The sequence below is a fragment of the Streptomyces scopuliridis genome (assembly GCF_042790125.1).
Taxonomy (GTDB): domain Bacteria; phylum Actinomycetota; class Actinomycetes; order Streptomycetales; family Streptomycetaceae; genus Streptomyces; species Streptomyces scopuliridis_A.
Window position 1 is genome coordinate 288,407 of the sequence record NZ_JBHTZS010000007.1, and the last position, 56,581, is coordinate 344,987.

Genomic DNA, 56,581 nt, shown 5'->3' on the forward strand with positions numbered 1-56,581 from the left:
GCGGATCTGGAGCGCTGGCCGATGACGAAGGTACTGCGCGATCTGGTCGGTATCCGGATCAGCCGGATCACGGACACGGTGGAGGCCCGGCTCGCGGACCCGGTCACGGCCGAGCTGCTGCGGGTGCCGCTGCTGAGCCCGATCCTGCACTACACGGGGGTGACGTACGACGAGAGCGGCCGGGTCGCGGATGTGGCGCGGATCCACTACCGGGGGGACCGGTTCTCCTTCTCGGTCACGGTGGAGGCGGACCTCATGAGCTAGCGGCTCAGGCTCTCTCAGTGGCCGATAGCATGCGATGGGGGGGCGCACAGACCGACGGGAGGGACGGTCCGCATGACGGCGACGCGGTCCGGGGCGACGGACGAGAGCCCGCTGCTCGGCGATCTCATGCCGTGGTCGACGCCCCCGCTGCGGTTCGGCAGGGAGTGGATCCTCGCCCCCGACCGGCCCTCCCTCACCGCCCGCTGGGACCGGCTCGTACGGGCCCAAGGCGCCGAGCGCGAGGCGCTGTTCGGGCCGACCCGGGCGCGTACGCCGTACAGCGCGGTCGCCGCGCTGCCGGGCCGGGCCACCGGCACCGGGCGGTTCGCGCGGGAGTCGGGGCGCTGTCCCGAGCCGGTGCGGGTGCTCCACGGGCCGTTCGACGAGCAGTGGCTGATCCCGGACCACCGGCTGATCGACGCGGCCCGCCCCGAACTGTGGCGGGTGGCCGACGAGCACCAGGTCTTCGCCGTGGAGCAGGGGTTCGTACCGCAGGCCGCCGGGCCCGCGCTGCTGGTCGGGGCCCTGCTCCCGGACGGCCGTTCGCCGGCCGGGCGGCCGGGCAGGATCCGGCCGCTCTACCGCCGCCCCGGTGGCGTGGAACCCAATCTGGCCCCCGGGCTGACCGCCCTGCTGGCCGCGCGGTACGGCCATGAGGTCACCGCCGAGGAACTGCTCGCCTGGGCCGTGGCGGTCGCCGTGGGCACCCCGGCCGGCTGCGCGGTGCCGCTGACCGCCGACCCCGCCGTCTGGGCCTCCGGAGTCGAGCTGGGGCGGCGGATGACCGGGATCCAGCTGCGCGGGGCGCGCGGCGGTGAGCGGCCCCGGCTGCCCGGTGGCCGCCGCCCCTATGTGCGGGCCGCCGTTCCCGCCCGGCCGGAGGCGATCGACTACGACCCGGGGGACGAGGTGCTCCGGCTCGGCTCGGGCCGTATCTCCCCCGTACCCGCCGGGGCCTGGGAGTTCACGGTGGGCGGGGTACGGACGCTGGAGCTGTGGTTCGAGCGCCGTACCGCGCACCCCGAGCCGGGCACGCTCGCGGCGATCCGCCCGTCGCAGTGGCCGCGGGAGTGGACCTCGGAGCTGCTCGAACTGATCACGGTCCTGGCGCTGCTGGCCGAACTCCGGCCGCTCCAAGCGCGGTTGCGCGGAACCGGTCCGGAGATCGGTACGGCGGAGCTGCGCGCCGCGGGCGTTCTGCCGGTCCCGGCGGCGGCCAGGCGGCCGGCCTCCGTACTGGACCATCACGAGGAGGGACCGGAAGGCCAGTTCGCCCTGATCTGACCATGACCGGCCCGCTTCAGGAGGTCTCCGGCCGGGAGGAGGTCCAGGGCGTGTCGCGAAAATCCCGCCGCGCCTCGAACCCGTCCATGACCCGCGCGAGCGCCCTGTCGAAGACGCCTTCCATGTCGATCGGCCCCGAATCCTCCGCGAACGCCGCCGCCATCCGCGGATAGCGGCCGGACGCGATCTCCCGCCCCAGGTAGGCCGTACGTACGGCGTGCTCCTGCTCCGCCGACCAGGGCAGGGACTTGGTCCGCTCGGCCGTCTGGAGCTCATTGGCGACATATGTGGTCACGACGCCGTTGACCATCGCCACCAGCTCCATCTTCTCGCCGTACGGCGCGTCGATGGAGTCCAGGCAGCTCAGGCTGTATTCGAGGTACCGCATCGTGTTCGGGCTGAATCCGTAGACCGCCGACATCAGCCGCGCCATCCAGGGGTGCAGGTGCATGATCGCGCGGGCCCGGTGCGCGAGAGCGGTCAGATCGGCCCGCCAGTCCCCGGACGGCTTCTCGGGCAGGTCGTACTCGCCGGAGACCCGGTCGACCATCAGCTCGTACAGATCCTCCTTGCGCGGCACGTAGTTGTACAGCGACATCGTGCCGCAGCCCAGCTCGGCGGCGACATGGCGCATGGTCACGGCGTCGAGGCCGTCCGCGTCGGCGACACGGCAGGCCGCCGCCGCGATATCGGCGCGGCTGAACGCCGGCTTGGGACCGCGTCCTGATCGCTCCGGACGTGCCCAGATCACTTCGGGTTCAGCAGGTCGCCCCGCCATCGGTCATCACCTCGCCCACCATCTTAGTTACGTACAACGTACGTAGTGCGCTACGGTGGGCGGCATGACAACTACGTACGCTGTACTTAGTGAAGGTCTGGAGAAGCGCTACGGCGCCGATGTGCACGCCCTGCGCGGCCTGGACCTGGCCGTCGCGGAGGGCACGGTCTGCGGGGTCCTCGGGCCGAACGGCGCGGGCAAGACCACCGCCGTACGGATCCTGACCACCCTCACCGCCCCCGACGCGGGCACCGCCCTGGTCGCCGGGCATGACGTCCTCACCGATCCGCGCGCGGTGCGCCGGTCGATCGGGGTCGCCGGCCAGTACGCCTCCGTCGACGGCGAGCTGACGGGCCGGGAGAACCTCCGGCTCTTCGCCAAACTGCTCCGGATCAGGGGCCCGGCGGGCCGGGCCCGCGCCGATGAGCTTCTGGCGAGCTTCGAGCTGACGGACGCGGCGGACCGGGCCGCGCGGACCTACTCCGGCGGGATGCGGCGGCGGCTCGATCTGGCCGCCAGTCTGCTGACCCGGCCCCGGGTGCTCTTCCTGGACGAGCCGACCACCGGGCTGGACCCGCACAGCCGCAACCAGATCTGGCGGGCCGTACGCGAGCTGGCCGACGCGGGCACCACGGTCCTGCTGACCACGCAGTATCTGGAGGAGGCCGACCGGCTGGCCGACGACATCGTGCTGATCGACCGGGGCCGGGCCGCCCACCGCGGCACCCCGGCCGAACTCAAGGCGCGTATCGGCTCGTACGCGGAGGTCGTCCTCGCCCCGGAGCCGACGGAGGCCGCCGACGAGACGGCGATCCTCGCGGCGGCGGCCGTACTCGACCAGCTGACCGGCGCCGAGCCCGCGCTCGACCGGGAGCGCCGGACCGCCGGGGCCGTGGCGAAGGACCCGGCGCTGACCCTGCCCCGGCTGGTACGGGAGCTGGACACGGCGGGGGTGCCGGTGGCCGACGCCAGTCTGCGTCCGCCGACGCTGGACGAGGTCTTCCTGCGGCTGACCGACCGTACGGACCCCCGCGCGCCCCGCACGCCCGGCCGGCACGACGAGCCGCACCACGAGCCGCACGACAAGCGTCACGACACGCGACACGACAAGGAGCACGCCGTATGAACGCGATCGCCTACGACAGCGGCGCCGTCCTCGGACGCCACCTCCAGCGGATCAGGCACGCGCCGGGCGTGGTGCTCCTCACCCAGGCCATGCCGATCAACATGCTGCTGTTCTTCGGCTATGTCTTCGGCAGCGCGCTGGCGATGCCCGGTGAGCAGTACCGCGCGTATCTCGTACCCGGGCTGCTCGCCGCGACGGCCGCGGGCGGCATCATGACCGGGATGTTCCAGGCGTCGCAGGATGTGCAGCGCGGGGTCGTGGACCGGTTTCTGACGCTGCCGATGAGCAGGGTCGCCGTACCGCTGGGACAGACCGCGGCGGATCTGCTGACCACGGCCGTGGGGATCGTGCCGCTGCTGCTGGTGGGGCTCGCGGTGGGGTGGCGGATCGAGGGCGGCGTACTCGGCGCGCTGGGCGCCGTCGGGCTGCTGCTGCTCTTCCGGTTCGCGGCCAACTGGCTCGGCACGTATCTGGGCCTGCTCATCCGAAATGAGGAAGTGGCCGGTCAGCTCGCCTCCACGACATTCATCCTGCCGCTGCTCTCCAACGCGTACATCCCCGCCGAGGGGCTGCCCGGCTGGCTGCGCGCGGTCGCGGAGTGGAACCCGATCAGCGCGCTGGCCGCGGCCGTGCGCGATCTCTGCGGCAATGCCGCGCCTGCCGCGGACGCCGCCTGGCCGGTGGCGCATCCGGTGGCCGGATCGCTGATCTGGTCGCTGCTGCTGCTCGTCCTGTTCGTGCCGCTCGCGGTTCGGCGGTACGCCAGAAGCGACGCGTGAGGGAGAGCCGGGTGCGCGGCGGCCGGTCCTGACCGGTGTCGGGGAGTGGATTCACCGGCCGGGGCCGCCGCTTGAGGAAGGATCACGCACCGGGCGGACGCTCCGGCGCACTGCCGCGGGCCGTTGGGGATGACGGACGAGTGGAGTGCGGCACTGCGCCGGGCGGCGTGATCGCCGGGCGTCTTCGGGAACGCGCTGCCTCCGTGAGGCGGTCACGCTCTCACGGTGCGGCGCGCCGACGCCATGGAGCCCTGAGGATCAGCGGCGGCTGCCGAACAGCGAGCGGCGCAGCCGCCGCAGCGGCGCGAAGAGCGAGACGCGCGCGCCCTTGCTGCCATGGGTCTCCGAGCGGTCACGCGAGGTCAGCTCGCGCATCAGCAGCGTCGCCTCGGCCGTCTCCCGCTGGGGCACGGCGGGACCGCCGAGCACCGAGAGATGGCGGTCGAGGCGCGAACTGGACGCGCTGCTCCCGCATGTGATCGCAGGGACTCGCGCCCTGCTGTGCACCGTTATCTGTTCCATTTCACTCCCCACCCGTACGAGGGCACCCGGCCCGGGCAGGTTAACCCTATCGCCCCACCCGGACACCCGTGTATACCGCCTTTGCGATGGACCACACCCGTACGGGTAGAGACCCCCACCGCCCGATCCATCTTATTTCAGGGCGAGTTGGACACTTCGCCGCATCGGGGTCCGGTGCGTGCGACGGGGCCGGTTCCGGGTCTCACGCGCCCCCGGCAACCGGCCCCGCCGTCACCATGCCGCCGTCACGCCGTCACGCCGCTACGCGCGTCACGCCTGTTACGGCCGATACGACTGATGACGACTGATGCGACTGCTACGACTGTTACGCCGCCGAGCGGAAGACCGGCAGATAGCCGCCCGACTGACCCGCGGCGGTGGGGTGGTACGACTCGCCGATGTCGAGCCAGTTCACGCTGTGCAGCCACGCCGAGCCGGAGCAGATCTCATGTCCGGTGAAGGCCCCGGCGACATCGGCGAACGCGAAGCCGTGGTCGGCCGCCCGCTTGGCGGTCGCCGCGTTGAGGTAGTCGGCGGCGCCGTTGATCGCGGATCGCTCCTTCTCGCTCAGCCCCGCGATGCATGTGCCGTTGAGCTGGTAGAAGCGCGGATAGCCGAGGACGACCACCCGGGCCGACGGCGCCTTGGATCTGATCGCCGTGTACACCGAGTTGAGGTTTCCGGGCAGGGTGCTGTCGACGAAGGCGCGTGCCTGCGCGACCCGGTTGAGGCAGGTCGCCTCCGACTGGAGCACACAGGTGGTCATCACATCGGCGAAGCCGGCGTCGTTCCCGCCGATGCTGATGCTGACCAGGTCGGTTCCCGAGTTGAGCGGGCCGAGCTGATTGGCGGTCACATCCCCCGTACGGGCACCGGAACAGGCGGTGAACGCGAACGAGGCGGGCGCGTTCGCGGCGGCCCAGAGCGCGGGGTACGCCTTGGGGGTGCGTTTGCAGCTGCCGCTCGCGCTGTCGTAACTGCCGGATCCGACGCCCGAGGAGTACGAGTCGCCGAGCGCCACATAGTCGACGGCCGCCACCGAGTCCGCGGCCTGGGCCGTGGCGGCTCCGGTGAGAGCGAGCACGGCGCCGAGAAGGAGCGAGGACGAGAAGGCTGTGATGCGGGACAGTTTCATAAGACCTCTCCTAGCAGGATTGCTGCCTCAACTTTGTTACCAGGCAGTTCAGTTCACAGGAAGTGTTCATGCCAAGAACATTCCGTGAGGCTTCCCGGACGGAGCGTCAGAAGCACATGATTCGCCCCTGTTCGAATAGATCCGTTCGGGGAGGTTACGGATGCGCGGTCCGCGCGGCGGGGTTCGCGCAGTCGCTCGCCGTGGGCAACGCGCTCGCCCGCCGGAGCCAGGGCCCTTACGCCCTGCGGCGGGTGACGGTGCGCCGCACCACGGGCATCGAGGAGTTCGGGCGGCTGGTGGAGGGCAGGTCGGTCGGCCGCTCGTTCGCCGGGGACCGGGCGCTGGCCAAGGGGTACGCGGTGGTGCGCCGCGCCCGGCGGGCGGGGGCGATCGGCCGGGAGGTGAGCCGTACGATCGCGGCCGTCCGCGGACGACGCGTTCGGCCGCGCGTACGGGTACGGGCGGGACCAGGTCCTGGACGCGCGCGGACCGGCCCCGGAACGTTCCGCCCCAAGCCGCCGCCACAGGGCAAAACACCGTGCATCGGCCGCTCCCGTGCCGGATCATGGGCGGCATGTCTGCCAAGCCTCAGGACGCCCTGCCGATCCGGCTCAACGTCGACGACAGCGACTCGCCCTCGGATGTGGTCGACGCGCTGTTCCTCGGCCGCTTCGCCACGGGCGAGCAGCCGTACTCCCACAGCTCCACGATCGACCGGGTCAGAACGGGTGTGACCCTGCTGCCACCGGACGCGACCGTGCTGCGCTCCGCCCGCGACGACGACCGCAGCGCGACCCTCGCCGAGGGCGCCGGCTGGACGCTGCTGGTGTCCCGCTGGAACCGCGGCGCGGATGTCACGGTGACGGCGGTCAGCTCCGAACTGGCCGAGAAGATCCACCACCAGGTGACCGACGGCGCGCAGGACGAGCCGGAACCGCAGCCCGAGAACGTGACCATGGGCTTCTGGTACGTCTCCCCGCGCCGCGGCCCGCACCGCACCACCCGGCAGATCGCGGCGGGCACCTGGGACGAGGTCAGGCCCAACTACACCGCGCCGGTGGCCGACGCGATGGACCGGCTGATGAAGGTGACCCCGGACGACATCGCGGGCCGGCTGCTCCTGCTGCACGGCCCGCCGGGCACCGGCAAGACCTCCGCGCTGCGTACGCTGGCCCGTTCCTGGCGCGACTGGTGCCAGGTGGACTGCGTGCTCGACCCCGAGCGGCTCTTCAACGACGTCGGCTATCTGATGGACATCGCGATCGGCGAGGACGACGGCTCGGCCAAGGGCCGCTGGCGGCTGCTGCTCCTGGAGGACTGCGACGAGCTGATCCGCGGCGAGGCCAAGCACACGGCGGGCCAGGCGCTCTCGCGGCTGCTGAACCTCACCGACGGACTGCTCGGCCAGGGCAGGAACGTCCTGGTGGGGGTGACGACCAACGAGGACCTGGAGCGGCTGCATCCGGCGGTGGTCCGGCCGGGCCGCTGTCTGGCCAGGATCGAGGTCGGCTCGCTGACCCGTTCCGAGGCGCTGTCCTGGCTGAGCAGGGAGGACGGCGACTGGGGGACGGCGGTGGGCCGCGAGGGGGCGACGCTGGCGGAGCTGTACGCGCTGCGCCGGGGCACCGGCCCGGCGTCGGTCCCGGCCCAGCACACGGGCGAGGACGCGGGCCTCTACCTCTGAACAGCTGACGCCCGGTCGGCGCCCGCCGGCCCTCGGCCGCCCGCGCCGCTTCCCGTCACCCCGCCCGCGGTCACCCGCTTCCGGTCACTTGGCGTAGACGGCCCGTACCGCTTCCTCGACCGCGGCGAGCGCCGCTGCCCGGCCGAGCCCCAGGCGCTGGGCGCGCTCCGCGTAGGCCCGTGCGGCAGCCGCGGTCTCCCGCTCGGCGGCCTCCCCCGCGGCGGCGACGAACGTACCGTTTCTGCCCCGGGTCTCGATCACCCCGTCGGTCTCCAGCGCGCGATATGCCTTGGCGACGGTGTTGGCGGCCAGCCCCAGCTCCTCGGCGAGCCCCCGTACGGTCGGAAGTCTGTACCCGACCGGCAGCGCACCGGACCGCGCCTTCGCGGAGATCTGGGTGCGCAGCTGTTCGTACGGTGCGGTCGTGCTGGCCGGGTCGATCACGATCTTCAAGGTCACGGGCCGATTCTCCCCCACGACCCAGGGGCGCCGGGCGGTACACGGCAGGGGTGGCCGGATCGCGACGGGTGGAAAAGGGGAGGCGGACCAAGGGCGCGCGCCCGTAGTGTCGCGCTCCATGAATGTGACTGTCCGTGATTTCCGTCCCGAAGACGCCGAGGCCGTGGTCCGGCTGCGACGCGCCTGCGTTCCGTTCCTCATCACGACCGAGGAGGCCGTCCTGTTCGATGTGGCGACCGCCAACCCGGCCAAGAAGTACCGCCTCCTCGTCGCCGAGGAGGAGGGGGAGATCATCGGAACGGCGCATGTCGGTATCGCGTACGACAGCAGCGAGCCGGGCCAGGCGTCGGTCACCCCGCAGGTCCATCCGGAGCGCCGGGGCCGTGGCGCCGGGTCGCTGATCCTCCGTACCGCCGAGGAACATCTCGCTGCGCACGGCGCGACGAGCGTCTACGCCTGGGCGTTGGACGAACCGTCCAGCATCGCCTTCGCCGAGCGCCGCGGCTACCGCCCGACGCGTCCGGCGCACTTCCAGCGCCTCGATCTGGCCAGGGGCGTCCTGCCGGAGCCGCCGGCGGAGCTGCCCGCGGGGGTGGCGCTGCGCACCGCGGCGGAGTACATGGCCGATCCGCGCCCGCTGTTCGAGGCCGACGCGGAGGTGACGGCCGACGAGCCGAGCGACATCAGCACGGGCCTGGACGACTACGACGACTGGCTGAACCACACCTGGAACCACCCGTGTCTGGACCGTGGGCTGACGACGGTGGTGGAGGTGGCGGGCCAGGTCGCCGCGTTCACATTGGCCCATACCGACGGCGCCACCCGCTATCTGACCGCCATGACGGGCACGCGCCGGGCCTTCCGCGGCCGGGGCCTGGCCAAGCTCGCCAAGACGGACTCCCTCCATCGCGCCCGCGCGGCCGGCTATCTGGACGCGTACACGGCGAACGACGGGGCCAACGGCCCGATGCTGGCGGTCAACCGGTGGTTCGGCTACGAGATCTGCGCGTCGGAAATACGCCATGTCCGCACCTTGGGCTGATGCCCCCGCCCTCCGGTGAATCGACCCCGAACCGACCCGGAACCGGCTTGATTTGGCCACGGTCCGCCGCGGGCATTCTCAGTCTCCGGACCGGTCCGGCGTCGAGGTCGTCCCCCGGTGCGTGGCGGGCAGGATGACGGACCGGTCCGGGGTGCCCGGGGTGTGGGCGATCGGGTCGTCGTCCTCGTGCCAGTGGATGACGAAGCGTTCGCCGGCGCGGTAGGCGTCGAGGCCCGCGCGGCAGTAGGCGACCAGATCGTCCGGGAGCGCGGACAGCGGATGCCAGGAGAGGCCGGAGCACTTCTCCCGCTCGCGGTTGACCGGCTCGCCCCCCGCGCCGTACGCCGCCTCGAAGAACCAGCCGATCCGGGGCTGTCCGGCCGGTCCCCGGTGCTGCATGACCAGCGCGACGCGCAGATCGGCGGGGGTCAGCTCGACGCCGATCTCCTCGTACGCCTCACGGATCATGGCCGTACGGACGTCCTCGCCCTGCTCGACATGCCCGGAGGGGCCGTTGAGCAGGCCGTCCCCGTATCCCGTGCCGGAGCGGCGGGCGAGCAGGACCTCGTCGCCCCTGCGCAGGATCAGATGGACGTCGACCACTTCGGTATGGCGCCGGGGCGGGGTCGACCGGGCGATCAGCGCGTACCGCTCGTCGTCCACCGGGCGGCCCCACAGGGCGGGATCCGCGGAGAGCCGCTCGTGATGGACCCGTTCGGTCAGCGGGGCCAGGGCGGCGGTGAGCCGGGCGGCGGGCAGGCCCCCCGTACCGGACCAGACCCCCTCGATCAGCACCAGCCGGCCGCCCGGCCGCAGCAGCGACGCCCAGTGCCGCAGGGCCTCTTCGGGATCCGGCAGCATCCAGAGCACATGGCGGCCCAGGACCACGTCGAACGTCCGCTCCCCCACCGGCGGCCGGCCCGCGTCACCGACCAGCACCTCCGCGTCCGTACCCGCCAGCTTGGACCTGGCCAGACCCACCATGCGGGGCGAGAGATCGACGGCCGTCACCCGATGCCCCTGCTCGGCCGCGAGCAGGGCCAGGCTGCCCGTACCGCATCCGAGGTCGAGCACCCGGGAGGGCGTCCCGGGCAGCCAGCTCTCCAGCCGGGCGGCCCAGGCGGCGCGGACGTCGGGGTCCAGCAGCCCGTGATCGGGCTCCTGGTCGAAGGTGTCGGCGAGGGAATCCCAGTCGATCGTCGTCATGCCCCGATGGTGCCAGCCGGCACTGACAACGCCCCCGAGTCCGGGCCGGATACGCGCATCCGCCCCGCGACCACCTGGAGTGGCGGTCGCGGGGCGGATGGCTGTGTCAGTTCACGTGCGTCAGACCGTCACACCGTCACATCGCCGCGGTCAGCGCGGTCACCGCGGTCTTCGCGGTTCTGGCGCCGTGCGATCAGCTTCTTCACGCCCGGCCAGGCCAGCAGCAGCACGATCACCGCGTACACCGTCACGGAGAAGGGCGTGTTGACCAGTCCGGTCACGCTTCCGTCGCTGATCTGGAGCGCGCGCCGCAGCTGCTGTTCGGCGGCCGGGCCCAGGATGACGCCGATGACGGCCGGCAGCACCGGCAGTCCGTACCGTCGCATACCGAAGCCGATCAGACCGATGATCAGCAGGATGACCAGGTCCAGCGCCTCCCCGCCGACCGCGTACGCGCCGACGGCGGCGAAGAAGAGGATGCCCGCGTAGAGATAGGGGCGCGGGACGCGCAGCAGCTTGGCCCAGACCGGCGCCAGCGGCAGGTTGAGCGCGAGCAGCAGCACCATGCCGACGAAGAGCGAGGCGATCAGGCCCCAGACCAGGTCGGGCTCGCGTTCGAAGAGCAGCGGTCCCGGCTGGATGCCGTACTGCTGGAAGGCGGCGAGCATCACGGCGGCGACGGCCGTCGTGGGCAGTCCGAGGGTCAGCATCGAGACCAGCGTCCCGGCCGCCGAGGCGGAGGCCGCCGACTCGGGTCCCGCCACGCCCTCGATGGCGCCCTTGCCGAACTCGTCCTTGTTCTTGGAGAGCCGCTTCTCCGTGACGTACGAGAGGAACGTGGGGATCTCCGCGCCGCCGGCCGGGATCGCGCCGAACGGGAAGCCGATGAGCGGGCCGCGCAGCCAGGGCCGCCAGGTGCGGCGCACGTCCTTCTTGCCGAGCCAGGGGCGGCCGACCGGGATCGCCTCGCCCGTGGTGCGCCGCAGATGCGCGGCGACCCAGAGGGCCTCGCCGATCGCGAAGAGCCCGACCGCGACGATCACCACGTCGATGCCGTCGGCGAGCTGGAGCGTGCCGAAGGTCAGCCGCTGCTGACCCGTCATCTGGTCGAGGCCGACCAGACCGAGGGTGAGGCCGATGAGCAGCGAGGCGAGCCCGCGGATCCGGGAGGAGCCGAGGACGGAGGTGACGGCGATGAACGCCAGCACCATGATCGCGAAGTAGTCGGGGGCGCCGATGTCGACGGCGAGCGAGGCGACGGTGGGCGCGAGGACCACCAGCAGGATCGTGCCGATCATGCCGCCGGCGAAGTGCCCGCCGGCCGCGGCGGCGAGCGCCTGCGCTCCCCGTCCGGCCTTGGCCATCGGGTTTCCCTCGATGGCGGCCACGACGGCGGCGCTCTCACCCGGGGTGTTGAGCAGGATCGAGGTGGTCGAGCCACCGAACATCGCGCCGTAGTAGATACCGGCGAACATGATGAACGCACCGGTGGGTTCGAGCCCGTACGTCACCGGAAGCAGCAGGGCGACCGCCATGGCGGGGCCGATGCCGGGCAGGACCCCGATGGCCGTGCCGAGCAGCACGCCTATCGCGGCCCAGAGCAGATTCATCGGCGTGAGCGCCGTACCGAAGCCGTCGATGAGCGAGTTCAGGGAGTCCATCGGTTACAGCACCCCCATCAGCGGGCCACCGGGGAGGGGGACACCGAGCAGGTTGTTGAAGACGAAGTAGGTGACCAGCGAGAGGCCCGCGGCGATCAGCGGGTCACGGTCGTAGTGGCGGCTGCCGAGCGCGTACGCCGAGCCCCAGAAGAGCAGGGCGCCGGAGATCGGGAAGCCGAGCGGGCCGATGAGGACGGCGTTGCCGAGGAAGACACCGGCGAGCAGCAGTACGGTCCGCCAGTCGCTGGGTTCCGCCAGGTCGATGTCCTCGCCGCCCTCCGCCTCGCCGCGTCCGCCGCGCAGGACGTCGAGGGTGAGCAGTACGGCGACGATGAGCAGGCCGATGCCGACGACGACCGGGACGGTCTTGGGGCCGACGGGGCCGCGCTGGGTGATGTCGACGTTCATGGTGAGCGCGTCGGTGAGGACGAGTACGCCGAGGACGAGCAGGAGGAGTCCGACGCCGATCTCGGAGTGCTCGCGCAGCCAGGAGCGGGCGCCGGGGGTGGATTCCGGTGTTCCGGAGGCCACGGAAGCGTCCGGCTTGTTCGGCGTTTCCGGTGTGCCGGTGGGCGTCGTCACAGTCCCAGCTCCTTCAGGACCGAGTCCACGCGGCGGTCTTCCTCGGCGAGGAATTCACCGAACTTCTCGCCGGTCAGGAACGCGTCGTCCCAGCCGTTCTTCTTGAGGGAGTCCCGCCACTGGGGCGAGTCGTGGAGCTTCTCGATGAAGGCGAGAAGCTTGGTGCGCTCGGCTTCGGAGATTCCCGGCGGGGCGACGATGCCGCGCCAGTTGGTGAAGTCGGTGTCGAGGCCGGACTCGCGCAGCGTGGGGGCGTCCAGGCCGGGGATCCGCTCGGGTCCGGTGACCGCGAGAAGCCGCAGCTCACCCGATTCGATCTGGTCGAGGTACTCGCCGACGCCGGAGACGCCGAAGGCGACCTTGTTGCCGAGGATCGAGGCGAGGAGTTCGCCGCCGCCGTCGAACGGGACGTAGTTGACCGTCTTCGGGGCGATGCCCGCGGCCTTCGCCATCAGCATGGGGGCGAGATGGTCGGGCCCGCCGGGCGACGATCCGCCGCCGACCGGCACCTTGGCCGGGTTGGCCTTCCAGGCCGTCAGCAGGTCGTCGATGGTCTTGAACGGGGAGTCCTTGCCGACGACGACGATGTCCGATTCCTCGGTGATCCGGGCGATCGGGGTCGTGTCGGCGAGGGTCTTGGGCGACTTGTTGGTGTGGACGGCGCCGACCACCCCGAGCCCCATGGACATCGCGAGCTTGCCGTTGCCGTGCTCACCGACGAGCCGGGTGAGCCCGACGGTCCCGCCGGCCCCGGGCAGGTTGAACACCTCGATGTTGTGCGTCAGTTCGGCGTCCTCGGCGTTCTTGGCCAGGGTGCGGGCCGTGATGTCGTAACCGCCGCCGGGGGTATTGGGGACCATGAAGCGCAGGCCGGGGATCTGCGTACCGGTGTCGGCGCCGCTGCCCGCGGTGAGCAGCGGCGGCCCCACCAGCACCAGCAACGCCGACCCGAGCAGGGCCAGGGGGGTGCGCAATCGCACGTGTAGCCGCCTTTCGGAAAAGCTGCGCGCGCGGAGGCGCGCGAAGAGCTGTGAAGTGGGCCACATGTTGCCTTCGCGTTAACAAGCTGTCTCTCTTCCGGAATCAACGGACGTTGTGGTCGTTGTGGTCGCGGCCTAGCGTGTCGGCGTGATGAAAGTGCTGGTGGTGGACGACGACTTCATGGTCGCGAAGCTGCACAGCCGCTATGTGTCCGCTATGGACGGGTTCACGGTCGTCGGAGTGGCCCACAGCGGTGCCGAGGCGCTGCGCGCCGCCGAGCGGCTGTGGCCCGACCTTGTCCTGCTCGACATCTATCTGCCCGATATGGACGGGATCGCCGTACTGCGCGAGCTGCGGGCGGCGGAGGAACGGGACCGAAGACCCAACAGCGTCGACGCCCTGTTCATCACGGCGGCGCGGGACGCGGGCGTGATCAGGGCGGCGCTGCGCGCGGGCGCCCTGCACTATCTGATCAAACCCTTCAGCCAGGCGGCGCTCCAGGAGCAGCTGCGCCATGTCGCCTCCCTGCGCTCACGCCTGGCCGGCCTGGGCGAGGCCCGCCAGGAGGACGTGGACCACATCTTCGGCACCCGCCCACCCGGCAGCCGCGGCCTCCCGAAGGGCCTGGCCCCGCACACGGCCGACCTGGTCGAACGCGTCCTGCGCGAACACGCGGACGGCCTCTCGGCCACGGAGTGCGCCGAGGCGGGCGCCCTGTCACGGGTGAGCGCCCGCCGCTACCTGGAGTACTTCGCGACCACGGGCCGGGCGGAAATCACCCTCCGCTACGGCGGCACGGGCCGCCCGGAACGCCGCTACCGCTGGCGCGGCTGACCGCGTAACGGGTCTACGGGTCTGCGGGTTCACCGGCTTACGGGGTCAGGGGCTCCCCGGTCCGCTTCAGACGACGCCGAGCCTCGCGAGCCGGCCGACCGAACTACCCGCACCGACAGGCCGGGACGGTCGCGTAAGACAGTCAAGACCGTTGGGAGTCCTTCCTCGCAGATCCCATCCGTCGGAAAGGCCACTGACATGAAGTCCCGCAGCGCGCCGCCTACCCCGGCTCCAGAGGCCGGGGCCGCCCTCCCCGAAGCCGACCGCACCACACTCGCGCCCCCGCATCCGCTACTTGGGTACCTCCTCGACGCCGCCGAGGGACGCTTCCCGCCGGCCGACGGGGCCGTCACCGTACTGTCCGGGCTGCCGGGCCGCCTGGAATGCTCGGTCGCTTTCACCGGACACGCCGTCGTCGCCACCGAACTGCCCGCCGCACAAGTCCACGCCCACCGGCCCGACGGCTTCGGTGGTTCCCTGTCCCCGGACTTCCTGCGCGCCCTCGCCGGTCCAGCGGGCTGGATCGGGGTCGTCGATGCCACCCTCGTACGCCGCGGCACCGGCGGCACCGTCCGCCTGCGACCGCTCACCGACGCCGACGACCACCCCCGGGTGCGGCACGCCCAATCGCTGCGCACCGGCATCCGGGTGTTCGGCGACGACCGCGGGCTGGTCACCCTCGCGACGGGACTCGCCGGACGTACGGAACTGAGCATCGAACTGCACAGTGTCGAGGACAACCTCCGTGGGCACGGCAGGTCGCTGCTCACCGACGCGCTCACGCTGGTCCCCGAGGACGAACCCGTCTTCGCGGCCGTCTCCCCGGGCAATGCACGCTCCCTGCGTGCCTTCCTCGCCGTCGGTTTCACCCCAATCGGCGCCGAGGCCCTTGTCCGTCCCGACCGGACTCAGGCATGACGGCCGCGTCCCCGGACACCGGGACATCAACCGCGACTCGCCACAGCCCGATTGGGGGGACCACCCGGGCGGCACCGTCAGCTTGACCGCCCTGCGGGCGGCGGACTGCCGTCCGGCTCGTCGTCGCTGCCGTCGGCGGGCGCGTACAGACGTCCGCCCCTGCTTTCAGCGACACGCAACGCGTCACGCAGTGCCTCGCACAATCGATGCCCCAGGAACCGGAGTTCCCAGGCCTCCGCCTTGTGATCACTGAGCATCTCCGCAGCGTGCCCGAGCACGGACTCACCCGCGCTGAGCTGCACCGCTTCCATCTCGTCGGCCAGCTGCGACAAGTAGCTGTCACCGCTCCCATCGGTCACCAGATAGGAGCGTTGCCCGGACGGGCCAAGCCACGGGAGCAACCGGGGATGCGTACTCATGCCGCCACCGCCGTCCGATGCACGCCGCACATCAGATCCGAACGCCAGACGTACGGGTCGGGTGCACGCGGCAGGCCCACTGTCGGTACATACGGACACTCCGCGCGGCTCGCACCGACCTCGCGATGGCGGTCCGCGGAAGGCGACAGCAGCCGCCAAAGCCAATTCACGATCGGGGGGATATCGTTCGTCACGTTGACGCTCCTCATGCAGCGTTGGCCACGCCCCCGGACGCTCGCATCGTCGCGGGGGTCTTTCCGCGCCAACTGTGCTTCAGAGTTACGCCGTCGGCTTCCCACATGTGGGTATCCCCTTGATGGGTAGGCTCACTCGCAGGAGAGCGGGACACACTGTCATCAGCAGGCACAATGGGGCACCACTATGACTGCTTACCAATCGCCGACAGCTCTACCTGGCGAACTTCTGGGCCAGGAGAAGATGCGAGCCGCGATTGCGGCCCACAACTTCGGCGTTGTCTTCGCGCTGGCGCGCGAGGTGGCCGAGATCAGCTATTCGAAGATTGCTGCCGAGTGTGATATCAAGCCCGAACGAGTAGGCACACTGGCGCGAGGGCGAGGCAGGATCACCTCGTTCGACAAGATTGCGAAAATCGCGGACGCCTTACGAATCCCAGGACACCTACTCGGTCTCGCTCCCCGCGAGTGGGAACTGGCAAACCCACCCTGTCACGCCTCAGCCGCGCCAACAGGCAACGCGATCACCAATCGAGAGGAGACAGACACAGTGCTGCGCAGAGAGTTCTTCAAAGCTTCGGCCGGGGCCGGATTGGTAGTAGCACTGCCGGAACTGGCTCAAGCCAACAGCCACCGTCGTGTTGGTGGTCAGGTACCCGAACAGTTACGTCAGCGGACCGCGCGTTTGCGTCGACTCGACGACATTCTGGGCGGTGGCGACACGTTCCGTGTCTATCTCGGCGAGTACCAGGCCACCAAAGCAGTGCTTCGAGAAGGAAGTTTCACGGAGGAGACCCGGCGTGCTCTGCTTTCGGTCCTGTCCGAGCAGGCCCAGCAGGCTGGATGGGCCGCATTCGATGCGGGCAAGCACGCTGACGCCAGGAGCCTCTATGAGGACAGCCACCAGACCGCCATCGAATCAGGAGAAGCGGCGCTCGCCGGAAACGCTCTCGCCTTCCTCGCATATCAGAGAGTTGACGTCGACCACACCGCAGGCATAGAGACCGCCATTCAGGCGTGCCGCACAGCAGGCCCGGATGCCGCGCCCGGCGTACGCGCACTGCTGTATGAACGTCTCGCGTGGACTTATGCCATCTCTGGGAACGCCGACGAGACCGAACGCGCACTCAACGTCGCCGAAACCGCGCTCAACGAAAGCAACGGAAACCCGCAACCCGACTGGGCAGCCTGGGTGGACCGCAATGAACTCCAGATCATGACCGGCCGCTGCTGGACCGAACTTCGCCGACCACTTCGCGCGGTCCCCGTCCTGGAAGCCGTGCTCGCCCAGTACGACGACACCCACGCACGCGACAAGAGCCTGTATCTCTCCTGGCTCGCCAGCTCCTACCTGGCCGCCGGAGAAGTCGAACAGGCTGCCGCTGTCACCGGCCGCGCCCTGGAACTCTCAGCCGGGGTCGCTTCGGTCCGCCCACGCGCGCGTCTGGCTCCGGTCCTTCGCCAGCTCGGCGATCACCACGCAGTCCCTGCTGTGGCCGAAGTTCTGGAAAGAGCGAAGCTCTGAGAAGTCAGTTCGCGGAGCGCGGCTCCGTGGTCCTTGCCACCCACCGCAGATACGCGTCCGATCCCGCGACAATGGGCACAGCCGAAACTTCCGGGTTCTTCCACGGATGGTGCCGCACCACATGCGCCTCAAGATCGGCGTAACGGTCAGCCCGGGTCTTGAACAGGAGCTGCCACTCTTCACCGGTCCCGAACTCGCCCTGATGCCAGAAGGTAGAGATCACCGGCCCAACGATCTGGGCGCCGGCCGCGAGCCGGGCTTCCACCACCGAGCGTGCCAGTCTCTCGGCGTCCTCCCGATTCTCCGTCGCCGTCGACACCTGAAGCAGATCAGCCATGCACCGAGCCTAACGCGGCACACCTACGGCCGACGACGCCCGTACAGAGGAGTTGACCGTGGCACGAACCGAGTACTGCGACGCCCCCGACACCCGAGCTTGAAGGCCCGGTGCCACGGCGCTACGTGATCGTTTCCCAGTCGGAGGCATACACCTCAGTAAGCGCTTGCTGCCAGAACCTATGGGCCAGAGCAGGAAGCGTCAACGGCCAGCGCGACATCGATGGAAGCGCTTCACAAACTTCTGCGCGAAGCATTGACGAAACATTGGGGCCGCCCCTAGCTTCATCGCGTCGTACTTCGTACGTCATATATGAGACACGAGATGTGGAAGAGCGCCCATGGCCTTCGCCCCGAGTCCGATCCCCTCCCGCACCCAGTACGTTCTGGAAGCGATCAAACACGGCATCCTCACCGGCGGCCTCAGCCCCGGTCAGCCGCTGGTCGAGACCGAACTGGCCGCGCGATTCGGGGTGTCGAAGACTCCGGTGCGGGAAGCGCTGAAGACCCTGGCGGGCACCGGCCTCGTCGTGATGAGCCAGTTCAAGGGCGTCACCGTCCGTACGGTCGACGCGGCCATGGCCCACGAGGTCTATGACGTACGGCTGTTGCTGGAGCCGGAGGCGCTCCGGCGCTCGCTGGCCCGCCGCGCCTCGCTGGAGCCCGCCCGGGAAGCCCTGGTGAAGGCCGACGAAGCGGCGGACCGGGCCGAACGTTCCCTCGCCAACCGGGAGTTCCACCGGGCGCTGTACCTCCCCTGCGGCAATCCGCTGCTGGCCAGGATGCTCGACGAGGTACGGGACCAGGCGGCCCTTGTCTCGACCGTCGCCTGGGCGGCCGTCCCGTCCTGGGAGCAGGAGGCCGGAGAGCACCGGGAGATCCTGCGGCTCGCGCTCGCCGGTGACGCCGAGGGCGCCGCCCAGGCCCTGCACGGCCACATCGCCTCTTTCGTACAGCGAGCGTTCCCCGAGGGAGACCACGCATGACGACCACCCCTGATCTCGACGCGTCGCGGGACGCGCTCGCCGATGTCGTGGCGATCCCCGTCACGCCGTTCGGCGACGACGACACGCTCGACCTCACCGCCCATCGCGCCCTGTTGCGCCGGCTGCTCGACGGCGGCGTTCGTACCCTCACACCGAACGGCAACACCGGTGAGTACTACGCGCTCAGCCCCGACGAGCGCCGCGTGGTCACCGAGCTGACCATCGAGGAGGCGGCGGGCCGGGCCTCGGTGCTGGTCGGTATCGGGCTCGACCTGCCGACGGCCGTGGCCGCCGCGGCGCATGCCCGTGCGGCCGGGGCCGGGATGGTGATGGTGCATCAGCCCGTACATCCCTATGTCTCGCAGGCCGGCTGGATCGACTACCACCGCGCCATCGCGGAGGCGGTGCCCGAGCTGGGCGTCGTCCCGTACATCCGCAATCCGCAGCTGAGCGGGGCGAGCCTCGCGACGCTCGGGGAGCTGTGCCCCAATGTCATCGGGGCGAAGTACGCCGTGCCGGACGCGGCGCGTTTCGCGGCGTTCGCGCGGGACGCGGGTCTGGAGCGGTTCGTCTGGGTCGCGGGGCTCGCCGAGCTGTACGCCCCCTCGTACTTCGCGGGCGGAGCCACCGGCTTCACCTCGGGCCTCGTCAATGTCGCCCCGGCCGTCTCGCTGGGGATGCTGGAGGCGCTGCGGGCCGGGGACTACGCCGCCGCCATGAAGGTGTGGGAGCAGATCAGGCCGTTCGAGGAGCTGCGGGCCGCGCGGCAGTCCGCCGACAACGTGACGGTGGTCAAGGAGGCGCTGGCCGCCCTCGGCCTGTGCCGGCGCGACATCCGCCCGCCGAGCCGCGCCCTGCCCGAGGAGCGGCGCGCCGAGGTCGCCGCGATGGTGGCGGGGTGGCCGATATGACCGTACGGAGAGAGGATCCGGCCGCACGGCCGCCGGACGAGACGGTACCGCCCCCGGACGGGACCGTAAGCCCGGACGGGGCCGCGGAGCCCGGCGGCCCGACCGTACGCCCCGAGGATCTGCGCAGTCACCGCTGGTACGGCGGCGGCGACGGCTCGACCGGCCTGCGCGCCTTCAGCCACCGCGCCCGCACCCGCCAGCTCGGTTATCTCCCCGAGGAACACCTGGGCAAGCCGGTCATCGCGATCCTCAACACCTGGTCCGACATCAACCCCTGCCATGTCCATCTGCGCGAGCGCGCGCAGGCGGTGAAGCGCGGGGTGTGGCAAGCCGGCGGATTCCCGCTGGAGTTCCCGGTGTCGACGCTCTCCGAGACGTTCCAGAAGCCCACGCCCATGCTCTACCGCAATCTGCTGGCGATGGAGACGGAGGAGCTGCTGCGCTCCTATCCGGTGGACGGCGCGGTGCTGATGGGCGGCTGCGACAAGTCGACACCGGCGCTGCTGATGGGCGCCGCGACCGTGGACCTGCCGGCCGTCTTCGTGCCCGCCGGGCCCATGCTGCCGGGGCACTGGCGTAATGAAGTGCTCGGCTCGGGCACGGACATGTGGAAGTACTGGGACGACAAGCGGGCCGGGCTGATCGGCGACGCCGAGCTGGCCGAGCTGGAGAACGGTCTGGCCAGGTCGCCCGGCCACTGCATGACGATGGGCACCGCCTCCACGCTCACCGCCGCCGCCGAGGCGCTGGGCGTCACGATGCCCGGGGCCTCCTCGATCCCGGCCGTGGACTCCGGACACGACCGGATGGCCGCCGCCTCCGGCCGGCGCGTGGTGGAGCTGGTACGCCACGATCTGCGGCTCTCGAAGATCCTGACCCGGGAGGCGTACGAGGACGCGGTGGCCACCGTCCTCGCGCTGGGCGGCTCGACGAACGCGGTGATCCATCTGATCGCGATGGCGGGACGCTCGGGGATCCGGCTCACCCTCGACGACTTCGACAGGACCGCGCGTACGGTGCCGGTGCTGGCGAACCTCCGTCCCGGCGGCCGGTATCTGATGGAGGACTTCCACTTCGCCGGCGGACTGCCCGCGTTCCTGGGGCAGTTGACGGACGTACTGCACCTGGACCGGCCGACCGTCGCGCACCCCACCCTGCGGGAGCAGCTCGACGGCGCGCTCGTCCACGATCCGGAGGTGATCCGGCCGCGCGGGAACCCCCTCGCGGCGGAGGGCGGGGTGGCGGTGCTGCGTGGCAATCTCTGTCCCGACGGCGCGGTCATCAAGCACATCGCAGCCGAACCGCGTCTGCTCGAACACACCGGTCCCGCCATGGTCTTCGACGACTACCGGACGATGCAGCGGACCATCAACGACCCGCAGCTCGGCATCACGCCCGATCATGTGCTGGTGCTGCGCAACGCGGGCCCCCGGGGCGGACCCGGCATGCCGGAGTACGGGATGCTGCCGATCCCGGACTATCTGCTCAAGCAGGGGGTGCGGGACATGGTCCGGATCTCCGACGCCCGGATGAGCGGCACGAGTTACGGCGCGTGCGTGCTGCACATCGCGCCCGAGTCCTATGTCGGCGGGCCGCTCGCGCTCGTACGCACCGGCGACACCATCACCCTCGATGTCAAGGCCCGCAGCCTCCATCTCCACCTGTCCGACGAGGAGTTGGAGCGGCGCCGCGGCGAGTGGACACCGCCGCCCGAGCGCTACCAGCGCGGCTACGGCGCCCTCTACGACGAACAGATCACCCAGGCCGACACCGGCTGCGACTTCGCCTTCCTGGCGAGGCCCGGCGAGGTGCCCGACCCGTACGTGGGCTGAGAGGACGGTCGGACGACCGCCTCCCCCCTCGTCCATCCCCACTCTCATGCGCCGGGATCCACCGGTCCGGCCTAGCGAACACCATCTGCGAAGCGCTTCACCAAAGGAACGGAGAAGCAGTCATGGCCTCAGCTGTGGCGCAGGATTCACCAGGGGCTCCGCCGCCCCGAACGCCCGGGAAGAAGCCGGGGCGCCGTACGGGAGCCACACCACGCCGTCTCCCGTATCTGCTGATCGCCCCCGCCGGACTGCTGATGGTCGGCTTCATCGCCTACCCCATGCTCAGCGTCTTCTACTACAGCCTCCAGAACTACAACGTCACCAAGCCCTGGCGGAACGGCTTCGCCGGCCTCGACAACTTCCGGCGGATCTTCACCGACGACCCGCTGTTCTGGGACAGCCTGGTCTTCAGCGGCAAGTGGGTCGTCACGGAGGTCACGCTCCAACTGGCCCTGGGGCTGGTGCTGGCGCTGCTCGTCAACCAGACCTTCGTGGGCCGTGCGGCGGCCCGCGCCCTGGTCTTCTCGCCCTGGGCCGTCTCCGGCGTGCTGACGACCACCATCTGGCTGCTGCTCTACAACCCGTCCACGGGCGTCGGCCGCTATCTCGCGGACGCGGGCATCGGCGAGTACGGCTCGTCCGTGCTCTCCGACACCGGCACCGTGTTCTGGGCCGCCGTACTGGCCGAACTCTGGCGCGGTGTGCCGTTCTTCGCGATCCTCATCCTCGCCGATCTCCAGTCCATCCCCGGCGATCTGTACGAGGCGGCCTCGGTCGACGGGGCGAACAGGTTCCGGCAGTTCTTCCACATCACACTCCCCCACCTCAGGGACGCGATCATCCTCTCCACACTGCTCCGGGCCGTGTGGGAGTTCAACAACGTCGATCTGCTGCTGACCCTCACCGAGGGCGGTCCGGCCGGTGTCACCACCACACTGCCGCTGTATGTGGCCGTCACCGGCTTCGAGGCACACGACTTCGGCTACGCGACCGCGCTGACGACCGTCGCCTTCGCGATCCTCCTCTTCTGCTCGATCCTCTATCTCCGCCTGAGCAAGTTCGGAGGCGACCACAAGTGACCGCTGTCATTACCGAGAAGGGGCTGCCCGCCGCGCCCGCGGACGGCGGCCGGAAGTCCCCGCCCCCGCGGCGGAAGCGGCGCGGGCGGCGTGACCGGGCCTTCGACGAGGTCCCCCGGTGGCAGATCTATCTGCCGCTCGGCCTCTATCTGCTCTTCACACTCGTCCCCTTCTACTGGATGCTGCTCTTCTCGCTGCGGCCCGCCGGCTCCACCTCGCTGGTGCCGTGGCCGGTCACCTTCGACCACTTCGAGAAGGTCTGGAACGAGCGCAGTTTCTCGGTCTTCTTCCAGAACAGCGCGCTGATCGGGGTCTTCACCCTGATCTGTACGACGGGGGTCGCGCTGGCCGGCGGCTATGCCCTGGCACGCTTCGACTTCCGTATCAAGCAGGGCTTCATGCTGGCGCTGCTGTGCTCGCAGTTCATCCCGGGCGCGCTGATGCTGGTCCCGCTCTTCCAGATCTTCAAGAACCTCTCCCTGATCAACTCCCCGCTGAGCGTGGTGATCGCGGAGACGGTCTTCCAGCTGCCGCTGTCGATCATTCTGATCAGCGGCTTCATCAAGAACGTGCCGTACTCCCTGGAGGAGGCGGCCTGGGTGGACGGCTGCTCACGGTTCCAGGCGTTCCGTATCGTCGTCCTGCCCATGCTGCGGCCCGGTCTGATCGCCGTCGGCTCCTTCGCCTTCGTCCACAGCTGGAACCACTTCCTGTTCGCCCTGATGTTCCTGATGGACCAGGACAAGCAGACGATCCCGGTCGGCCTGTCCACCCTCATCGGGGCGGACAGTGTGGACTTCGGGGCACTCGCCGCCGGCGGTGTGATCTCCGCGGTGCCGGTCGTCATCGTCTTCGCGTTCATCCAGAAGTGGCTGATCACCGGCTTCAGCGCGGGGGCGGTGAAGGGATGAGCCTCCCCGTCGTGCTGGCAGGGGCGCGTGGTCACGGCCGTACGCATCTGCGCAACATCCGCCGTCTCGAACAGACCGGTCTGGTACGGCTCGTGGGCGTCTGCGAGCTGGAGCCGCTGAGCCCGCGAGAGCTGGCCCACGCCGGTTACGGCGCTCCCGGGCCCGCGCAGTCCGCCGACTTCGGCGCGCTGCTGGAGCGTACCGGCGCGCGGATCGCGGTCATCTGCACGCCCATCCACACCCACACGGATCTGGCCCTCACGGCCGCGGCCCGCGGTGTGCACACGCTGCTGGAGAAGCCGACCACACCGTCGTACGCGGAGTACGAACGGCTGCTGGCCGGTCTCGCGGAGACGGGCACGGTCTGCCAGGTCGGCTTCCAGTCGCTCGGCTCCCACGCGATCGGCGCGATACGGGAGCTGGTCGCGGACGGCGCGATCGGACCGCTGCGCGGGATCGGCGCCGCCGGGCCGTGGGTACGCGACGAGGCGTACTTCCGGCGGGTCCCCTGGGCCGGGCACCGCACCCTGAACGGGCGTGACGTCGTGGACGGAGTGCTCACCAACCCGCTCGCGCACGCGGTGGCGACCGCACTGCGCATCGACGGCAGCGATCTGGCCGAGGACCTGGCGGAGTCGGAGCTCGAACAGTACCGGGCGCATGACATCGAGGCCGACGACACCAGCTGTCTGCGGCTGAGAACAGCGAAGGGGACCCGGATCACGGTCGCCGTCACACTGTGCGCGGAGCGGAACGCGGAGCCGTACGTCCTGGTCCACGGGACGCGGGGCCGGATCACCTTCTGGTACAAGCAGGACCGGGTGCTGGTGGAGCGTATGGGCGTGGGCCCGGTGGAGACCGGCCACGGGCGTACCGACCTGCTGGAGAACCTGGTCGCGCATCTGCGCGACGGCAGCGCTCTGCTCGTACCGCCCCGCCGTACGGGCGCCTTCATGCGGATCGTCGAGGCCATCAGGACCGGTCCTGAGCCGGAGCCGCTGCCCGCCGCCGCCTGGTACGGCGCGCCGGGCGAGAAGGCACCGCGCCGGATCGTCAAGGGCATCGACGGGCTGATCGAGGAGAGCGCGGAATCCCTCGCCACCTTCTCCGAACTGGGCGCGGCCTGGGCCGTGCCCCCGGCGCGGGTGCTTCCCCGGTGAGCGGGGCGCGGCTCTCGCGGGCCGAAGAGGTGACGGTGCTGCGCTGTGACGCCGGTCCCGTGGCCGACTACGCGCACCGGCCGCGGCTGCCCGGAACGCTGTCGCCGCGACCGTATCTGCATCCGGTACGGACCCTCGGCGGTGTCACGGTCACGGAGCTGGCACCCGCCGACCATCCGCACCACCTGGGCGTCTCCATGGCGGTGCCGGACGTCGCCGGTGCCAACTTCTGGGGCGGGCGCACGTACGTACGCGACCAGGGCCCCGTATGGCTGGCCAACCATGGCGCGCAGCGGCACACGGGCTGGCTGCTGCGGGACCCCGACGGCTTCGTCGAGGAGCTGTGCTGGACACACGGCGACCGCCGGCTGCTCACGGAGCGCCGTACGGTCAGCGCCCTCGCCCTCTCCGGCGACGCGTGGGTCCTCGACTTCACCTCGTCGCTGACCAATGTGTCGGGCGGGGAGCTGTCGATCGGCAGCCCGGCCACCAACGGCCGTACGGGCGCGGGGTACGGGGGATTCTTCTGGCGTGCGCCCAGGGGGGACGCGGCGGGCCCGGCGCCCGACGTCTTCACCGGGGACGCGTCGGGCGAGCGCGCGGTGCACGGGAGCACCGCGCCCTGGCTGGCGCTGGCGGGCCGGGACTGGACCCTGATCTTCGCCGGGGCGAACCGGGAGACCCGCGACGACCCGTGGTTCGTCCGCACCACTGAGTATCCGGGGGTCGGCTCCGCGCTGGCCTGGCGGCAGCGGCTGCCGCTGCCCGCGGGCGGAAGCGTCTCGCGGCGCGTGGTGACGGTCGTCGCGGACGGCCGGCTGGACCGCGCCGCCGCGGCGGTGCTCATCCGTCAGGCGGTGGCGGCGTGAGTACGGACAGGACAGGACCACGCCTCTGCCGAACCATCCGACGGGCACGGACGGCTGGGCACCGCACCGACGAATTCAGCAGAGAACCAACCGAGAGAGAAAAGAGCCGACCATGAGGATCTCCACGGCATACAGAGGGCGGGCGGTCGCGGCCGTCTCCCTGACGGCGGTACTCGCCCTCACGGCGACCGCCTGCGGTGACGACGGAAGCGGCGGGAGCGGCAGCGAGGGTTCCGGGAAGGGCGAGATCACCCTCTGGGACAACAACACGGGTGAGCGCCGGGAGATCTGGGCGCAGATCATCAAGGATTTCGAGAAGGAAAACCCGGACATCAAGGTCAAGTACGTCGGTCTCCCCATCGACCAGGTCCAGGCGAAGTACGACACCGCGATCGAAGGCGGCGGGCTGCCGGACGTCGGCGGCGTCGGTACCGCCTATCTCTCCAACCTGGTGGTACGGGACGTGCTGGAGCCGGTCGGCGACCGTATCGACGCGGGCCCGCTCAAGGGCAAGCTCGTGCCGGCGCTGGTGGACAGCGTCAAGGCGGCGGGCGGCCGGGGGGACACCATGTACTCGGTGCCGACCTCCACCAACAACGGCACGCTGTGGTACCGCACCGATCTGTTCTCGGCGGCCGGTGTCGAGCCGCCCACCACCTGGGAGAAGTTCTACGCGGCGGCGGAGAAACTCACCAACGGCGGGAAGAACCAGTTCGGTTACACCATCCGAGGGGGCGCGGGTTCCATCGCCCCGGCGATGGACGCGATGTACGGACAGTCCGGCATCACCTCGTTCTGGAACGGCGACAGGACGACCGTCAACGATCCGAAGAACGTGGCGGCGCTGGAGAAGTATGTCGCCCTGTACAAGAAGGTGACGCCGTCGGCCGACGTCAACAATGACTTCATCAAGATGGTCGCCCAGTGGGACAACGGCACCATCGGCATGCTGACCCACAACCTCGCCTCGTACCAGGACCATGTGAAGGCGCTGGGCAAGGACAAGTTCAAGGGCCTCCCCTACCCGGCGCGGGAGGACGGCTCGCGCGTCCAGGTCTCCAACCCGGTGGACGGTCTGGGCCTGTTCAAGAACAGCCAGAACAAGGCGGCGGCCTGGAAGCTCATCGAATTCGCCGCCTCCCACACGTCGAACAGCGCGTGGAACGCGTCGGCGGGGTCGATTCCGGCGAACACCGACGCCGCCAACGACGCCTGGATCCAGGAGGCGGAGCCGACCGCGACCGCGATGAAGGCGCTCAGCGACGGCTCGACGAAGATCGTCAATCTGCCGTACTACCTGCCCGACTGGAACACCATCAGCAAGTCCGGAAACGAGCCGAACTTCCAGAAGGTGCTGCTCGGTGACATGACCGCCAAGGAGTTCGCGGACAAGGTGGCCAAGGAGCTCAACGACGCCCAGGCGGAGTGGAACGAGCAGAACAAGAGCTGACGGGACGAGGCCGGCGGCGCTCCCCGGGACACGGACGCCGCCGGCTCATCCTTTCCGAGTGGCGCTGAAGAGCGCTGAGGAGCACTGAGGAGCACTGAGGAGCATCATGCGTACAGCGAGATGTCATGCACTCATCACTACCGCGGCACTGGCCCTGACCGCCCTGGCGGCACCCGCGCAGGCGAAGCCGCCCACCACCGAACGGGCCGTCCTCGCCCCGGACGACGGCTGGGCCTCCGCCGACGGCGGCACCACCGGAGGCAGCGCCGCCGATCCCGCGCATGTCTACACCGTCACCACCTGGGCCGAGTTCAGGAAGGCGCTGGCCGATGCGGCCGGCAGCCCGTCGGTCATCCGGGTCAAAGGCACCCTGGACGCGCTCAGCGACCCCCAGGGAACCCCCCTCACCTGCGACGACTACGCGGCCGACGGCTACTCCTTCGCCGCGTACCTCGCCGCGTACGATCCGGCGGTCTGGGGTCGCGAGACCCCGGTCAGCGGCGAGCAGGAGGACCTGCGCGCCGCCTCCGCCAGGAACCAGGACGCGCAGATCAAGGCGTACGTCCCGGCCGACACGACCATCGTCGGTGTGGGCCGGGACGCCCGTATCCTCGGCGGCAGCCTCCAGGTGAAGGATGTCGACAACGTCATCATCCGCAACCTCACCTTCGAGGACACCTTCGACTGCTTCCCGCAGTGGGACCCGACGGACACCGAGCTGGGCAACTGGAACTCCGAGTACGACAACCTGGTGCTGTACGGCGCCACGCATGTGTGGGTGGATCACAACACCTTCACCGACGGCCGCCGCCCCGACAGTGAACAGCCTTACTACTACGGGCGGTTGTACCAGCAGCACGACGGGGAGCTGGACATCGTCCGGGGCGCCGATCTGGTCACCGTCTCCTGGAACGTCTTCACCGACCACGACAAGACCATGCTGATCGGCAACAGCGACAGCGCGGGAGCCACCGACCGCGGCAAGCTGCGGGTCACCCTGCACCACAACCAGTTCAAGAACCTCGTCGAGCGGGCACCCCGGGTGCGCTTCGGCCAGGTCGACACCTACAACAACCACTACGTCGTCCAGCGGTCGGGCTACGGGTACTCCTTCGGCATCGGCATCGAGTCCCAGCTGGTCGCGGAGAAGAACGCGTTCACGATGCCGGCGGGGGTGAGCGCCGGGCGGATCCTGAAGAAGTGGAAGGACGCGCCGGTCACCACCGCGGACAACCACGTCAACGGCACGTACGTCGATCTGCTCGCCGTCCACAACGCGGAGTTCCCCGAGGAGACACTGCGCCCGGACGCGGGCTGGACGCCGACGCTCCGCACCAGGGTCGACGACCCGCGCGCGGTCCCGCACCTGGTCGACGGCGCGGCGGGCGCCGGAAGGCTCCGCTGACCGAACGCTTTGGGGGGCGGGCGCTAGGGGGCGGGCATCGTTCCCACGACAACGGTGGCACAGAGCTCATCGGAGCGCGCCACGCGTGGGATCAGCCCGCTCCCGGCGACCGTCTCGACCGCGCCCGCCGCCTGGCGCTCGCTCGTCTCGACCAGCAGGCTGCCGCCCGGGGCCAGCCAGCGCGGCGCCTCCGCCGCCACCCGCCGCAGCACGTCGAGCCCGTCCGCACCGCCGTCGAGCGCCACCCGCGCCTCATGGATCCGGGCCTCCGGGGGCAGCAGTCCGACCTTCCCGGTGGGGACGTACGGCACATTGGCGAGCAGCACGTCCACACGGCCCCGCAGGGCGGCGGGCAGCGGGCCGTACAGATCGCCCTCGTACACCCGGCCGCCGGCGGCGACGACATTGCGCCGGGCGCAGCGCACCGCGGCCGGGTCGATATCGGCGGCGTGCAGTTCGGCCCGGTCCAGGATCCCGGCCAGCGCCGTGCCCAGCGCGCCCGAGCCGCAGCACAGATCGACCACCACGGCTCCGGGACCGGCGAGTGCGGTGGCGGTGGCGGCGACGGCGGCCTGCCGTACGAGGAACTCGGTACGGCGGCGGGGTACGAAGACCCCGGGGTCCACGGCGATCCGCAGCCCGCAGAACTCCGCCCAGCCGAGGACGTGTTCAAGGGGCAGACCGCCGACGCGCCGGTCGGCCATGGCGGTGAGATCGTCCGGCGTCGCCGCCGCGGAGATGAGCAGCCGCGCCTCGTCCTCGGCGAAGACACAGCCGGCGGCGCGGAGCCTGGTGACGATGACGGACTCGGCGGAAGAATCCGCGGAGGAGGACGACGGGGAAGAAGACGACGGGGAAGGAGCCGGCGAAGGAGCTGACATGAGAGCAAGGAGCCTTTCGGAATGCCGATGGGCACTCCCGGCGGTCAGCTATGCCTGCGGGACCGCGCGGCCGTGAGAAGGGAGCACCCGACCTGATACAGCGGTGATGGGTCTCGCCTCCTTCGGTAGACACGTCCACAGCTCGCACTGCGCTGGTCACCCTACCCGAGCCGGACCCGGGGCGCGGGCGGCATGCGTGACGGCCCGTCCCGAGGGACAGGCCGGGGCTTTCCCGGAGGCTTCCTGAGCGGTCTCTTAGCGGCCCCTTAAGCGGAGCATAAGGATCGCCGTCGCCCTCTCCCAGCAGCCGATTCCGCGGTTCCGGGCGGCTAGTTTGCTGATCGCTGGGGCGGTACGGCGACGGGGAGGTCACCTGCCGCTCCGGCTGTTCCCCCCTCCCCGCTGCCGCCGCTCCGAAGGAGAACCAGTCCATGACCGTTCGACGTACGGCCACCGGGATCGTCGTCCTCGGCCTCACTCCGCTCGCGCTGGCCGGGCTCGCCGCCGGGCCGGCCGCCGCCCATGGCTCGATGACCGATCCGGTCAGCCGGGTCGCCGCGTGTTTCGCCGAGGGGCCGGAGAGTCCGCGGTCGGCGGCGTGCAAGGCGGCGGTCGCGGCCGGCGGAACGCAGGCGCTCTACGACTGGAACGAGGTCAATATCGCCAACGCCGCGGGGAACCACCGGCAGTTGATCCCGGACGGCAAGCTGTGCGGCGCGGGCAAGGACAAGTACAAGGGGCTCGATCTGGCGCGCGGCGACTGGCCGTCGTCCGAGCTGGCGCCGGGCAACCGCACCTTCCGCTACAAGGCGACCGCACCGCACCGCGGCTCCTTCGAGCTGTATGTCACCAAGGACGGCTACGACCCCGCCACGCCGCTGAAGTGGTCCGACCTGGAGGAGAAGCCCTTCCTCAAGGTCACCGACCCGAAGCTGGAGAACGGCGCCTATGTCTTCGACGGCGTCGTCCCGAACAAGTCGGGCCGTCATCTGATCTACTCCATCTGGCAGCGCTCGGACAGCCCCGAGGCCTTCTACACTTGCTCCGACGTGGTCTTCGGGCAGGACAACGGCGGCGCGGGCGGCGCCGCGCCCGCCGCCTCCGCGCCCACCGACGAGAAGATCGCGGACGGTACGGAGAAGTCCACCGTCGAGCACAACGGCCACGGCGACCTCGGCACGGACGCGACGAAGGCCACCGAGAAGGAGACCCCGGAGACCGCGGACACCCCGGAGACCCCGGAGAAGCAGCCGGACACCCCTGCCGACGCCGACGCCTACCCCGACGCCAACTCCCCCGAGGCGAAGAGCGCCGACGGTCAGGACACCCTCGCCGAGACCGGCGGCGACAGCAGCACGTCCTATCTCGCGATCGGTGGCTCGGCGGCGCTCGCCATCGGCGCCGCGGTGACCTTCGCAACCGCTCGCCGCAGGGCCGTATCGGCCGGGCGCCACAGCCGCTGACCGTTTGCTTCGATCATCTGTTGTTCACCCCCTCCCGTGTGCCTGGCGCGAGCGGCGGGCGACGGAGTCCAGGCCGACGGCGATGAGCAGGACCGCGCCGGTGATCATGAACCTGTAGGAGGAGTCGAGGTTCAGCAGTGTGAGACCGCTGGAGATCGACTGGATGACCAGGACTCCGAGCAGAGCGGCGAAGGCCGAGCCGCGGCCGCCGAACAGGCTGGTCCCGCCGATCACGGCCGCGGCGATGGCGTTGAGGTTGACGTCGCCGGTACCGGTGCTCTGGTTCGCCGCGGCCAGTCTCGACGCGGCCAGAATGCCGCCGACGGCGGCCAGGCCGGAACACATGACGAACGCCGAGGCGTACACCCGCCGCACGTTGACACCGGCCCTGCGGGCCGCCTCGGCGTTGCCGCCGACCGCGTAGATCGATCGTCCGAACGGGGTGCGGGTGAGCACCTGGTTCATCACCAGCACGAGTGCGACGAAGACCACGAACATCCAGGCGACGCCGCGGGTGCGGTTCAGGTAGAAGACCGCGAGCAGCAGACCGGCCAGCAGCAGAAGCGACCGCATGAGAAGCCACTGCGGCGACGAGGACGACAGCCCGGCGCGGCGGCGGGCTCGGGCACCCACCCATCCGGTGGCCAGGAACCCGCCCGCGGCCGCCACCGCCAGTACGTATGCCATCCACTCGGGGACGAACCACAGCTGTGCGAACTTCACCAGGGTCGAGTCGTAGGGCAGGTTGATCGCGTTCTGACCCCGCAGCAGCCACAGCTGTACGCCGAGGAAGGCCAGCAGCCCTCCCAGGGTGACCACGAAGCTGGGCACGCCGAAGCGGTTGAGTACCAGGCCGTAGAGCCATCCGATCAGGCAGCCGGCGGCCACGGCCGCGAGGACCGCCAGCCACGCCGGCTGCTCGTTCTTGACCATGACGACGGCCGTGACCGCGGCCGACACGCCGCTCACCGATCCGACGGAGAGGTCGATCTGGCCGACCAGCAGGACGCACACGATCCCCAGCGCGAGGACACCCACCGGGACCATGTCGAAGGACAGGTTCACCAGATTGGTGCTGGACAGGAAGGTCGGATTGAGCAACTGGAAGATCGTCCAGATCACCACGATGCCGCCGACGACCGGCAGCATGCCCAGGTCTCCGTCCCGAACGCGGCGGATCATGGCGCGGATGCTGTCGGTGATGCCTCGCGGCGTCACGAGACGCTCGTCCTGCGGGTCGGTGGCCGTTGCCACTGAGGTGTCAAGGGATGTCACAGCTCTGCTCCCCCGGAGACGGCATGTCGCTACTGGATGCCCAGGCGCCGGCAGTCGGCGGCGTACCGCGAGCCGCACACCGCCTCGGCCTTGAGCACTCCGTCGGGACCGAAGATGACCTCCTTGAGGTTCTTCTGTGTCACGACGGTCGGCTTGAACAGCCGCGACGGGGTGTCGAACAGCTCGGTGTCCGCCGTGGGTTCCTTGCCTTGCGTCAGCTGGTGGACGGCGTCCGCGGCCGCCTCGGCGACGATCCTGATCGGCTTGGAGATGGTGTTGTACTGATCCCCCGCGATAACGCGCTGGATCGCCGCCACCTCCGCGTCGTTGCCGGTGACAGGCGGGACTTTTCTGTCCGCGGCCTTGAACGCCGCGATCGCTCCCCCGCCAGTACCGTCGTTGGCCGCCACCACACCGGCGATCTCGCCGCGGTACTGGGCGATTTGCCCGCTCACCCACTGCTGGGCCTTCTCCGGCGCCCAATCCGGCGTGTCGTACTCGGCGAGCAGGTCGAACCCGCTGTCGTCGACGGCGTTGTGGATCCCCTTCTTGATCAGTCCGGCGGCGGCGTCGGTGGGAGACCCGTTGACCTGGAGCACACCGCCCTTGGCCCTGGTCTCCTTCAGGTGATCGACCAGCGACTGGGCGATGGACTCGCCGATCGCCTCGTTGTCGAACGACACATAGAAGTCCGCGGGCTTGTCAGGGATGGGACGGTCGTAGGCGACCACCTTGACGCCCTGGGACTGCGCCGTCTGCACGATCGTGGCCGCCGCGGCGGAGTCCACCGGGTCGATCACGATGGCCTTGGCACCCTGGGCGATCGCGGAATTCGCCTGCTGCTGCTGAAGCGACGCGTCACTGTCGGCGTTCTGGTAGATCACCCCGCAGTCCGGGCACAGCTTGGCCATACGCTTCTTGAACAGCGGAGCGTCGTACTGCTCGTAGCGGGTGGAGGCGAGGTCGGGCATGAGGAATGCGACCTTGCCCGGCTTTCCGTCCCCCTTGGAGGTCCCGGCGCCCGGTTCCTCAGCGCATGCGGTGAGTGCGCCCAAGGCGAGGATGCCGGTGAGAGCACCACTGGCCAGTCTCCTCATGTTCCACTCCTCGATCCGGGACCGTATAGCTGCCGGTCGGCTCACCATGACGTAACGCACAAGAAACTCGCGGTCCTTGCAGGTGTCACCTACCGGTCGTCGCGCATGGGCAAACGTCCCGCCGCCAAGAACGGCCTTGGCAGCGGGACGGACCACGGCGGCGCGCGTCAGCCGATCACCGAGGCGCAGGTGGTCGGGGTGGCACGGGCGGGGTCGAGCGCGTTGTTCACCTCGTGGAAGGCGATCCTGTCGAGCGTCCCGATCGCCACATGCTCGGAGAAGTCGACCGGACACAGATCCTGGAGCAGCACATTGCGTACGCCGGCGCCGGTCAGGAACTGTGAGCGGTACGGGGTGACCACCTCGTCGTACCGCGTGGCTATTACGGTGTACCGCACCCCGGGGACGGTGTCGCCGCCCGCGTTGAGCTTGGTGAGGAAGGGCGACCCGGCCATCTGGTCGGCGAGTGCCGGGGTCTTCTCGTTCAGCAGGTCCTCCGCTCCCGGGAAGTACTTCAGCAGTCCGGTCAGCCCCAGCAGCGTGGTGCCGCGGTTGGACGGCGCGAGGCCGACCAGGGCGTTCACCTTCGCCGCCCCGCCGAGGAACTTCAGGTAGTAGCGCGGCATCATGCCGCCCTGGGAGTGTCCGACGACATCGACCTTCGCGGCGCCGGTGGCCGCGAGGACCTTGTCGACATGGGTGGCGAGCTGCCCGGCCGAGGCGTCTATGGGACCGAGGCCGTAGAAGAACGGGACGCCGGGGAGCTGCCCGTAGTCGAGGGAGAAGACGCAGTATCCGCGTTTCACCAGATACGGGGCGAGGCCGAGCCAGTTGTCGACGGCGTTCCCGAGGGTGCCGTGGACGAGGACGACGGGACGGGGATGGGCGGCCGAGGGCTTGCAGGAGTAGTCGTTCCAGCCGCTGCTCGGCGCGGCGGAGGTGCTCGTGGAGGTGCTCGTGGAGGTGCTCGTGGAGGTGCTCGTGGAGGTGGGGGGCGCGGCAACCGCGGGGGTGGCCATGACCGTTACGGCCAGCAGCAGCGCGGTCAGTGGTCCGAGCGCGCGTTTCCAGGGCAGCATCGGGCGATCTCCTTGCGGCTCAAGGGAATGGCGATGGCTGTCAGCCCTGTGGTCCGGACCACAACTCGGCTGTGCAGTTATCAAGTTACGCACGAGTAAGGCAAGGATGGGAAGTTACGCGTCGGTAAAACCCGGCTGAATGTGCCGCCCCACCGCCCCGCCCCGCCGCCCGGCCGCCCGCGCCGTCGCCCCGCCGCCCTGTTGCTCCGCCGCCCCGCCTACGCGGCCAGTGAACCCAGCACGATCATCCCCGCGCCGAACTTCGCCCGGATCAGGTCCGCCACCGCCTCGATCCGCCGGGCCCGGTCGTCCGCCGGGTCGAACGTCAGCTGGTGGGTGGCGTGTTCGGCCGGGACCAGCCCCTCGGCCCGTACCGAGAGAGCCCGTACCCGCGCCCGTTGCAGCCCGAGCGACTCATGGATCCGGTACGCGACGCCGGCGAGCGCCGCCGAGTGGGCGGTCGGCTCGGGCAGCGCGCGCGTACGGGTGGTCGTGGAGCGGTCCGCGTACCGCACGGTGAGGGTCAGCGAGCGGCACACCTGGTCCGTGCCGCGCATCCGGACGCCCAGCTCCTCGGTGATCGAGAGCAGCGCGCGCCGGTGCCGCTCCTGGTCCAGTTCATCGCGGGGGAAGGTCCGTTCGGCGGCGAGCGAGCGGGCGGCGGCGTTCGGGGCGACCCCCGTACGGTCCACGCCGTGGGCCTTCTCGTACAGTTCACGCCCCGTCCGCACCCCGGTGATCCGCTGGAGTGTCGACAGCGGCACGGCCGCGGTCTTCCCGATGGTGTCGAGTCCGTACGCGCGCAGCGCGCGGGCCGTCGCGGCGCCGACGCCGGGCAGTTCGCCGACCCGGCCGGGCTCCAGGAACCGCGCGATCGCGCGCTCGTCGTCCGCCACCACGAGCGTCGTGCCCGGCTCGGCCCGCCGCACGGCCATCCGGGCCAGCATCGGGGTGGGGGCCACCCCGATCGTGCAGCCGGTGCCGAGGTGGGCGAGCGCGCGGACCCGCAGTACGGAGGCGATCCCGGCGGCGTCCTGTCCGAAGTACCGTTCCGCACCGCGCACATCGACGAGCGCGGTGTCCGGCGGCAGCGCCTGGACGGCGGGGCTGATGTCCTCGATCAGCCCGACCAGCGCGGGCAGCGTCGCCTCGGACCCGCCGCCTCCCTGGAGTTCCGGGCCGGAGTGGAACCGTATACAGAGGATCATCCCGCGCTCCCCGGGCTGGAGTGCCACAGCTTCCGTCCGGTCGGCAGCCCTTCGCCGGGTGGCTTGAGGTCCGACCAGGGGTTCATCTCGTAGCCCGTGGGCAGCTGGATGCGCCGGCCGTCGTCCCCTGGAGGACCGCCGGACGGCGACGCCGTGGCCGCCGGTACCGCCGGCGCGTCCAGCGCGGCCGCGACCGCGTCCAGCCCGCCCTTCTCCCGCAGTTCCACCAGCTCCGCCAGGTTCCAGGCCGCCGCGCCCACCACGCTCAGGCTCCGCGGGCCGCGCCGCTGCACCACCCCGCGCACCAGCAGCAGCCAGGAGTGGAAGACGGTATGCGCGCACGCCTCGTGGCTGTCGTCGAAGAAGGCCAGATCGACCAGGCCCGTACCGTCGTCCAGCGTCGTGAAGATGACCCGCTTGCCGGAGCGGATGGGCGGCGTCTGGGTCGCCACCTTGGCGCCCGCGACCAGTACGGTCCGGCCGTGCGGCACCTCCCGCAGCCGCTTGGCCGACATCGCTCCCAGCTCCTTCAGGAACGCGTAGTGATCTCCCATCAGATGGCGGGAGGCGTCCATGCCGAGGACCCCGAGCTCGGCGCTGAGACGCTCCGCGTCGCCCAGGTCGGGCAGCCCGGCGGGGGCGGTCCGCCGCCCGCCCTCCAGCGGGAGCTGGTCTCCGTACGCGCCCGCCCTCCGCTGCGCTCCGTGCAGTTCGGACAGATGCAGCAGCAGATCGCGCCGGTTGGCGCCGAACCTGTCCAACGCGCCCACCTGCGCGAGCCGTTCGGCCACGGGCCGGGCCGGTCTGGCCCGCTGCCAGAAGTCCAGCAGCGAGGAGTACGGCTGTCCCGCCTCGATCCGGGCCGCCTCCGCCTCGCTGATGCCATGGACGTCGGAGAGCGCCAGCCGTACGCCCCAGACGCCGGCTCCGGACAAACCATCCCCAGACACCCCACCCTCAGACACCAGTTCGATTCTATGAGTGACCGTCGAACGGTTTACGTCCAACGGCAGCACCGGCACCCCCCGCCGCCGCGCGTCCGCGAGCAGCAGCCGCTTCGGATACATCCCCGGATCATGGGTGAGCAGCCCGGCGTAGAAGGCGGCCGGATGGTGCGCCTTGAGCCAGGCCGACTGATAGGTCGGTACGGCGAACGCGACGGCGTGCGCCTTGCAGAAGCCGTACGAGCCGAACGCCTCGATGATCTCCCAGGTCCGCGCGATGACCTCGGGCGGGTATCCCCTCCGCCGCGTCCGCTGCTCGAACCAGGCGCGGATCCCGGCCCCCGAGCCGGGGTCGGACAGCCCGCGCCGCACCTTGTCCGCCTCCTCCCGGCCGCAGCCGGTCATGATGTCCACCATCCGGATGATCTGCTCGTGGAAGACGACCACGCCATAGGTCTCCCGCAGCGGTTCCGCCAGGTCGGGATGGGGATAGCGGATGGGCGCGCGGCCGTGTCTGGCCTCGATGAACGGCCGCACCATATCGGCGGCCACCGGCCCCGGCCGGAAGAGCGAGATATCGACCACCAGATCGTGGAAGGTGGTGGGCTGGAGCCTGCCGACCAGATCGCGCTGGCCCGGCGACTCGATCTGGAAGCAGCCCAGGGTCTCGGCGGACTGGATCAGCCGGTAGGTCTCGGGGTCGCCCTCCGGCACCTGCTCCGGATCGTCGATGTCCAGCCGCGCGCCGGTGGCCCGTTCGATCTCCCCGACGGCGTGCGCCATCGCCGACTGCATCCGTACGCCCAGCACATCGAGTTTGAGCAGCCCCATCTCCTCGACGTCCTCCTTGTCGAACTGCGACATGGGGAAGTGCTCGCCGCTGGTCGGCACCACCGGGGTACGGCGCAGCAGCGAGGCGTCCGAGAGCAGCACTCCGCACGGGTGCATGGCGACCCCGCGCGGCAGCGCGTCCAGCGCCTCCACCAGCTCCCACAGCCGGCCGTACTTCGCCCCGTCCCGCCGCAGCTCCCCGGCCAGCTCCCGCAGTTCGGGCAGTTCCTCCATCGCGGCGCGGGCGTCCCTGGCCCGGATGTGCGGGAAGGACTTGGCGATCCGGTCGATCTCGGCCGGGTCCATGGAGAGGGCCGCGCCCACGTCCCGTACGGCATGACGCACCCGGTAGGTCTCGGGCATGGCGACGGCCGCGACCCGTTCCGGGCCGAAGCGGTCGAGGATCGCCCGGTAGACCTCCAGCCGGCGCGCGGACTCCACATCGATGTCGATGTCCGGGAGTCCGCGCCGGCGGGTGGAGAGGAAACGTTCCATCAGCAGTCCGTGCGCGACCGGGTCGGCATGGGCGATCCCCAGCAGATGGTTGACCAGGGAGCCCGCGCCGGAGCCGCGCGCGGCGACCCGGATGCCCATGTCCCGTACGTCGTCGACGACGCGGGCGACCGTGAGGAAGTAGGAGGCGAAGCCGAGCTCCTCGATCGTGCGCAGCTCGGCGTCCATCCTGGCCCAGTACGTCCGGTGGTCACGGCGCCGGTCGTAGCCGCGCAGCACCATCCCGGCGGCGCAGCGCGAGCGCAGCACCCGCCCGGCGGTCCGGCGGTCCGCGCCGACCAGTCGCGGTTCGGGGAAGTGGACGGTGCCGAGGCCGAGATCGTCCACGGGGTCGACCAGACAGCCGGCGGCGGTCTCCTCGGTCAGGGCGAGCAGCCGGTGGGCGGTGTCGCGGCGGAATCCGGCGGCCTCGGCGACCAGCTCGGCGGTCCGTGCCATCCTCGCCGGATCCTTGAGCCAGCGCTCCCCGCTGTCCAGCCCCTTGCGCGGGTCGATGGGGACCAGCCGGCGGGCCGCGTCGAGGACATCGGCGACCGGGCCCTGCCCGGCGTCGGCGTAGCGCACGGCGTTGCTGAGCACCGCGCGCACGCCCTGCTCGGTGGCGAAGCCGAGGGTACGGGCGGCGTGCCGCAGCGAGCCGGGGCCCGTACCCGTACGCCCGTGGTGCACGACCTCCAGCCGGAGCGCGTCGCCGTAGATCTCCCGCCAGGGCGCGAGCAGCCGGGCGGCCCGGTCGGGGCGGCCCGCCGCGAGGGCGCGGCCGGTCTCGGAGTCGGGCCCGAGCAGCACGGTGAGGCCCGAGCCGAAATTGTCCCGCCAGGGCAGCAGCGGACCGCCGCCGCCGTCCGAAGCGTGCCCGCCACCCGAGAGGTGCCCGCCGCCCGAGGCGTGCGCGGTGTCCGCCGAGGCGTGCGCGGTGGAGATGAGCCGGCACAGCTCCGCCCACCCCCGCGCGCCGTCGCGGGCGAGGAAGACCGCGCGGGGCGCGGACTCGTCGATGAAGGCGCCGCCGCGCACGGGCGTACGCCTGCGCCCGGCCGGGCCCGCCTCGCGCGCCCGCTCGCCCACCGCCAGCTCCACCCCGAAGAGCGGCCGTATCCCCTCCGCGGCGCATGCCCTGGCGAAGCGGACCGCGCCCGCGAGGGTGTCGCGGTCGGTCAGGGCGAGGGCGTCCATGCCCCGCTCTGCGGCGCGCGCGGCCAGCCGCTCCGGGTGGGAGGCCCCGTACCGCGGGGAGTACCCGGAGACGGTGTGCAGATGCGTGAAGCCGGGCATCCGCACCTCCTGGATCAGTCCGTTCTCAGTCCGCTCTCACCTCCCCCGCCTCTCCACCATAGACCAAGTTTCGAACGTTCGTACGATACTGCCGCGAGGGCGGGGCCCCGGCCCCCTGATCCGCCGTGCGAGCCCTTCCCACCTGCGCCGATACCGGGGGCAACGGCGCCGCGACATGCCCGGAGGGGCCCGGTCCACCACAGACAGTGGCGGACCGGGCCCCTCCTCCCAGCGGGTCGGTCAGTTTCAGTTGTCCAGGGTCAGCCGATCCGGGTCAGCCGATCTCGGCACCGTACGCGGCGAGCGCCTCCGGCACCGGCTGGAAGAACGTCTCACCGCCCGAGGAGCAGTTACCGCTGCCGCCCGAGGTCAGCCCGAGCGCGGTGTCGCCCGCGAAGAGCGAACCGCCGCTGTCGCCCGGCTCGGCGCAGACCGAGGTCTGGATGAGCCCGTTGACGATGTCGCCGTTGCCGTAGTTCACGGTGGCGTCGAGTCCGGTGACCTCACCGTCGTGCACCTGGGTGGTGGAGCCGCTGCGGGTCACCTGCTGGCCGACGGTCGCGTCGCCCGCCTTCGTGATCGCCTGCGTGCTGCCGTTGTAGAGGTTCACCTCGCTCGGGTGCTCCACCTCGGCGGTGTACTTGACCAGGCCGTAGTCGTTGTCCGGGAAGCTGGAGCCCTCGTTCGTCCCGATCTCGGTGCCCTGCGCGTCCGACCAGGTCTGGATGGACTCCGTGCAGTGCCCGGCGGTCAGGAAGTACGGCGCGCCGTCCTTGACCACGTTGAAGCCGAGCGAGCAGCGCCCGCCGCCGCCCGTGATGGCGTCACCGCCGGAGACGAAGGGCTTGAACTCCCCCGCCGTCTTCTTCAGTTCGGCCTTGTCACCGAGCGCCTTCACCACACCGTCGAGCTTGTCCCAGGACGCGCCCGTGACCGTACGGTCGGCCGTGACGATCACCTTGTTGGTCACCGGGTCGACGGCCCACGAGGTGCCCGGGATGGTCGCCCGGTCCGCGAGGGTCTGCCGGGCGCTCTTCAGCTCGGCCAGGGAGTTCTGAACCAGTCTGGCCTTGCCGCCGGCCTGGCGCACGGTCTCGGCCGCCTGCTCGTTGACGACATTCACCACGAGCGCCTTCGAGTCGGCCTCGTAGTACGCGCCGGCCGCGTCGGCGCCCAGGCTGTCGTCCAGGGTTGACGCGAGAGTTCCGGCCGCCGCGGCGGTCAGCGACTTCACCGTGAACTGGGGTGTGCTCTCACTGGCGTTCGCAGTCTGGAAGGTCACACCCGCGACCACCAGAGCGACCACGGCACCTCCCGCCATCGTCACTCGCTTCTTGGATATGCGTCGATGATTCAACGTCAGCCTCCTGTGGGGGGACCGTGTCAGGCCATGTGGGGTGTACCTGACACGTAGGTTGAGGCGCCCACTATTCCGAAACCGACCAGTAACACACAAGGCCGACTTCAGGACGGGCACCCACAACACACCCCGTACGCCGGGCCGTCGGCAGACCGCTTCCGGGCAGGGACGGTTCCATGTGCGAACACCCGGTGCGATCGCCACGTCATCAGCGGGTGAGGACTAGTCCTGTCTTGAATTCGCCCCCCGTTTCTCTGCCGCGATCCGCGCCCCGCCGCGCCGCGCCCGCCCGCGTGACAGGGTCGGAGAAGGCTCGCCGGACCCACCGGTACCGGGGCCGGCGGCGCCCGGAGAGGCCAGGGAGGACAGCATGCGCATCGACGTAAGGACAGCGGACGGACGGCTGTTGGTGGCCGAGGAGTGGGGTGATCCCGCGGGCCCTCCCGTACTGCTGCTGCACGGAACACCGGGCAGCCGGCTGGGGACGGCGCCGTCCGATCTGGCCCGGCGCTGCCCAGGGGTGCGGTTCGTCGCGTACGACCGCCCCGGGTACGGGGAGTCGGACCGGCTTCCCGGGCGACGCGTGGCCGACGCCGCCCGCGACTGCGCCGCCGTCGCCGATGCCCTGGGCATGGCGCGGTTCGGGGTGATCGGCCGCTCGGGCGGCGCCCCGCACGCGCTCGCCTGCGCCGCGCTGCTGCCCGAGCGGGTGGTGGGCGCGGCGGCGCTCGTCAGTCTCGCGCCCCGGGACGCGGAGGGCCTTGACTGGTTCGCCGGAATGACCGCGTCCAACGTTCTCGACTACACACTGGCCCGCGACGACAGAGCCCGGCTGGCCCACACCCTCGCGCTGCGCGGCGCCGCCATCAGCGAGGCACCGGGCCGGCTGATCGACGAACTGCGGGCCGAGCTGACCGCGTACGACACGCCGGTCGTGGACGACCCCGCCATCCGGGCGATGCTGCTGCGCAACTACCGCGAGGCGCTGCGGATCTCGGCCGACGGCTGGCTCGACGACAGCGTGGCCCTGTCGTCCCCCTGGGGGTTCGGGCTGTCCTCACTCACCGTCCCGGTCATGCTGTGGCACGGGCAGAACGATGTCTTCTCCCCCATCTCGCACTTCCACTGGCTGGCCGGGCACATCCCGGGGGCCCACGCCGTATCCGCGCCGCGCGCCGGGCACTTCGCCGCTCAGTACGTTCTCCCGCGGGTGCTCGACTGGCTCCGCGATCTCCCCCGGCAGCGCGATGAGGACCGCTAGGTCCTGTCCGGTCGATCTTCGCGGATCAGACCGCGGCAGTCTGGTGCAGGGGGTACCCCCGTGCCGTTCAGGCCACGGGGGAGCATCGCAAGGCGGAGGATCGCCCGTGTACTGGACGTACTCGGGCGACTCCGACAACGCGGCGAGGCGCGGTGCCAGGCGTCGTGGGCCCGCGAAGATCGACCGGACAGGACCTAGGGCGTGCCGCCGGAATCCGGGCGGCCTCCGCGGCGCGCTCACACCGGCCGGGGTGACATCCGCGCCGCCTTCAGACAGTCCACGATCCGCTCATGGCTGTCGCCCACGGCGTCCGTGACCCGTACCCGCAGATACAGCGCGTCGATCTGGTCGATCACGCGCTTCGAGAAGACGCCCACCATGACGGTCTCGTAGTTCCCGGCACCGACCAGCGGGAACCCCGGGCCGAAGTTGACGAGCAGGAAGTCCTCTCTGACGGCGAATCCCGCCGCGGTCAGTACGGCCCCGGCTCCCTGGGCGTCCACCCATGACGCGTCACCGCTGCCCGTACCACCCGCCGGGATCACCCGGAAGTCATAGCTCTCGATCACCGCGGTGTGCTGGCCGCCGTTGAGGATGCCCACGCGCCACGCCGCGCCCTCCGACCGGAGGTCCCCCTTCTCCCAGGACGCCCGCCACCCCAGATACGGCCTGACGGCGCGGGCGTACTGCGCCCGCGCGAAGACCGCGCCCGCGGCGACCGCCAGCAGACTGCCCAGCGGGTCCGGTTCGAGTATCCGCAGCCGCCAGGGCCACTCGGCCTGGGTCTCCGCCGGCATATTGGACCGTACGACCTCCCACAGCAGGATCACGACGAGGATCCCGAGCAGCACGAGCGGAGCCACGAACAGCAACCGGCTGCGGCGGACGTGCCGTTGGACATCGGACAGGGGTATCGGTGGGTCGGACCGGGTCGGACTCACACACTCTCACCTTCGCCAAGAGGCGTACGTCCGGCCGGAGTTGGCCGGGGCTCGCCGCTGCTGACCACGCATGACGAGTATGCCCGCGAGAGGTCCGCGCCGGTCAGTAGGCGTCGGAGTGAAGTGTCCCCGGCCCGCCCGGCGCCGTCAGCCCGGCGGCACGCCGGGAAGCCCGAGATGTGAGCGCAGGGTGGTGCCCTCGTACTCCGTACGGAAGGCTCCGCGCTCCTGGAGGAGCGGTACGACCCGGTCCACGAAGTCGTCGAGCCCGCCCGGGGTCAGATGCGGTACGAGGATGAAACCGTCCGCCGCCCTGGTCCGCACGAAGGTGTCGAGGCTCTCGGCCACGCCCTCCGGGGTGCCGATGAAGGACTGCCGCGCGGTGGTCTCGATGACGGTCTGCCGGATGGACAGGCCCTTGGCCTCGGCCAGCGCCCGCCACCTGGCCGCGACCGCGAGCGGATCACCGATCCGGACCCGGCCCTGGACCAGCGCGGAGTCCGGGTCCGGATCGACCTCGGGCAGCGGTCCGTCCGGGTCGTACGCCGAGAGGTCCCGGCCCCAGACCTGCTCCAGGGCGAGGATCGCGTTCTGCGGGGAGACCTGCTGTCTGCGGATCCCGGCGGCCCGTTCCTGCGCCTCGGCGTCGCTGTCGCCGAGGACGACGGTGACCCCCGGCATGATCTTGAGGTCGTCCGGGTCCCTGCCGTACTTCGCCAGCCGGGACTTGGTGTCGGCGTAGAACTCGCGGCCCGCCTCCAGGGTGCCGTGCCGGGTGAAGATGACATCGGCGGCCGAGGCGGCGAACTCCCTGCCCTCCTCCGAGTCGCCCGCCTGGATGATCACCGGGTGACCCTGCGGGGAGCGCGGGACGGTGAACTCCCCCTCGATCTCGAACTGCCGCCCTGAGTGGGCGAACGGGCGCGGTGCGCCGTACGGGGCGCCGGGCGCGGGCGGGGTCCAGGAGTCCCACAACTCCCGTGCGGTCGCGACGAATTCCGCAGCCCTGGTGTAGCGGTCGGCACGGTCGAGATAGCCGCCGCGCCGGAAGTTCTCCCCGGTGAAGGCGTCGGAGGACGTCACCACGTTCCAGGCGGCGCGGCCCGCGCTGAGATGGTCGAGCGTGGCGAGCCTGCGGGCCAGTTCGTAGGGCTCGTTGAAGGTGGCGTTCACGGTGGCGGCGAGGCCGAGCCGGTCGGTGACGGCGGCCAGCGCGCTCAGCACGGTGAGGGATTCGGGGCGGCCGACCACGTCCAGATCGTGGATGAGGCCCTTGTGTTCGCGCAGCCGCAGCCCCTCGGCCAGGAAGAAGAAGTCGAACTTCCCGCGCTCCGCCGTACGGGCCAGCGCCTCGAACGAGGAGAAGTCGATCTGGGACCGGGAGCGGGGGTCGGTCCATACGGTGGTGCTGTTGACGCCGGGAAAGTGCGCGGCGAGATGGATCCGCTTGCGGGCGGTACGGGAAGTGTCGGTCGTCATGAGGTTCCCCCGGCGGACGCGTACTGGTTGGCCGGGCGTGCGAGGCTCAGATGCTCGCGGAGCGTGCCGCCCGGATGGAAAGTGCGGAACAGACTGCGGTGCTGGAGCAGCGCCACCGTGCCGTTGACGAGCCGTTCGAGATCGCGCCGCGGCTCGGCGGGCGTGAGGTGGAAGCCGTCCACGGCGCCGGTGCCGTGCCAGGTGGTGATCAGGTCGGCGAGATCGACGGGGCCGCCGCGGTAGTGCGGTCCGGTGTCACCGGCGGTGGTGCGCGGCGCGCTCTCCAGACCGGGTTCCACCGGGCGTTCGCCGTCACCGAGATCGATGGTGAGCGCGGCCAGCACCCGCAGTGTGCCGGGGTCGCGGCCGTGGTCGGCGGCCCGGGACCGCAGTTTCTCCCGGATCGCCGCCGCCTCGTCGGGCCGGCCGGCCCTGACCAGGACGACATCCGCGTGGCGCGCGGCGGTCTCCCTGCTGTGCCCCTCGGTCGCGTCGACCACGGTGACGGGGTGGCCCTGTGGCGGGCGCGGCACGATGGACGGTCCGCGGACCGTGAACGTGGCCCCCTCGAAGTCGACATGGTGCAGCTTGTCGCGGTCGATGAAGCGCCCTGTCGATGTGTCGCGGATCTCGGCGTCGTCCTCCCAGCTGTCCCAGAGCCGGGCGGCCACGTCGGCCACCTCGCCCGCCTCCTGCCACAGGGCGGGGAGGGAGGGGACCGGGCGGCGGCCGAACAGCCGGGCCTCCGCCGGGGTGGTGGACACATCGGCCAGCCAGCCGGCCCGGCCGCGGCTCACCCAGTCCAGGGTGGCCACGGCCGCGGAGACATGGAACGGCTCGGTGTGGGTGGTGGTGACGGTGGGCACGAGCCCGATGCGCTCGGTCGCGGGCGCGACCCGGGAGAGCACGGCGAGCGCGTCGGGGCCGGGGCGCGCGAAGGAGTCCTGGAGCGTGACGAAGTCGAGGGCGCCCCGCTCGGCGAGCCGGGCGAGTTCGACGTACCACGCGGCGTCGTAGGACCGCTGACCACCGATCTCGGCGGCGAGATACAGCGGACGGTGCGGCGGGTTGTGCCGGGGTCGGTGCGGAGATCGGGTGGCGGACATGGCGGGCCTTGCCTTTCAGCTTCGGACGGGCAGCCCGTCCGGCGGTTGAGGAGCCGGAGCGGCCGTGAACGAGGCGCCCGCGGGCGGTGTGACCGGAGGCGAGGCGCCCGGGGGCCGTGTGACCGGTGGTGTTATGACCGGAGGCGGTGTGACGGGCGACGGTGTGGCCGGAGGCGGTGTGGCGGGAGGCGGTGTGGCCGGGGTCGCTGCGCCCGCGGGTCGCGCGAGGCCGGCGAGCAGGGTGAGCACGGCCCGCGCGGTGGCGTCGTTCTGCCGGAACGCGGGTCCGCCCGTACGCGGCCGGGTGAAGGCGCCGCTGGACCGGGCGGTGGTGTACGGACCGAGCGCGAAGCGGCGGGGATGCGGGGTGCCGTCGCGCTCCAGCAGCCGCCCGTCGTCGGGGTCGACCCGGACCAGCCCCGCCGAGATCGCGGCGGCCCCCTCCTCGTACAGCCCGCGCAGCAGCGGGCTCCGGGTGCGTTCGGGCGAGGGGTCGGGCAGCCGCGCCTCGACCAGCGCGCGCGCCTCGACGTACTCCCCCGGTACGACGGCGCTGCCCGCCCGGAAGACCCCCCGCCGCCCGTCGGCCTCGACCGACATGTCCGCGCCCAGGAAGCGGACGATCCCGGCCCGGGAGAGCGCGAGCAGCTGGCGCAGCCGGGGTCCCGGCGGCCCGGAGGCGAGATAGCTGAAGAAGCCGTGCCAGCCGCCGCCGGGATCACCGAGGTCGCCGAGGCGGATCAGCTGCCCGTAGACGGAGAGCAGCCCGAGGAAGACGGCGAGGTCCGCGCTGTGGGCCGGGTCGTGTCTCCGGGTCAGATCCGCGCGTATGTAGTCGCGCAGCCCGTCCTGGAGCGCGTCGTACGAGTCGAAGCGCAGCCCGTCCAGCGGCCGGTCGAGGGCGGCGAGATCGAGCCGGTCGGCGGGGTCGGGGACGGCCGCGCCCACCAGGGCGTCCAGTTCGGGGCTTCCGGGATCGGCGGCGGCGTACTTCTCCTCGAAGTCGGTCCAGCCGACGCGGGTGCGCTCGGGGTGCGCGGTGAAGAGACGGTGGTAGTGCGCGAAGCCGAGCTCCTTGTCGACCAGCGGCCGGACATCGCGCCGGAAGTCGGGCGGCTCCGGCCGGCTCAGCAGTGCGTCGATCTGCTCGGGCCCGAGAAAGCGGGGCAGCGGGGGCCGTTCACCGTCCAGCCCGTAACCGATCTTGGAGTGGTACGGGACACCGCGCCGCGATCCGACGTACAGGACCGGTTCGCGTCCCGAGGGGTGGTAGACCAACTCCCCGTTGTCCTGGCCGGCGCTCCCCGAGTAGCGCCCGCCGCGCCCCTCGGTGACGAGCACCATCAGATCGACGAAGGCGAGTCCGAAGCCGCGGACGAGGACGGGTTCACCGGCGGGGAGCGCGGACAGATCGCTGTCCGCGGTGAAGTCGGGCGGCAGATGGATCAGTCCGTGCTCTTCGGCGAACCGGCTCAACTCCACCTGTTCCGCGTCCGGTTCGGCGTCGAGATGTCCGAGGGTCAGCACGACGAGATCGGCGAGGAGCGGTGCGGTCCGGTCCGCGAGCCAGACGCGCTGACGTCCGCCGCGCGGACCGCTGACGCGCACGGCGTCCGTGCGGTGCTGATGGACGGTGACACCGGGCGGCAGGGCGGCGACGGTCTGTTCGTACACCCAGCTCAGATAGGCGCTCTGCACCCGGCGGCTGGGGAAGGTCTGGCCGGTGAGGGCGGCGATCTCGGCGTGGAGCCCGGCCCCGGACGGGGCTCCTGTGCGCGTCGGCCCGGCCGCTTCGGCCGCCTCCGACTCGGCGGAGAGCCGCGCCCTGCCCTCCCTGATGTCCCGTGCCCATTCGTGCAGCGCGGGTCCGTGCCGTACCGGACCGGCCAGGGCCACCGTGTCATCGGTGAACATGGTCACGTCCTCGGCCATGGAGTTCATCCAGAGCAGCGGCGACTGATCACGGCGCCAGACCCGCCCGGCGCCCGGCGGATGCGGGTCCACGAGGTGGATGTCCAGCGGCAGACCGCCGTACAGGGAGCGCGCGTTGGCGGCGATCCGCTCCAGAAAGCCCGTGCCGCGCGGACCTGCCCCGACCACGACGACAGACGGGGTCAGGAGTGGGGCGCGGACGGCGGCCGAGGACGCGGAGGACGGAGAGGGCACAGGCATGCGAAGGCTCCGTGGATACAGCGATCGAACACGGGGGTGCCTTCACAGAAAACACAGACGGACCGAGCCCCTCAGCACGATCCGCTTGTCCGTAGGGAGGCTAAGCGGTGTGTACGGCCTGTTGTCAAGCTTGTCCGTACTGTGAACCGTCCGTCTCGGCTCGGTTGACGCGGAAACGGATGCCTGTTCCACTTGGCTCATGCATTCGCAGCAGTGGCTGGTCACGCGCTCCCACATCGACTTCGGTCGCGTGTGGTCCTCTTCCTGTTGAGCTGACGCCCTGCACGGTCTCCCCGTAAGTCCGGCGCTCGCGCGCCGTTTCCCCGCGTGCCTTCACACGCAGAGCGCCACGCTTCTCCCTCCCCCTCGCACACCCCGCCGCATGGACGCCCGTCATGCCCCGCAGTCGCAGCAACTGCAGGCGTCGCAGCAGTCGCAGCAGTCGCAGCCGTCACAACAGCCATCACAACAGTCGCATCCGTCGGACTTGTTGCAGCAGCCCTCACGCTTCTTGCGCGACCACGGGCCCTCGTACTCGTCCGCACAACAGAGTTTGCAGGTGCAGCACAGCCCGACGAAGACCGCGCAGCCGGCCAGGAAGCCGCGCTTGCCCGGCTTCGACGGCGGCTGCTGCCCGAAGCCCGGCGGCAGCCCCCCGCCGCCCTGACTGCTTTGGCCGCCCTGGCTGCCGTGACCGCCATCGCCGCCGTGACCGCCGTGCCCTTCGTGCGCGCAGGCCGTCGTGCCGAAAGCGCGGTCGACCGAGGCCCGCAGTTCGTGCGCCAGCAGCACATGCGCCAGCCTGCCGTCGGTGAACTCCACGTCCCGCAGCGCCAGCCGGATTCCGCGCACCGCGTCGTCGGCCAGCCGCCGCGCCTCCGCGCGCGACGTACCGGTCGCGGTGAGCGGGTTCCACGCACCCGACGCGGCGTCAGCGGGCTGGTCCTCCACGGCGTCCAGCAGATGCGCGAGCCGCCCGAAGAGCCGCCCGGCCTCGGCCAGCGGAGCGCCGTTGCCCGGACGGCCCGCCAGAACGGCGGTGTACGCGAAGGCCGCGGCGGTCGCCGTCTCGGTCGGCTCGGTGACCGTGAGCAGGGGCGTACCGGGACCGGCCAGCACCTCTATCCCCTGCTGCCGCTCGACGGCGTCGACCAGTACGGCCGTGTCGAACCCCAGCTCCGCGCCGGTGCGCGCGCCCGCCCTGTCCCATCCGTGCGCGACCCGGCGCGCGGCGGCGGCCAGCGGCCGGCGCCTCAACAGCCCGTCCCCGTCCGCGACGTGGTCGCGTATCTTCGCCGAGGCGAGCACCAGTGACACGGAGGCGGCGAGCCGCGCGCCCTCGCCCCTGGCTATCGGCGCCGTACGCATGCCGCGCAGCGGACAGGGGCCCGCGGTGCGCCGCTGCCGCGCGGTGCGCTCGGTCTGAGCCTCCGTCAGAACCGAGACGATCAGGCCGTCGTAGTTGGTGACGACCCGGGAGAACTGTCCGTGGTCCGCGCGAAGTGCCAGACAGAGTCCGCAGAGATGGGCCATCCACTCGGTTCTGAGGCCATTGCCGAGCCGGTGCGTACACGGTCTGACGATTCCGAACACGACAATCCCCCGAGCGTCGTTCACAAGTGCGTGACGCATCGTACCGAGCGAGCGGTTCACCCGTACGTCCCCAGCGTCACTCATCTGGCCGGAACGTAATATTTTGTACCGACTCAGGGCCTGTACGCTGGAAGAACCTTGACGAACCGCCACATCTTCTGCACCAGTACCGTCACGAATCATCTGCGCGCCGACTATCCCCTTGGCGCGCAATCCGCATGATGGTCGACCATAGGGATAGGGAACGTCATGTGACCGCGGTGAAAGGAGGCGTCCATGGGATCGGTGCGCAAGGCGAGTGCCTGGCTGGGCCTCGTTGAGGACAACGACGAGCGTTACTACGACGACGAGTACGCCGAGGGTGCGGAGAACGGCGACAACTGGCGGACCGACCCGCGCGTACGGGTCGTCGCCGAGGCCGCCCCGGAGCAGGACCGCAGAATCGCCACCGTCTCCCCGGACAGCTTCCGGGACGCCCGGACCATCGGCGAGCTCTTCCGGGCCGGCACCCCGGTCATCATGAACCTCACGGCCATGGAGCCCGCCGACGCCAAGCGCGTGGTGGACTTCGCCGCCGGACTGATCTTCGGGCTGCGCGGCTCGATCGACCGCGTGGCCACCCGGGTCTTCCTGCTGAGCCCCGCCGACACCGAGATCGTCACCGGCGAGGCGGGCCGCGGCAAGGACGGCTTCTTCAACCAGAGCTGAGCAGGGCGCTCACCGGTTCGCCCGGTCCCACGGGGTCACCGGAAGGCGTCGAGGCCGGTGAGCGCCTTGCCCAGGACGAGCTGGTGCATCTCGACGGTGCCCTCGTACGTGAGCACCGACTCCAGGTTCGTCGCATGCCGCATCACGGGGTACTCCAGCGAGATCCCGTTGGCGCCGAGGATGGTCCGCGAGGTGCGGCAGATCTCGATCGCCTCCCGCACGTTGTTGAGCTTGCCGAAGCTGACCTGCTCGGCGCGGAGCCGGCCCGCGTCCATGCGCCGCCCCAGATGGTGGGCGAGCAGAATGCCCTTGTGCAGTTCGAGAGCCATGTCGGCCAGCTTGGCCTGGGTGAGCTGGAAGCCGCCGATCGGCCGGCCGAACTGCTCCCGGGTCCTGGCGTACTGGAGCGCCGCTTCGAAACTCGCGCGCGCCGCGCCCATCGAGCCCCAGACGATTCCGTACCGCGCGTGGCTCAGACAGCTGAGCGGGCCGCGCAGTCCGGTGACCTCCGGGAGGACGGCGTCGGCGGGCAGCCGTACGTCGTCGAGGACCAGTTCGCTGGTGACCGAGGCACGCAGTGACCACTTGTGGGTGATCTCCGGGGCCGAGAATCCGGGGCTGCCCGCCGGGACCAGAAAGCCGCGAACGCCCTCGTCGGTGCGCGCCCAGACGACGGCGACGCCCGCCACCGAGCCATTGGTGATCCACATCTTGCGGCCGTTGAGCACCCAGTCGGTGCCGTCCCGCCTGGCGTGGGTGCGCATTCCGGCCGGGTCGGAGCCGTGGTCGGGCTCGGTGAGTCCGAAGCAGCCGATGATCTCGCCGGCGGCCATGGCGGGCAGCCAGCGCCGCTTCTGCTCCTCGGAGCCGAAGCGGTGGATCGCGTACATGGCGAGCGAGCCCTGTACGGAGACGAGCGAGCGGATCCCGGAGTCGGCGGCCTCCAGCTCCAGACAGGCGAGTCCGTACTGGACGGCGGTGGCGCCCGCGCAGCCGTACCCGGTCAGGGACATCCCGAGCGCGCCGAGTCCGCCGAGTTCGCGCGTCAGTTCACGGATGACGGGCAGTTCGCCGCGCTCGTACCACTCGGCGATATGCGGCAGGACCCGGTCGGCGGCCCAGGTCCGTACGGTGTCCCGGATCGCCAGGTCCTCGGGGTCGAGCAGATCGTCGAGACCGAGGGGGTCGCCGGGGTCGAAGGGCGGGGGCTTGGCGACAGACGGGGCGGACGGCGTGGACGGTGCGGACATGGGGACGGCCTCCGGCGGCTCGCACGGCTCTGACGAGCCGTAACTAGCGGCGCTAGTTACGGCTCCGTGACGACGGTACGACTCAGTGTGCCGCGCGTCCAGACGCACCCGGCCCTCGTCGGCCCGGCTCGCGGGCCCGTACGCCTCACGCCGGTGCGCCTCACGGGAGAGGTGCGCCTAACGGGAGAGGCGGCCCGCCGGGATCGCCGCCTCCGGGGACTCACGTGGAGCCGACGGCGCTCTGCGCGGCCGGGGCGGTCGCCGATCCTGCGGGCGGGGCGGCCGTGCCTCCCCTGTCCCGGGCGCCTCGGGCTTCGCGGCTGTCTCCTCGCGCGCCTCAGGCGCCTCACGCGCTTCGACGGGCGGCTCCGCGTCGGCGCACGGCGGACACTCCATGACCTTCGGCAGCCGCAGCGCGGCCAGCGCGCCGAGCAGCAGCAGCCCCGCGCTGACCAGCAGCGTCACATGCAGGCCGTGGACGAACGAGTGGCGCGCGGCGGTACGCAGCGCCTCCCCCGCGGGTCCGCCGATCCTGGCCGCCACCTGATAGGCCTCGCCGAGCGAGTCGGACGCCGCCGAGCCCGCCGCCGCGGGCACACCCTTCACCGACGACAGCGCGGGCGCGTACACCGCGTTCATCACGCTGCCGAGCAGCGCGATCCCCATGCCCGCACCCAGCTGGTACGAGGTCTCGCCGATGGCCGCGGCCCCGCCCGCCTGGTCCGCCGGAGCCTCGCTGAGCATCGATTCGTACGCGCCGAAGAGCGTGGTCTGGAGCCCGAAGCCGAGCAGGACGAAGGCGGCGGTCAGCAGCCCGGGCCGGTCGTGCTGGCCCATCAGCACCAGCAGCAGCACGGCGCCCGCGGTCAGCACGAAGCCCCAGGCCACCATCCGGCGCGGCCCCACCCGGCGCAGCGTGGCGGAGCCGGTGACGCCCGCGGCCATGGCGGCGAAGGTGAGCGGCAGCAGCCGCAGTCCGGTCTCCAGCGGGCTGAGTCCCAGCACCAGCTGGAGGTACTGGACGGCGATCAGCTCCAGGCCGACCAGGGCCAGCATGGCGAGCACGATGCAGCCGACGGAGGTGGAGAACGTGCGCCTGGCGAACATCCGCATGTCGATCAGCGGATGCGTCCTGCGCCGCTGTCTGCGGACGAAGAGGATGAGCAGGGCCGCGCCGACGCAGAGCGGACCGAGGGTCTCGGGACCGAGCGGCCCTTCCCCGGCGCCGAGCCGCTTCACCCCGAAGACCACCCCGAGCACCCCGGCGGCGGCCATCAGCGCGCCGAGGACGTCCCAGGGCCCGTCGCCGGGGCCCTTGGACTCGGGCAGCACCAGCCGGCCGAGCGGCAGCAGGAGCGCCAGCAGCGGGATATTGATCAGGAAGACCGAGCCCCACCAGAAGTGCTCGACGAGGAAGCCGCCGAGCACCGGGCCGAGGGCGGCCCCGACCGCGGCGACCGCCGTCCAGACACCGATGGCCATGGCGCGCTCGCGCCGGTCGGGAAAGACGTCGCGGAGGATGGAGAGCGTCGCGGGCATGATCATCGCGCCGCCGACACCGAGCAGGGCGCGTGCCGCGATCAGGACCAGCGGCGTATCGGCGAGTGCCGCGACCGCCGAGGCCAGCCCGAAGAGCGCGTATCCGATGAGCAGGACCCGGCGTCTTCCGATGCGGTCGCCCAGCGTCCCGAAGAGGATCAGCAGCGCGGCACAGACCAGCGGATACGCGTCCACGATCCAGAGCAGCTCGACACCGCTGGGCCTGAGGTCGGCGGTGACGGCCGGGACGGCGACATGCAGCACGGTCGCGTCCAGCGCGACCAGGAGCAGGCTCACGCACAGGACGACCAGGACGATCCAGCGGTTGGCACCGCCGCGGGCCCCGGCCGCGCGCAGCCGTGCGCCGGCCGTGGTGCTCCCGGACATCTGAGTACCTCCCAATGCGTCCCTCGCGCTCGGCGGGCCGGCGGGGACGCGGGTCCCTCGGAGCGGCCCGGCATCGACGGGCGAGTGAGCCGTCAGCGTACGCGAGTGAACGCGCGTGGCGCGTGGTGCATCTCTCACCGTTCCGGCCGACGAGTGTGGCGTACGCCACTCCGCCGCGCCAGGACCGGGACTCCGAGCGCGCACGAGCGGGAGGGAAATTCCGTGCGACGCCACGGTGAACTCATTCTGTTCCGCAGAAAGACACTTTCAGGAACGGCGTGTCGATTAATAGGGACGAAGGTCCCTTCGATTTCCGGAACGGCCCCTGATAAACCACGCTCCGAGACGCACTCCACATCACATCGTCATCACAAAGAGACCGGATCGACCGGTTCATTCGCTCACTCGCTGTAACGTCAATGGGGTGCGTACCGACATCTTTGCCCGTCTGGACCGGGAGCCGGAGCCGCCGAAGATAGAGACCCCGCGGATGAGCCGCACCCGCAAGGCTCTCTTCGGCGGGACGCTGGCGTTCTATCTCGCCATCGTCGTCGCCGTGCTCGTCTCGTCCTCGCTGGTGATCCTCGACTGGAAGGTCATGCTCTTCCGGCCCTATCAGCAATGGCCGGAACTGCATCCTTTCCTCGACTACTTCGTGGTGCTGGGGCAGCGCGGGCCCACGGCCGTGATGATCGCGGCCTGGCTGGGCTGGCGCTCCTGGCGTCAGCACACGCTGCGTCCGCTGCTGGCCCTCGGGACGGCGCTGCTGCTGCTCAATGTGACCGTCGGGGCGGTGAAGCTCGGTCTGGGCCGGCTCGGCCCCCACTACGCGACGCAGATCGGCTCGGCCGAGCTCTTCGCGGGCGGCGATATATTTCCTTCGGGACACACCGCCAACGCCGTGGTGACCTGGGGAATCCTGGCCTATCTGGCCACCACGCCCCGGGCCAGGCGCTATCTGTCGGTCATGTCGGCCGTGGTCGCCCTGGGGGTCGGTGCGACGACCGTCTATCTCGGTACGCACTGGCTGAGCGATGTGCTGCTCGGCTGGGCCGCCGGGCTGCTGATCCTGCTGGCGCTGCCCCTGTTCGAGCCGCTGATCGGCCGGACCGAGCTGACCGTCTTCGCGGTCCGCGAGCGGTGGCGCGCGCGCCGCAGGACCACCCCGTCGACCCCGGTCGCCTCCGGGGGCCCGCGTCCCGCGCGGGTGTCGCACGAGGCGCCGGCCGACGAGCCGTCGCGCGAGCCCATCGGAGCAGGTCACAGCGGCCACACCGGCGCGGGCCTGCCCACCGGAACCACCGGAACCGTCGCGGGTACGGGTCAGCTCACCCACTCAAGGCCGCACACGGTGCGCTCGGAGCGTTCGCCGGGCACTCCGGCGGGCAGCCGCCGGCCGTCGCACTCGCGGCCCATGACGGGCGGCTGAGCGCCCCCTGGGACCGCGGGGACGGTACGCGCAGCCCCTCCGTGCATACGAAGGCCCCGGCTCCGGCCGGGGCCTTCGTATGGGTCGGGTCGGGAACCGTCAGGGTTCTCGTCGCGGGCCGTCGGTCAGCCGAGCCAGCAGCGGATGACCCGGCCCTCCTCCACCTCGAAGTTGAGCCGGCCCACGACGAACTCCATGGTGATGATCGAGCCCGGAGGCAGCGATCTGACCGTGGTCCAGCCGCGCGCGCGGGCGATCCGTTCGGCGCTCCCGGAGTCGAGTCCGACATAGGACTCGGGGGCGTCGTCGGGCTGTCGGGGCGGAGTCGGTATCGGTGCCATACCACTCACCGTAGGCGCCGGGGACTGGCGAAGGAAGCCGAACGGATACCTCGTCCGTATGCTTCCCGTCCCTCCGCGGTCACACTTGTGTCACAGGTTCCGACGCGCTCGGGATGCGAACGCGTCACTCTTACGGCCCCTTCACATCCGACTTCTTGGAAATTGCACAACCCCGAAGATCACATAAATAGCCGCCCTGAATTCCACGGCCCATGCCAGTCGTTTTCCCGGCCGACCGAGGAAATCAATTGATGGACCGTCGAGGAATTCACGAGTCCCCCGCACAATCCGCCGCCGGCCGACACCTGGGGCCCTGTCCGCCGAACCTGTCGCGGTCCTGTCGCGGTCCTGTCAGCCGAGGGCGCGGGACAACCGGTCCCTTATGACCCGGATGCGTTCGGTCAGTTCCGGTGGCTCGATCACCTCGAAGTCGAAGCCGAGGAGCGCCAGATGGATCACCATCACATCCAGGCTCGCCGCCCCGGTCCGCAGCAGACAGCTGTGCGCGTCGACCGCCTCCAGGACACCCGAGGACGGTGAGATGTCCTGGGCCGCCTCCTCGGCGGACGCGTGCAGCCGGATCACGGCCGCCGTGGCGTAGGCCCCGGTGGAGACACCCCGCGAGACATACGCGGCGAGGTCGTCGGCGGGCGGGGTACGCGGGGTGAAGCGCGGCCCGTGCGGCGGTGCGGGGGTGATCCGGTCCACCCGGAACGTACGCCAGTCGGCGCGGTCCAGGTCCCAGGCGACCAGATACCAGCGGCGTTCGGTGCAGACCAGGCGGTGCGGCTCGACGGTGCGGCGGGTGACGGAGTCCTCGTGGTCGCGGTACGCGAAGCGCAGCCGCTCACTGTCCCGGCAGGCGTTGGCCAGCTCGGTGAGGACACCGGGGTCGGCCATGGACCCGCGCGGCCCGCGCAGCATGGGCACGGTGAAGGAGTTGAGGGCGCCGACCCTGCGCCGCAGCCGGCTGGGGAGCACCTGTTCCAGCTTCGCCAGGGCGCGTACGGAGATCTCGCCCATGCCCTCGATGCCGTTGCCGGCGGCGGTGCGCAGGCCGACGGCGACCGCGACGGCCTCCTCGTCGTCCAGCAGCAGCGGCGGCAGCTCGGCCCCCGCGCCGAGCTGGTAGCCGCCGCCCGTGCCGGGGGTGGCGTTGACCGGATAGCCGAGTTCGCGCAGCCGGTCGACATCGCGCCGTACAGTGCGCGGGGTGACGCCGAGCCGGTCCGCGAGGTCGGCGCCGGACCACTCGCGGTGGGCCTGGAGCAGTGAGAGCAGACGCAGCAGTCGTGCCGAGGTCTCCAACATGGGCCGAGTCTGGCAGCCTTCGCGGACAGCTTCTGTCCGCAAACCCTCCGGCAAGCCCGCCCGCTGCGGTCAGGGAGCGGGCGCGGGGCCCAGTCGTACACAGAAATCGTTGTCATGGGTGTAGCCGGGGGCGGCCAGCCAGTCGTCCGTGCCGTGGGCCGGAACGGCGTGGGCCGGATAGACATGGATCGCCCGCTTGTCCCAGATGTCGTCGAGGATGCGGGAGATCCGTATGCCGGCGGCGTCCGGCGCGGGCAGCAGCCACAGATCCCAGCGCCGGCCCTCCCCGCCCGGACCGCCGGTCCCGCAAGGACCGCCCGGCTCTCCGGCGAGCGGTCCGTACGGCAGGGTGAACGCGAACACCCCGCCCCGGCCGGTCACGGCCACCCGGTGCGTACGGTCGCCGCCGCGCAGCCGGGCCTCGGCGCGCGCGTGCTCCCCCAGCTCGGCGCCGTACAGCACGCCCTCGACCGACATCCCGGCCGGCGCGCAGCGGACCGTCCCGGCCTCGGCGTGCGGTGCGCGGAGCCAGGTCCTGAGGGCGAGGCCGGCCGTCCGCGGTGGGGTACGGGACGCGGGCCGCGACCGGGCCCGTCCCCGGCACCCGGTCGATCAGCGCCCGTACGTCCCTGATCCCCGGCCGTACGGGCTGGTCGCCGGGGGCGCCCGTGAAGATGTCCCAGTGGCCTTCGGCCAGTTCGACGGTGCAGGGCAGTACGGCGCGCAGCCGCGCCGGCCCGGCGCCGGGGGTGGCGGGCCCGGTCAGCGGCAGCCGTACCTCGTCGTCCCCGCCTTCGTGCGTCCCG

At 71.0% G+C, this 56,581-nt stretch carries 48 protein-coding genes and 2 pseudogenes (2 of these 50 cut by a window edge); 23 read left to right on the forward strand and 27 right to left on the reverse strand.

Translation table 11 applies throughout. The features are described from left to right. Together ACFRKB_RS14265 and ACFRKB_RS14270 are read left to right on the forward strand one after the other, a co-directional pair. Nucleotides 1–264, forward strand: the final stretch of a protein-coding gene (locus ACFRKB_RS14265; RefSeq protein WP_383105976.1) for a GntR family transcriptional regulator. The gene continues 495 nt to the left of window position 1, outside the view; the window shows 264 of its 759 coding nt (coding positions 496–759); its start codon lies off the left edge, out of view; the stop codon is at nucleotides 262–264. Nucleotides 265–336: 72 nt separating this feature from the next. Then, a complete protein-coding gene (locus ACFRKB_RS14270) occupies nucleotides 337–1,548 on the forward strand; it encodes a type ISP restriction/modification enzyme (protein WP_383105977.1) in 1,212 nt (403 codons plus the stop codon). Nucleotides 1,549–1,564: 16 nt separating this feature from the next. On the opposite strand, the gene ACFRKB_RS14275 is transcribed toward ACFRKB_RS14270, so the two are convergent. Next, entirely contained in the window at nucleotides 1,565–2,326 is a 762-nt protein-coding gene (locus ACFRKB_RS14275) for a TetR/AcrR family transcriptional regulator (RefSeq protein ID WP_383105979.1), read from the reverse strand. A gap of 64 nt (nucleotides 2,327–2,390) precedes the next feature. Here ACFRKB_RS14275 and ACFRKB_RS14280 point away from each other — a divergent pair, with 64 nt between their 5' ends. Next, nucleotides 2,391–3,452, forward strand: coding sequence for an ATP-binding cassette domain-containing protein (locus ACFRKB_RS14280; RefSeq protein WP_383105980.1), 1,062 nt, complete (start codon nucleotides 2,391–2,393; stop codon nucleotides 3,450–3,452). Beyond that, on the forward strand, nucleotides 3,449–4,231 hold the full coding sequence (locus ACFRKB_RS14285) for an ABC transporter permease (protein WP_383105981.1): 783 nt from the start codon (nucleotides 3,449–3,451) through the stop codon (nucleotides 4,229–4,231). Before ACFRKB_RS14280 ends, ACFRKB_RS14285 begins: the two co-directional genes overlap by 4 nt. 258 nt (nucleotides 4,232–4,489) lie before the next feature. Here ACFRKB_RS14285 and ACFRKB_RS14290 read toward each other — a convergent pair whose 3' ends face one another. Together ACFRKB_RS14290 and ACFRKB_RS14295 are read right to left on the reverse strand one after the other, a co-directional pair. After that, nucleotides 4,490–4,753: a hypothetical protein gene (locus tag ACFRKB_RS14290; RefSeq protein ID WP_030354697.1), complete on the reverse strand. Its 264-nt coding sequence runs from the start codon at nucleotides 4,751–4,753 to the stop codon at nucleotides 4,490–4,492. Between the two features lie 325 nt (nucleotides 4,754–5,078). After that, nucleotides 5,079–5,888: an SGNH/GDSL hydrolase family protein gene (locus ACFRKB_RS14295; protein ID WP_383105982.1), complete on the reverse strand. Its 810-nt coding sequence runs from the start codon at nucleotides 5,886–5,888 to the stop codon at nucleotides 5,079–5,081. Between the two features lie 131 nt (nucleotides 5,889–6,019). Between ACFRKB_RS14295 and ACFRKB_RS14300 the strand changes: the two are divergent. Further along, nucleotides 6,020–6,271, forward strand: a pseudogene (locus tag ACFRKB_RS14300) (polysaccharide deacetylase family protein); the annotation flags it as partial. A 191-nt stretch (nucleotides 6,272–6,462) separates the two neighbouring features. Continuing rightward, entirely contained in the window at nucleotides 6,463–7,572 is a 1,110-nt protein-coding gene (locus ACFRKB_RS14305) for a DUF5925 domain-containing protein (protein WP_376583029.1), read from the forward strand. Nucleotides 7,573–7,656: 84 nt separating this feature from the next. Here the strand turns inward: ACFRKB_RS14305 and ACFRKB_RS14310 are convergent, their stop codons facing one another. Further along, on the reverse strand, nucleotides 7,657–8,031 hold the full coding sequence (locus ACFRKB_RS14310; protein WP_383105984.1) for a GntR family transcriptional regulator: 375 nt from the start codon (nucleotides 8,029–8,031) through the stop codon (nucleotides 7,657–7,659). Between the two features lie 118 nt (nucleotides 8,032–8,149). Between ACFRKB_RS14310 and ACFRKB_RS14315 the strand changes: the two genes are divergently transcribed. Next, complete coding sequence (locus ACFRKB_RS14315; protein WP_383105985.1) at nucleotides 8,150–9,073, forward strand: GNAT family N-acetyltransferase; 924 nt, start codon at nucleotides 8,150–8,152, stop codon at nucleotides 9,071–9,073. 78 nt (nucleotides 9,074–9,151) lie between these two features. Here the strand turns inward: ACFRKB_RS14315 and ACFRKB_RS14320 are convergent, their stop codons facing one another. From ACFRKB_RS14320 to ACFRKB_RS14335, 4 genes are all read right to left on the reverse strand, one after another. Further along, a complete protein-coding gene (locus ACFRKB_RS14320) occupies nucleotides 9,152–10,279 on the reverse strand; it encodes a methyltransferase domain-containing protein (protein WP_383105986.1) in 1,128 nt (375 codons plus the stop codon). Nucleotides 10,280–10,407: 128 nt separating this feature from the next. Next, entirely contained in the window at nucleotides 10,408–11,940 is a 1,533-nt protein-coding gene (locus ACFRKB_RS14325) for a tripartite tricarboxylate transporter permease (RefSeq protein ID WP_383105988.1), read from the reverse strand. 3 nt (nucleotides 11,941–11,943) lie between these two features. Beyond that, the gene (locus tag ACFRKB_RS14330; protein WP_383106049.1) at nucleotides 11,944–12,471 is read right to left on the reverse strand and encodes a tripartite tricarboxylate transporter TctB family protein; all 528 of its coding nucleotides are present in this window, start codon (nucleotides 12,469–12,471) and stop codon (nucleotides 11,944–11,946) included. A gap of 47 nt (nucleotides 12,472–12,518) precedes the next feature. Then, complete coding sequence (locus ACFRKB_RS14335; protein WP_383105989.1) at nucleotides 12,519–13,502, reverse strand: Bug family tripartite tricarboxylate transporter substrate binding protein; 984 nt, start codon at nucleotides 13,500–13,502, stop codon at nucleotides 12,519–12,521. Nucleotides 13,503–13,653: 151 nt separating this feature from the next. Between ACFRKB_RS14335 and ACFRKB_RS14340 the strand changes: the two genes are divergently transcribed. Together ACFRKB_RS14340 and ACFRKB_RS14345 are read left to right on the forward strand one after the other, a co-directional pair. Beyond that, nucleotides 13,654–14,337 (forward strand): response regulator, encoded by a 684-nt coding sequence (locus ACFRKB_RS14340; protein WP_383106050.1) that lies wholly within the window; start codon nucleotides 13,654–13,656, stop codon nucleotides 14,335–14,337. A 198-nt stretch (nucleotides 14,338–14,535) separates the two neighbouring features. After that, a complete protein-coding gene (locus tag ACFRKB_RS14345; RefSeq protein WP_383105990.1) occupies nucleotides 14,536–15,255 on the forward strand; it encodes a hypothetical protein in 720 nt (239 codons plus the stop codon). Between the two features lie 77 nt (nucleotides 15,256–15,332). Here the strand turns inward: ACFRKB_RS14345 and ACFRKB_RS14350 are convergent, their stop codons facing one another. Then, nucleotides 15,333–15,614, reverse strand: coding sequence for a hypothetical protein (locus ACFRKB_RS14350; RefSeq protein WP_383105992.1), 282 nt, complete (start codon nucleotides 15,612–15,614; stop codon nucleotides 15,333–15,335). Between the two features lie 441 nt (nucleotides 15,615–16,055). Here ACFRKB_RS14350 and ACFRKB_RS14355 point away from each other — a divergent pair, with 441 nt between their 5' ends. Then, the gene (locus ACFRKB_RS14355) at nucleotides 16,056–17,393 is read left to right on the forward strand and encodes a tetratricopeptide repeat protein (RefSeq protein ID WP_383105993.1); all 1,338 of its coding nucleotides are present in this window, start codon (nucleotides 16,056–16,058) and stop codon (nucleotides 17,391–17,393) included. Nucleotides 17,394–17,397: 4 nt separating this feature from the next. Here the strand turns inward: ACFRKB_RS14355 and cutA are convergent, their stop codons facing one another. Continuing rightward, nucleotides 17,398–17,730, reverse strand: coding sequence for a divalent-cation tolerance protein CutA (cutA, locus tag ACFRKB_RS14360; RefSeq protein ID WP_383105994.1), 333 nt, complete (start codon nucleotides 17,728–17,730; stop codon nucleotides 17,398–17,400). A gap of 340 nt (nucleotides 17,731–18,070) precedes the next feature. Between cutA and ACFRKB_RS14365 the strand changes: the two genes are divergently transcribed. The 9 genes from ACFRKB_RS14365 (at nucleotide 18,071) to ACFRKB_RS14405 (ending at nucleotide 28,332) form a co-directional block, all read left to right on the forward strand. Beyond that, entirely contained in the window at nucleotides 18,071–18,715 is a 645-nt protein-coding gene (locus ACFRKB_RS14365; RefSeq protein WP_383105995.1) for a GntR family transcriptional regulator, read from the forward strand. Next, nucleotides 18,712–19,626 (forward strand): dihydrodipicolinate synthase family protein, encoded by a 915-nt coding sequence (locus ACFRKB_RS14370; protein ID WP_383105997.1) that lies wholly within the window; start codon nucleotides 18,712–18,714, stop codon nucleotides 19,624–19,626. Before ACFRKB_RS14365 ends, ACFRKB_RS14370 begins: the two co-directional genes overlap by 4 nt. Beyond that, entirely contained in the window at nucleotides 19,623–21,458 is a 1,836-nt protein-coding gene (gene araD, locus ACFRKB_RS14375) for an L-arabinonate dehydratase (RefSeq protein ID WP_383105998.1), read from the forward strand. Before ACFRKB_RS14370 ends, araD begins: the two co-directional genes overlap by 4 nt. A 122-nt stretch (nucleotides 21,459–21,580) precedes the next feature. Beyond that, entirely contained in the window at nucleotides 21,581–22,537 is a 957-nt protein-coding gene (locus ACFRKB_RS14380) for a carbohydrate ABC transporter permease (protein ID WP_383105999.1), read from the forward strand. Nucleotides 22,538–22,545: 8 nt separating this feature from the next. Continuing rightward, on the forward strand, nucleotides 22,546–23,448 hold the full coding sequence (locus ACFRKB_RS14385; RefSeq protein ID WP_383106052.1) for a carbohydrate ABC transporter permease: 903 nt from the start codon (nucleotides 22,546–22,548) through the stop codon (nucleotides 23,446–23,448). Continuing rightward, nucleotides 23,445–24,608, forward strand: a complete 1,164-nt coding sequence (locus ACFRKB_RS14390) for a Gfo/Idh/MocA family protein (RefSeq protein ID WP_383106000.1) — start codon at nucleotides 23,445–23,447, stop codon at nucleotides 24,606–24,608. The genes ACFRKB_RS14385 and ACFRKB_RS14390 overlap by 4 nt, the downstream gene beginning before the upstream one ends. Continuing rightward, on the forward strand, nucleotides 24,605–25,477 hold the full coding sequence (locus ACFRKB_RS14395; RefSeq protein WP_383106002.1) for a DUF6807 domain-containing protein: 873 nt from the start codon (nucleotides 24,605–24,607) through the stop codon (nucleotides 25,475–25,477). The genes ACFRKB_RS14390 and ACFRKB_RS14395 overlap by 4 nt, the downstream gene beginning before the upstream one ends. 112 nt (nucleotides 25,478–25,589) lie before the next feature. Next, a complete protein-coding gene (locus ACFRKB_RS14400; protein WP_383106003.1) occupies nucleotides 25,590–26,927 on the forward strand; it encodes an ABC transporter substrate-binding protein in 1,338 nt (445 codons plus the stop codon). A gap of 106 nt (nucleotides 26,928–27,033) precedes the next feature. Next, complete coding sequence (locus tag ACFRKB_RS14405; protein ID WP_383106004.1) at nucleotides 27,034–28,332, forward strand: pectate lyase family protein; 1,299 nt, start codon at nucleotides 27,034–27,036, stop codon at nucleotides 28,330–28,332. A gap of 23 nt (nucleotides 28,333–28,355) precedes the next feature. Here ACFRKB_RS14405 and ACFRKB_RS14410 read toward each other — a convergent pair whose 3' ends face one another. Further along, entirely contained in the window at nucleotides 28,356–29,213 is an 858-nt protein-coding gene (locus ACFRKB_RS14410; protein ID WP_383106005.1) for a putative protein N(5)-glutamine methyltransferase, read from the reverse strand. A 431-nt stretch (nucleotides 29,214–29,644) separates the two neighbouring features. Between ACFRKB_RS14410 and ACFRKB_RS14415 the strand changes: the two genes are divergently transcribed. After that, complete coding sequence (locus tag ACFRKB_RS14415) at nucleotides 29,645–30,676, forward strand: lytic polysaccharide monooxygenase (protein ID WP_383106007.1); 1,032 nt, start codon at nucleotides 29,645–29,647, stop codon at nucleotides 30,674–30,676. A 24-nt stretch (nucleotides 30,677–30,700) separates the two neighbouring features. Here ACFRKB_RS14415 and ACFRKB_RS14420 read toward each other — a convergent pair whose 3' ends face one another. The 6 genes from ACFRKB_RS14420 to ACFRKB_RS14445 form a co-directional block, all read right to left on the reverse strand. Next, nucleotides 30,701–31,951, reverse strand: coding sequence for a sugar ABC transporter permease (locus tag ACFRKB_RS14420; RefSeq protein WP_383106008.1), 1,251 nt, complete (start codon nucleotides 31,949–31,951; stop codon nucleotides 30,701–30,703). A gap of 29 nt (nucleotides 31,952–31,980) precedes the next feature. Beyond that, on the reverse strand, nucleotides 31,981–33,048 hold the full coding sequence (locus ACFRKB_RS14425; RefSeq protein ID WP_383106009.1) for an ABC transporter substrate-binding protein: 1,068 nt from the start codon (nucleotides 33,046–33,048) through the stop codon (nucleotides 31,981–31,983). A gap of 167 nt (nucleotides 33,049–33,215) precedes the next feature. Continuing rightward, complete coding sequence (locus ACFRKB_RS14430) at nucleotides 33,216–34,127, reverse strand: esterase/lipase family protein (protein WP_383106011.1); 912 nt, start codon at nucleotides 34,125–34,127, stop codon at nucleotides 33,216–33,218. 218 nt (nucleotides 34,128–34,345) lie between these two features. Next, the gene (locus ACFRKB_RS14435; protein WP_383106012.1) at nucleotides 34,346–35,335 is read right to left on the reverse strand and encodes a DNA polymerase Y family protein; all 990 of its coding nucleotides are present in this window, start codon (nucleotides 35,333–35,335) and stop codon (nucleotides 34,346–34,348) included. Then, entirely contained in the window at nucleotides 35,332–38,898 is a 3,567-nt protein-coding gene (locus ACFRKB_RS14440) for a DNA polymerase III subunit alpha (RefSeq protein ID WP_383106013.1), read from the reverse strand. The genes ACFRKB_RS14435 and ACFRKB_RS14440 overlap by 4 nt, the downstream gene beginning before the upstream one ends. Before the next feature lie 274 nt (nucleotides 38,899–39,172). Continuing rightward, nucleotides 39,173–40,255: a S1 family peptidase gene (locus ACFRKB_RS14445; RefSeq protein ID WP_463291733.1), complete on the reverse strand. Its 1,083-nt coding sequence runs from the start codon at nucleotides 40,253–40,255 to the stop codon at nucleotides 39,173–39,175. A 373-nt stretch (nucleotides 40,256–40,628) separates the two neighbouring features. On the opposite strand from ACFRKB_RS14445, the gene ACFRKB_RS14450 reads away from it, so the two are divergent. Next, the gene (locus ACFRKB_RS14450) at nucleotides 40,629–41,519 is read left to right on the forward strand and encodes an alpha/beta fold hydrolase (RefSeq protein WP_383106014.1); all 891 of its coding nucleotides are present in this window, start codon (nucleotides 40,629–40,631) and stop codon (nucleotides 41,517–41,519) included. 236 nt (nucleotides 41,520–41,755) lie between these two features. On the opposite strand, the gene ACFRKB_RS14455 is transcribed toward ACFRKB_RS14450, so the two are convergent. From ACFRKB_RS14455 to ACFRKB_RS14475, 5 genes are all read right to left on the reverse strand, one after another. Then, nucleotides 41,756–42,460 (reverse strand): hypothetical protein, encoded by a 705-nt coding sequence (locus ACFRKB_RS14455; protein WP_383106016.1) that lies wholly within the window; start codon nucleotides 42,458–42,460, stop codon nucleotides 41,756–41,758. A gap of 147 nt (nucleotides 42,461–42,607) precedes the next feature. Then, nucleotides 42,608–43,939: an NtaA/DmoA family FMN-dependent monooxygenase gene (locus ACFRKB_RS14460; RefSeq protein WP_383106017.1), complete on the reverse strand. Its 1,332-nt coding sequence runs from the start codon at nucleotides 43,937–43,939 to the stop codon at nucleotides 42,608–42,610. After that, on the reverse strand, nucleotides 43,936–45,045 hold the full coding sequence (locus ACFRKB_RS14465) for an LLM class flavin-dependent oxidoreductase (protein WP_383106018.1): 1,110 nt from the start codon (nucleotides 45,043–45,045) through the stop codon (nucleotides 43,936–43,938). Before ACFRKB_RS14465 ends, ACFRKB_RS14460 begins: the two co-directional genes overlap by 4 nt. A 15-nt stretch (nucleotides 45,046–45,060) precedes the next feature. Then, entirely contained in the window at nucleotides 45,061–47,217 is a 2,157-nt protein-coding gene (locus ACFRKB_RS14470; protein WP_383106019.1) for an FAD/NAD(P)-binding protein, read from the reverse strand. Nucleotides 47,218–47,610: 393 nt separating this feature from the next. Then, the gene (locus ACFRKB_RS14475) at nucleotides 47,611–48,849 is read right to left on the reverse strand and encodes a DUF5685 family protein (RefSeq protein WP_383106054.1); all 1,239 of its coding nucleotides are present in this window, start codon (nucleotides 48,847–48,849) and stop codon (nucleotides 47,611–47,613) included. Between the two features lie 237 nt (nucleotides 48,850–49,086). Between ACFRKB_RS14475 and ACFRKB_RS14480 the strand changes: the two genes are divergently transcribed. Continuing rightward, on the forward strand, nucleotides 49,087–49,518 hold the full coding sequence (locus ACFRKB_RS14480) for a cell division protein SepF (RefSeq protein ID WP_365975342.1): 432 nt from the start codon (nucleotides 49,087–49,089) through the stop codon (nucleotides 49,516–49,518). Between the two features lie 35 nt (nucleotides 49,519–49,553). Here ACFRKB_RS14480 and ACFRKB_RS14485 read toward each other — a convergent pair whose 3' ends face one another. After that, entirely contained in the window at nucleotides 49,554–50,768 is a 1,215-nt protein-coding gene (locus ACFRKB_RS14485) for an acyl-CoA dehydrogenase family protein (protein ID WP_383106021.1), read from the reverse strand. Nucleotides 50,769–50,945: 177 nt separating this feature from the next. Further along, nucleotides 50,946–52,694: an MFS transporter gene (locus tag ACFRKB_RS14490; RefSeq protein WP_383106022.1), complete on the reverse strand. Its 1,749-nt coding sequence runs from the start codon at nucleotides 52,692–52,694 to the stop codon at nucleotides 50,946–50,948. A gap of 424 nt (nucleotides 52,695–53,118) precedes the next feature. Here ACFRKB_RS14490 and ACFRKB_RS14495 point away from each other — a divergent pair, with 424 nt between their 5' ends. After that, complete coding sequence (locus ACFRKB_RS14495) at nucleotides 53,119–54,123, forward strand: phosphatase PAP2 family protein (RefSeq protein ID WP_383106023.1); 1,005 nt, start codon at nucleotides 53,119–53,121, stop codon at nucleotides 54,121–54,123. Between the two features lie 125 nt (nucleotides 54,124–54,248). Here the strand turns inward: ACFRKB_RS14495 and ACFRKB_RS14500 are convergent, their stop codons facing one another. From ACFRKB_RS14500 to ACFRKB_RS14510, 3 genes and pseudogenes are all read right to left on the reverse strand, one after another. Next, entirely contained in the window at nucleotides 54,249–54,464 is a 216-nt protein-coding gene (locus ACFRKB_RS14500) for an I78 family peptidase inhibitor (protein ID WP_383106024.1), read from the reverse strand. 351 nt (nucleotides 54,465–54,815) lie between these two features. Beyond that, nucleotides 54,816–55,775 carry a helix-turn-helix transcriptional regulator gene (locus tag ACFRKB_RS14505; protein WP_383106026.1) on the reverse strand — a complete coding sequence of 320 codons (960 nt, stop codon included), beginning with the start codon at nucleotides 55,773–55,775 and terminating at the stop codon, nucleotides 54,816–54,818. 69 nt (nucleotides 55,776–55,844) lie between these two features. Then, nucleotides 55,845–56,581: pseudogene (locus ACFRKB_RS14510) on the reverse strand (transferase) (it continues 170 nt past the right edge of the window).

What these genes read in the sequence shown, in the direction of transcription:
- ACFRKB_RS14270 (WP_383105977.1), top strand. Translation starts at nt 337, where the DNA reads ATGACGGCGACGCGGTCCGGGGCGACGGACGAGAGCCCGCTGCTCGGC.
- ACFRKB_RS14275 (WP_383105979.1), bottom strand. Translation starts at nt 2,326, where the DNA reads ATGGCGGGGCGACCTGCTGAACCCGAAGTGATCTGGGCACGTCCGGAG.
- ACFRKB_RS14280 (WP_383105980.1), top strand. Translation starts at nt 2,391, where the DNA reads ATGACAACTACGTACGCTGTACTTAGTGAAGGTCTGGAGAAGCGCTAC.
- ACFRKB_RS14285 (WP_383105981.1), top strand. Translation starts at nt 3,449, where the DNA reads ATGAACGCGATCGCCTACGACAGCGGCGCCGTCCTCGGACGCCACCTC.
- ACFRKB_RS14290 (WP_030354697.1), bottom strand. Translation starts at nt 4,753, where the DNA reads ATGGAACAGATAACGGTGCACAGCAGGGCGCGAGTCCCTGCGATCACA.
- ACFRKB_RS14295 (WP_383105982.1), bottom strand. Translation starts at nt 5,888, where the DNA reads ATGAAACTGTCCCGCATCACAGCCTTCTCGTCCTCGCTCCTTCTCGGC.
- ACFRKB_RS14305 (WP_376583029.1), top strand. Translation starts at nt 6,463, where the DNA reads ATGTCTGCCAAGCCTCAGGACGCCCTGCCGATCCGGCTCAACGTCGAC.
- ACFRKB_RS14315 (WP_383105985.1), top strand. Translation starts at nt 8,150, where the DNA reads ATGAATGTGACTGTCCGTGATTTCCGTCCCGAAGACGCCGAGGCCGTG.
- ACFRKB_RS14320 (WP_383105986.1), bottom strand. Translation starts at nt 10,279, where the DNA reads ATGACGACGATCGACTGGGATTCCCTCGCCGACACCTTCGACCAGGAG.
- ACFRKB_RS14325 (WP_383105988.1), bottom strand. Translation starts at nt 11,940, where the DNA reads ATGGACTCCCTGAACTCGCTCATCGACGGCTTCGGTACGGCGCTCACG.
- ACFRKB_RS14340 (WP_383106050.1), top strand. Translation starts at nt 13,654, where the DNA reads ATGAAAGTGCTGGTGGTGGACGACGACTTCATGGTCGCGAAGCTGCAC.
- ACFRKB_RS14345 (WP_383105990.1), top strand. Translation starts at nt 14,536, where the DNA reads ATGAAGTCCCGCAGCGCGCCGCCTACCCCGGCTCCAGAGGCCGGGGCC.
- ACFRKB_RS14355 (WP_383105993.1), top strand. Translation starts at nt 16,056, where the DNA reads ATGACTGCTTACCAATCGCCGACAGCTCTACCTGGCGAACTTCTGGGC.
- cutA (WP_383105994.1), bottom strand. Translation starts at nt 17,730, where the DNA reads ATGGCTGATCTGCTTCAGGTGTCGACGGCGACGGAGAATCGGGAGGAC.
- ACFRKB_RS14365 (WP_383105995.1), top strand. Translation starts at nt 18,071, where the DNA reads ATGGCCTTCGCCCCGAGTCCGATCCCCTCCCGCACCCAGTACGTTCTG.
- ACFRKB_RS14370 (WP_383105997.1), top strand. Translation starts at nt 18,712, where the DNA reads ATGACGACCACCCCTGATCTCGACGCGTCGCGGGACGCGCTCGCCGAT.
- araD (WP_383105998.1), top strand. Translation starts at nt 19,623, where the DNA reads ATGACCGTACGGAGAGAGGATCCGGCCGCACGGCCGCCGGACGAGACG.
- ACFRKB_RS14380 (WP_383105999.1), top strand. Translation starts at nt 21,581, where the DNA reads ATGGCCTCAGCTGTGGCGCAGGATTCACCAGGGGCTCCGCCGCCCCGA.
- ACFRKB_RS14390 (WP_383106000.1), top strand. Translation starts at nt 23,445, where the DNA reads ATGAGCCTCCCCGTCGTGCTGGCAGGGGCGCGTGGTCACGGCCGTACG.
- ACFRKB_RS14400 (WP_383106003.1), top strand. Translation starts at nt 25,590, where the DNA reads ATGAGGATCTCCACGGCATACAGAGGGCGGGCGGTCGCGGCCGTCTCC.
- ACFRKB_RS14405 (WP_383106004.1), top strand. Translation starts at nt 27,034, where the DNA reads ATGCGTACAGCGAGATGTCATGCACTCATCACTACCGCGGCACTGGCC.
- ACFRKB_RS14410 (WP_383106005.1), bottom strand. Translation starts at nt 29,213, where the DNA reads ATGTCAGCTCCTTCGCCGGCTCCTTCCCCGTCGTCTTCTTCCCCGTCG.
- ACFRKB_RS14415 (WP_383106007.1), top strand. Translation starts at nt 29,645, where the DNA reads ATGACCGTTCGACGTACGGCCACCGGGATCGTCGTCCTCGGCCTCACT.
- ACFRKB_RS14425 (WP_383106009.1), bottom strand. Translation starts at nt 33,048, where the DNA reads ATGAGGAGACTGGCCAGTGGTGCTCTCACCGGCATCCTCGCCTTGGGC.
- ACFRKB_RS14430 (WP_383106011.1), bottom strand. Translation starts at nt 34,127, where the DNA reads ATGCTGCCCTGGAAACGCGCGCTCGGACCACTGACCGCGCTGCTGCTG.
- ACFRKB_RS14435 (WP_383106012.1), bottom strand. Translation starts at nt 35,335, where the DNA reads ATGATCCTCTGTATACGGTTCCACTCCGGCCCGGAACTCCAGGGAGGC.
- ACFRKB_RS14440 (WP_383106013.1), bottom strand. Translation starts at nt 38,898, where the DNA reads ATGCCCGGCTTCACGCATCTGCACACCGTCTCCGGGTACTCCCCGCGG.
- ACFRKB_RS14450 (WP_383106014.1), top strand. Translation starts at nt 40,629, where the DNA reads ATGCGCATCGACGTAAGGACAGCGGACGGACGGCTGTTGGTGGCCGAG.
- ACFRKB_RS14460 (WP_383106017.1), bottom strand. Translation starts at nt 43,939, where the DNA reads ATGACGACCGACACTTCCCGTACCGCCCGCAAGCGGATCCATCTCGCC.
- ACFRKB_RS14465 (WP_383106018.1), bottom strand. Translation starts at nt 45,045, where the DNA reads ATGTCCGCCACCCGATCTCCGCACCGACCCCGGCACAACCCGCCGCAC.
- ACFRKB_RS14470 (WP_383106019.1), bottom strand. Translation starts at nt 47,217, where the DNA reads ATGCCTGTGCCCTCTCCGTCCTCCGCGTCCTCGGCCGCCGTCCGCGCC.
- ACFRKB_RS14475 (WP_383106054.1), bottom strand. Translation starts at nt 48,849, where the DNA reads ATGCGTCACGCACTTGTGAACGACGCTCGGGGGATTGTCGTGTTCGGA.
- ACFRKB_RS14480 (WP_365975342.1), top strand. Translation starts at nt 49,087, where the DNA reads ATGGGATCGGTGCGCAAGGCGAGTGCCTGGCTGGGCCTCGTTGAGGAC.
- ACFRKB_RS14485 (WP_383106021.1), bottom strand. Translation starts at nt 50,768, where the DNA reads ATGTCCGCACCGTCCACGCCGTCCGCCCCGTCTGTCGCCAAGCCCCCG.
- ACFRKB_RS14490 (WP_383106022.1), bottom strand. Translation starts at nt 52,694, where the DNA reads ATGTCCGGGAGCACCACGGCCGGCGCACGGCTGCGCGCGGCCGGGGCC.
- ACFRKB_RS14500 (WP_383106024.1), bottom strand. Translation starts at nt 54,464, where the DNA reads ATGGCACCGATACCGACTCCGCCCCGACAGCCCGACGACGCCCCCGAG.
- ACFRKB_RS14505 (WP_383106026.1), bottom strand. Translation starts at nt 55,775, where the DNA reads ATGTTGGAGACCTCGGCACGACTGCTGCGTCTGCTCTCACTGCTCCAG.